At 43.7% G+C, this 46,513-nt stretch carries 28 protein-coding genes and 2 pseudogenes; 13 read left to right on the top strand and 17 right to left on the bottom strand.

The window, feature by feature from the left end; genetic code table 11:
* Positions 1–135: 135 nt before the first annotated feature.
* From BN161_RS03510 to BN161_RS29335, 3 genes are read right to left on the bottom strand one after another with little or no spacing between them, the layout of a single operon-like run.
* Complete coding sequence (locus BN161_RS03510; RefSeq protein WP_044263178.1) at positions 136–525, bottom strand: hypothetical protein; 390 nt, start codon at positions 523–525, stop codon at positions 136–138.
* A 20-nt stretch (positions 526–545) separates the two neighbouring features.
* Positions 546–947 carry a hypothetical protein gene (locus BN161_RS03505; RefSeq protein WP_044263176.1) on the bottom strand — a complete coding sequence of 134 codons (402 nt, stop codon included), beginning with the start codon at positions 945–947 and terminating at the stop codon, positions 546–548.
* Between the two features lie 17 nt (positions 948–964).
* Entirely contained in the window at positions 965–1,372 is a 408-nt protein-coding gene (locus tag BN161_RS29335) for a hypothetical protein (RefSeq protein WP_125910743.1), read from the bottom strand.
* Positions 1,373–2,163: 791 nt separating this feature from the next.
* Between BN161_RS29335 and BN161_RS03495 the strand changes: the two genes are divergently transcribed.
* Together BN161_RS03495 and BN161_RS03490 are read left to right on the top strand one after the other, a co-directional pair.
* On the top strand, positions 2,164–3,441 hold the full coding sequence (locus BN161_RS03495) for a WD40-like domain containing protein (protein WP_044263171.1): 1,278 nt from the start codon (positions 2,164–2,166) through the stop codon (positions 3,439–3,441).
* 137 nt (positions 3,442–3,578) lie between these two features.
* Positions 3,579–4,242 (top strand): annotated as a pseudogene (locus BN161_RS03490) (KilA-N domain-containing protein).
* Positions 4,243–4,318: 76 nt separating this feature from the next.
* Here the strand turns inward: BN161_RS03490 and BN161_RS03485 are convergent.
* The gene (locus tag BN161_RS03485) at positions 4,319–6,121 is read right to left on the bottom strand and encodes a mechanosensitive ion channel family protein (protein WP_044263191.1); all 1,803 of its coding nucleotides are present in this window, start codon (positions 6,119–6,121) and stop codon (positions 4,319–4,321) included.
* Between the two features lie 120 nt (positions 6,122–6,241).
* Here BN161_RS03485 and BN161_RS03480 point away from each other — a divergent pair, with 120 nt between their 5' ends.
* The 6 genes from BN161_RS03480 (at position 6,242) to BN161_RS03455 (ending at position 13,557) form a co-directional block, all read left to right on the top strand.
* Complete coding sequence (locus BN161_RS03480) at positions 6,242–7,201, top strand: calcium/sodium antiporter (RefSeq protein ID WP_044263168.1); 960 nt, start codon at positions 6,242–6,244, stop codon at positions 7,199–7,201.
* A 26-nt stretch (positions 7,202–7,227) separates the two neighbouring features.
* On the top strand, positions 7,228–8,277 hold the full coding sequence (locus BN161_RS03475; RefSeq protein WP_244436405.1) for a helix-turn-helix domain-containing protein: 1,050 nt from the start codon (positions 7,228–7,230) through the stop codon (positions 8,275–8,277).
* A 74-nt stretch (positions 8,278–8,351) separates the two neighbouring features.
* Entirely contained in the window at positions 8,352–9,491 is a 1,140-nt protein-coding gene (locus BN161_RS03470) for a hypothetical protein (RefSeq protein WP_044263164.1), read from the top strand.
* Between the two features lie 85 nt (positions 9,492–9,576).
* Positions 9,577–11,448, top strand: coding sequence for a DNA topoisomerase IV subunit B (locus BN161_RS03465; protein ID WP_044263162.1), 1,872 nt, complete (start codon positions 9,577–9,579; stop codon positions 11,446–11,448).
* A complete protein-coding gene (gene coaD, locus BN161_RS03460) occupies positions 11,445–11,897 on the top strand; it encodes a pantetheine-phosphate adenylyltransferase (protein ID WP_044263160.1) in 453 nt (150 codons plus the stop codon). Before BN161_RS03465 ends, coaD begins: the two co-directional genes overlap by 4 nt.
* Positions 11,898–11,931: 34 nt before the next feature.
* A complete protein-coding gene (locus BN161_RS03455; RefSeq protein ID WP_044263187.1) occupies positions 11,932–13,557 on the top strand; it encodes a S41 family peptidase in 1,626 nt (541 codons plus the stop codon).
* Here BN161_RS03455 and BN161_RS03450 read toward each other — a convergent pair.
* Positions 13,554–14,156, bottom strand: coding sequence for a phosphatase PAP2 family protein (locus BN161_RS03450; protein ID WP_044263158.1), 603 nt, complete (start codon positions 14,154–14,156; stop codon positions 13,554–13,556). The genes BN161_RS03455 and BN161_RS03450 overlap by 4 nt on opposite strands.
* A gap of 105 nt (positions 14,157–14,261) precedes the next feature.
* Here BN161_RS03450 and BN161_RS03445 point away from each other — a divergent pair, with 105 nt between their 5' ends.
* From BN161_RS03445 to BN161_RS03430, 4 genes are all read left to right on the top strand, one after another.
* The gene (locus tag BN161_RS03445) at positions 14,262–15,173 is read left to right on the top strand and encodes a helix-turn-helix domain-containing protein (RefSeq protein ID WP_026367033.1); all 912 of its coding nucleotides are present in this window, start codon (positions 14,262–14,264) and stop codon (positions 15,171–15,173) included.
* A gap of 189 nt (positions 15,174–15,362) precedes the next feature.
* Positions 15,363–16,064 carry a b558 family succinate dehydrogenase (Or fumarate reductase) cytochrome B subunit gene (locus tag BN161_RS03440; protein ID WP_022208625.1) on the top strand — a complete coding sequence of 234 codons (702 nt, stop codon included), beginning with the start codon at positions 15,363–15,365 and terminating at the stop codon, positions 16,062–16,064.
* Positions 16,065–16,100: 36 nt separating this feature from the next.
* Positions 16,101–18,080 carry a fumarate reductase/succinate dehydrogenase flavoprotein subunit gene (locus BN161_RS03435; protein WP_044263153.1) on the top strand — a complete coding sequence of 660 codons (1,980 nt, stop codon included), beginning with the start codon at positions 16,101–16,103 and terminating at the stop codon, positions 18,078–18,080.
* 33 nt (positions 18,081–18,113) lie between these two features.
* Entirely contained in the window at positions 18,114–18,869 is a 756-nt protein-coding gene (locus BN161_RS03430) for a succinate dehydrogenase/fumarate reductase iron-sulfur subunit (protein WP_007211613.1), read from the top strand.
* A gap of 164 nt (positions 18,870–19,033) precedes the next feature.
* Here BN161_RS03430 and BN161_RS03425 read toward each other — a convergent pair whose 3' ends face one another.
* From BN161_RS03425 to BN161_RS03390, 8 genes are all read right to left on the bottom strand, one after another.
* On the bottom strand, positions 19,034–21,283 hold the full coding sequence (locus BN161_RS03425; protein ID WP_052356163.1) for a glycoside hydrolase family 3 N-terminal domain-containing protein: 2,250 nt from the start codon (positions 21,281–21,283) through the stop codon (positions 19,034–19,036).
* A gap of 95 nt (positions 21,284–21,378) precedes the next feature.
* Positions 21,379–22,788: a hypothetical protein gene (locus BN161_RS03420; RefSeq protein ID WP_044263148.1), complete on the bottom strand. Its 1,410-nt coding sequence runs from the start codon at positions 22,786–22,788 to the stop codon at positions 21,379–21,381.
* Positions 22,789–22,794: 6 nt separating this feature from the next.
* Positions 22,795–24,342 (bottom strand): RagB/SusD family nutrient uptake outer membrane protein, encoded by a 1,548-nt coding sequence (locus tag BN161_RS03415; RefSeq protein ID WP_044263146.1) that lies wholly within the window; start codon positions 24,340–24,342, stop codon positions 22,795–22,797.
* Positions 24,343–24,400: 58 nt separating this feature from the next.
* Entirely contained in the window at positions 24,401–27,421 is a 3,021-nt protein-coding gene (locus tag BN161_RS03410; RefSeq protein WP_074435088.1) for a SusC/RagA family TonB-linked outer membrane protein, read from the bottom strand.
* Between the two features lie 152 nt (positions 27,422–27,573).
* Entirely contained in the window at positions 27,574–29,991 is a 2,418-nt protein-coding gene (locus tag BN161_RS03405; protein ID WP_044263144.1) for a glycoside hydrolase family 3 N-terminal domain-containing protein, read from the bottom strand.
* An 89-nt stretch (positions 29,992–30,080) separates the two neighbouring features.
* The gene (locus BN161_RS03400; RefSeq protein WP_044263142.1) at positions 30,081–32,387 is read right to left on the bottom strand and encodes a glycoside hydrolase family 3 N-terminal domain-containing protein; all 2,307 of its coding nucleotides are present in this window, start codon (positions 32,385–32,387) and stop codon (positions 30,081–30,083) included.
* Positions 32,388–32,602: 215 nt separating this feature from the next.
* On the bottom strand, positions 32,603–36,505 hold the full coding sequence (locus BN161_RS03395) for a hybrid sensor histidine kinase/response regulator transcription factor (RefSeq protein ID WP_081743623.1): 3,903 nt from the start codon (positions 36,503–36,505) through the stop codon (positions 32,603–32,605).
* Positions 36,506–36,592: 87 nt separating this feature from the next.
* Positions 36,593–38,944 carry a sensor histidine kinase gene (locus BN161_RS03390; protein ID WP_044263138.1) on the bottom strand — a complete coding sequence of 784 codons (2,352 nt, stop codon included), beginning with the start codon at positions 38,942–38,944 and terminating at the stop codon, positions 36,593–36,595.
* A gap of 100 nt (positions 38,945–39,044) precedes the next feature.
* Here BN161_RS03390 and BN161_RS03385 point away from each other — a divergent pair.
* A pseudogene (locus BN161_RS03385) lies at positions 39,045–41,811 on the top strand (outer membrane beta-barrel protein).
* Here the strand turns inward: BN161_RS03385 and BN161_RS03380 are convergent.
* From BN161_RS03380 to BN161_RS03365, 4 genes are all read right to left on the bottom strand, one after another.
* The gene (locus BN161_RS03380; RefSeq protein WP_044263134.1) at positions 41,789–42,673 is read right to left on the bottom strand and encodes a helix-turn-helix domain-containing protein; all 885 of its coding nucleotides are present in this window, start codon (positions 42,671–42,673) and stop codon (positions 41,789–41,791) included. The pseudogene BN161_RS03385 and the gene BN161_RS03380 sit on opposite strands and share 23 nt — an antisense overlap.
* Positions 42,674–42,803: 130 nt before the next feature.
* Positions 42,804–43,784, bottom strand: coding sequence for a fimbrillin family protein (locus BN161_RS03375; protein WP_044263133.1), 981 nt, complete (start codon positions 43,782–43,784; stop codon positions 42,804–42,806).
* Positions 43,785–43,826: 42 nt separating this feature from the next.
* Complete coding sequence (locus BN161_RS03370; protein WP_044263130.1) at positions 43,827–44,765, bottom strand: DUF5119 domain-containing protein; 939 nt, start codon at positions 44,763–44,765, stop codon at positions 43,827–43,829.
* A 2-nt stretch (positions 44,766–44,767) separates the two neighbouring features.
* Complete coding sequence (locus BN161_RS03365) at positions 44,768–45,736, bottom strand: DUF3575 domain-containing protein (RefSeq protein WP_044263127.1); 969 nt, start codon at positions 45,734–45,736, stop codon at positions 44,768–44,770.
* Positions 45,737–46,513 lie beyond the last annotated feature (777 nt).

Here is a 46,513-nt window from a genome sequence, read left to right as displayed (position 1 = left end):
GATAAAATCAACAAATGAAACATTAAACAAAATGCATATCATCAATAAAAAGACCAACCAATCTACCCATATTAAATCGGTTAATCTGCATAATTAAGCCTTATAACACTCCATCTACTTTAATAGACAATTATATTATTTAATTCTCAACTTTTCATAATTAGCATTTGAAATTTCATAATATTCCGTAGCAAAATCCTTTGCTTCGTATTCTGACCTCTCTACAAACCCAGTATTTTTAGAAAGATTTTTATTATATTCTTTAGCATCTTCCAATAGTCCTCTATTAGTAGGATATTGGAAACGAATTGTTCCATCATTCTCTTTCTTTATATACCATGTTAATGGTTCAAATTTTCCTTTGGTATATGAATCGTCATTTGTCACATAATTTAAAGAAAAGTCATCATCAAATTCATATGCCAACATTTCTTCTTGATTATCGTAAGTAGCTCTATTATGCCCAAAACTTCGTCCTCCGTTTAACATGTAAACTTTATTGATACCTGTTTGAAGATTCCACATTTTATTATACTCTTCTTTTTTTATAAAAAATACGGTTCTTTTTTATAGCTATGATACCCTTCTTCTATAGATAGGTAATCATAATAATAGTCTTGTTGCCCTATATAAAGCATATAAATTTTTTCACCTTTATATATTACTGATTTTATCTGCAAACTCAAAATCTCTTCATCATTGTATGAATACAAATAATTTTCCGCATATTTAGGAACCTTATTATTGTTCTTAAAATCATTAAGAATAACATTGTAATATCCACACCATTTATTATATGTATCATTATAACACCACCCCACGACGGATGATACAATTTGAGATTGTTGACTAATCTTGATAACATCTGCGCCATCAACTCTTTGCTGCCCGTTTAATGAAATTACACAACACAAAAAGACAGCCGTCACAATAATAAACTTATTCATATTTTCTTAACTTATAACTATTCATATTTTTGATTGACCAATTGTCTTTGAGTATCAACATCTTCGATGATGATTAATAATAATTTCCAATTAGACAATTTCACAGGATCACCTGATTGGTATCTCATCTTGATTTTATAAATCAAATCTCTCTTGTCACCACAAAGTTGATGTGTAAACTTATTAAAAACAACTATAGTTTCAAAATTGACTTTCTCAAATTTATAACCTATCCACGAAAAATCTAATTCTCCTCTAGAAAACATTCTTTTACAGAACGTATCAGCAATTCTGCCACATAGTCCATTATTATCTATTGGATTTACATATTCAATAGAGTTGGTTGCTGTTGCCGATTTTACAGTTGTAGGAAAACAAAATAGTATTGCCAATAAACAAATCACTATAACATTTTTTGTATTCATAATTAAAATAATCAAACTAAAGGGGATATAAGAAAGGTGCAGGCATCTCTCTACTCGCGTTCAACGGGAAGCCTGAGAAACAAACCCTGCACAAAGATAGAAAGGATTTCTGAAAGAGCAATGAAAGAGTGATGAAAAAGACACTGATACAATAGTTTGCAGTTTCCCACGGTAGGAAACGGGACGTTACATGGAGAATTGTGTTGCTCAGAAGGCTACACCATTTCCCCCAAAGGGTGTAGCCATCCACCCCGAAAGGTGTAGCTATCCGCCCAAAAGGGTGTAGCCTTGTAGTATGAAAGGAGGTTTTCCTGTAAAATAGGAAGGAGAATCTTCTCCTAAAAGCTGTTTTAGCTCCTACTTTCAGGCTTTTCTCCGACGTTTTTAAAAGAACGTTTTGATGTCTTTTACCCTCTTTACATGTAAATTTGGACAGGATTATTAAAGTAACACATACAGAATAGTGAATAATCAGAATTACATCTTTCTTTTTGAACATCCATCAAGTCATTTCCTTGCATTCTTTTCCATCAGTATCGGGAAGGTTTCCAGATTTTCTATTCAGGCCGTTTGTCCTGTCTTTCCGTATAAAACGGGGAATGACAACAATATTCACAACAGAACAATAAGATTAACGGACACCAACAGATGTCCGATTGAACAAACAATGTACTCCCCCAATACTTAGTCCGATGCGAAGGCACACAAAGAAAACAGAAAAAAGGAAAATAAAATTAGAAGAATACAAATGGAAAGTGATAACTTTGTCCCAACAATAACAGATAAACGCTATGAAGAAGATACATCTCTTCCTGCTGCTGGGCCTGCTACTTGCAGCATGTGACAAAGACAAGGACAAAGACGAACAACCCATTTTCGTAACCGACATCGTGATGCCCGACCCGGGAATCGAGTTCACTCCCGGCGACAAAGTAACCATCAAAGCACAAGGCTTTCAGACGGACGATGACATCATGCTTGATATCCGCTGGCCGCTCGTAGACCAACCGCTCTTTGACGAAGGATATGCACGCGGCGTATCGGCCGTCATCACGGAGAAAACAGCCACCAGTATCACGCTCCTGGCACCCGGACACTACCCGGCCTCTACCACAGAAGTATTCCTGCGCCGCTCCAGTGAAATGATGTCACTGGGAAAGATTGCGGTGAAAGACGGACAATCGCCCGAAGAGTTCCAGCTCTACGGCATTGTCAATTCCAAATCCAATACAGACTATCCCTACTCCATCGAACACATAGAACGCGGAACGGGAAAGATTACAAGAGTGGAACAATTCACGGATGGCAAAGAATTCTCTTGTGCAGTCAACATCTCCGGAAGTTTAACCCTCTGCGGGATTCAATCGCAGGGAGGAAACCGGAACATCGCCAACTACGACCTGTCCATGAACTACTGGAAGTGGGCGGAACTGGGGCAAACTGTGACCCTCTGCACCAGCTATAATAATATAGTAGCGATACAGGAAGTCGACCCGAATCATGTGTCGGCACACGTTGTCAGTTCTTGGGCCAACACCCGAAGTGACTATCCTGCAATCCCTAGCATAAAGTTGCCCGACGGCATGAAATCCGAAGCCCTGGCCCGTTATCCCGGCGTGATAGCGGATAGCAATCTGTTGCTTTCAGCAGACAACGGCAACGGCACCTTTTCTCCTGTTGTAGTAGACCTTGGAAAGCATAGCATGCACGCTTTAGCCCCCCTACAGTCCACCGCCCTGATTCCTTTCTGGATAATGGTGCCTGTAGAAGATGCAGGAAGTACGAAGTATACACTTAGCGGCGGATATGCCGTAGTAACCGACAGCGGAACGGAATTCCGCCTTTGGAATACCACCACCATGAGTATGGCAGAGCCTTTTGCTACCTCTCCCGACTATGCATGTTCAATAGCAACGCACATGAAAGATGCGAATACGCAGGAACTCTATGTGCTGTCCACCGGGAGGAGCGATCAAATGATTGGGGTTTACGATATACTGAAGAAAGAGTGGAACTTGAGGTTATTCCCAGGCGTTTATCCGTATTCGGAGATTGTGCTGGCACGGTAAAGCAGGAGGAGGACATTCCTGTTTTCATGAAAAAGGATGTCTTTATTGTCAGCTTTACGTGATTTCTGAAAAGCAAATCTGAAATTATTCTCATAAACAGGTAACTTCGACGTTGAATGCAAATAACTTAAATCTACATGGCTAAAATAAAAGTACAAAATACAGAAATTACAGTTCTAACAAATAACGACCAGGATTATATTTGATTAACCGATATGGCACGTAGTCAAATGCAAGAGCACATATTATTCAGATGGCTTAGCTTAAAAAGTACACTTGAATATATCGGTGAATGGGAAATATTATACAACTCACATTTTAATTGTACCGAATTCGGTACAATTAAAAATATGGCTGGTAGTAACAATTTTGTTCTATCAGTTAAAACATGGATAGAACGAACTGGAGCTATTGGCATAATATCAAAAGCTGGAAGATATGGTGGCACTTATGCCCATAAGGATAATTCACACTGACGCTATCAAACAGAATCTTATTCCAGTAGAAGTAACAGCTAAGCAAGCAAGCATTATTTATGCCGAAGAAGCCGATGTGCTTAATGTGGCTATGTTTGGGCAAACAGCTAAAACATGGCGAGAGCAACATCCCGAACTAAAAGGAAATATCCGTGACTACGCTTCCATCAATGAACTTATTTGCCTCTCGAACATGGAGAACCTCAATGCCGTATTTATTGATCAAGGTATTCCCCAAGGTGAACGGCTAATTAAACTCAACCAAATAGCTATTCAACAAATGAGAATACTAGAAAATGATGAGAATAAAAAACGATTGAAATAATTCAGGCATGCACTTCATTTTCTTTATCACCTTCATCCCTACGGGGAAAATAATCCACCTCTGCACCGGATAAGGTTTATTTCTTCCCCCTCAGATCATCCTTGGGTATCGTCGTCTCACTACCGTCGCGCGTAGCGATGTAGTGCGGCGACATAATCTCGATGCCCTCTTCATTAAATCTATCCTGGATATTCTGATGCAAATCGGAATACACCTGCGCCAACTGGTTGGCATCCTTTATATAAGCATTCACCTGATAGACCGGATAATAATCCTGAAGAGACGTTTCCAATACAAACGGACGCGGATCATCTACCACTCCGGGTGTATTCAGAGCGGCCTCAACCAGAAGTTGATGCGTCTTCCGCCAGGGAATATCATACCCCACACTCACTTCCGAATGAATAATCAGTCCATAGTCGCGTGCCGACTGACTGAAATTCACCGTATGCGAAGACATGATGAAAGAGTTCGGGATAGTTACCACCTCATTCTTCGGCGTACGGATACGCGTCACTAACGGAGTCTTCTCTATTACATTGCCCGTAGTATCATTCAGTTTGATGCGGTCGCCCAATTTGAAGGGACGCATATAAGTGATTACTAATCCCGCAATAATATTCCCGATCACCGTACTCGAACCCAACGAAACAATCAAGCCGACAAAGACCGATATCCCCTGAAAAACACCCGACTTGGAACCCGGCAAATAGGGATAAATCATAGCAATCATAAACGCATAAAGCAGGAAACGCACAATGTGAAACGTCGGCATAGCCCAATCGGCATAGAAACCGCCTATCTTCAACCGCTCCGATTGAATTTCACTGGCAAGATAGCGCACCAGCCTCACCAGGTACTTCACGGCAAGCCATATCACAAAGATAGTGAACAGATTGGGAATATATTCCACTATACCCAGGAAGATACTCTTTATCGGATCCCATATATACGAGAACAACTTGTAGGCGAGGTCTTTTGTCTGAGGGAATATGGAGAAGAGCAATGGCACCGTCAGCACCAATTGAAGCAGCATCACCGCATATCGCAACAGATTTGCCAGGAAGACAAGCAGATTCACCTGCTTCTGCGTATCCAGCAATTCGTAATCCTGAATGGAGATAGGTTTCAGTTTGGTATCTTTCAATCGTTGGATACGCACTTTCAACTTATTGAACAACCAGGTGGTGAGTTTAAACAGCAGATACTGGCCTATGATTACAAGAATGAAATAGAGAATGCGTTTGCCAAGCTGCCACAGGCTATGCTCGTCTTTCATCACCTTTAGCTTGTCTACGATCACTTTACGCTTGGCAGCCGCCAACTGATCGCGCGAACAACCTTCCCACAGACCATCCTGATCCGTAAAAGAAGAAAGAACCTTATTACCATACATCAGATCGGTAACAATATCACTACTCTCTAAGTAAACCGAATCCGGTTGCAGATTAAATCGCTTGCCCAGTTCCGTTATTGCCGCTGCATTCATTTCGGCACGTTGCTGCGGAGTATGCCCGCCCCGCTTGGCAAACAGGTAATACAGCGTATCGCCTTCCACCACTACCGGCACACCCGGCGTCATCCGCCTGAGCGAGTCAATGCGCAATCGCTGCTTTGCCAGCTTCAGGGAGTCCGCCGCATCATACTTCAGCCTCATTTGCTCTATCTCCATCCTGAGATTAGCCTCATTCAGCCTTGCAACCTCCAAGTCCTCTTTCATCTTCAGCAGATGAACCGAGTCTGTATCTGCCCTTTGGGCGACAACAGTCCCCAAAGTATCGTCATTAAAGACATCTAATACCTTCTCTACCAGCTGGGCAGATGCGCCGCCCGCAGGCAACAGCAAGAGCCAAAGACATAATGCACGTATTCCCTTCATATAATAGCCCTTAATCAGGTTACTTAAAAACAACAAATTAATTAACGTGCCAAACATACGGAATGTTTTTCACTTTTCATAAAAGGAATTAATTATATTTGCACAAAAAACAGAATTCTCATGGATATTCTTTGTCTTATCGGAGGACTTCTCCTCATCCTTTTAGGGGCCAACGGACTGACAGACGGAGCCGCATCCGTCGCCAAGCGTTTCCGCATCCCCTCCATTGTTATCGGGCTCACCATCGTAGCTTTCGGGACTTCCGCTCCCGAACTGACAGTCAGCGTATCTTCGGCTCTGAAAGGCAGCGCGGACATCGCCATCGGAAACGTTGTAGGCAGCAATATCTTCAATACACTAATGATCGTAGGCTGCACGGCACTCTTCGCCCCAATTGTTATTTCCGGAAATACGTTGCGCAAGGAAATCCCACTCTGTATCCTGTCCTCCATAGTATTGCTGATTTGCGCAAATGATGTCTTACTGGATCATAGCTCCGAAAATATAATCAGCATTACAGACGGATTACTCCTGCTCTGTTTTTTCTTGATCTTCCTCGGATATACCTTTGCCATCGCTTTCCAAGGAAAGAAAGAGGGGGAAACGGAAGAAGAAATCAAACAACTTCCCATGTGGCGGTCCATACTATATATAATAGGTGGACTGGTAGCTCTGATTGCCGGCGGCAGTTTCTTTGTGGATGGTGCCAGTGGCATTGCACGCAGTCTGGGAGTAAGCGAATCCGTCATCGGATTGACTTTGGTAGCAGGCGGCACATCCCTGCCCGAACTTGCAACCTCCATTGTTGCTGCCTTAAAGAAAAATCCGGAAATTGCCATTGGAAACGCGATTGGCAGTAACCTGTTCAACATCTTCTTCGTGTTAGGATGCAGTGCTTCCATCACACCGTTGCACCTGACGGGTATCACAAATATGGATCTGCTGGTACTGGTAGGTTCGAGCATCTTGCTGTGGCTATTCGGATTGTTCTTTGCCAAGCGTACCATTACCCGCATCGAAGGCAGCATACTGATACTTTGTTACATAGCATACACCATAGTACTTATTTATAACGTTTAATGGGAGGCATCAATATATCATACTTCATGAACGGAGCTGCATTCATGTTCTTCGGATATGTCAGTTTCCGCTTGCTCACACATAGGCCACGCTCACGGATACAGAGCATACTGGGACTCACCCTTGCTTTCTGGGCATTATTGGAGTTCAAGGATATATTACTCTATTTTCCTTCACTGAAAACCGAACAATTGGTCAATTCCCTGCTATTCATTGACGGATGGGCAGTTGCCGCCTGTTCCTTCTATCTTCTGGAATTAACGGCACCCGGATGGCTTAACTGGAAGAAAGTTTTTTTGCTTTTCAGTCCCTATATTGTATTTACAATTGCCTATTTGTGTACATTCCATGCCCCCATTTTCCCTTTTTATTTCGGATTCATTCTACTCTATAGTGCCGTTATTGTACTCATAGTTACATTCGCTGCCCGACGCTACCAACGATACATACGCAACAACTACTCTTATTCAGAACATATCGATGTGGCATGGTTGAAGAAAGCCACATTTATTCTCGCCATCTGCCTGGCAACATGGGTATATACCAGCATGAATATTACAGGCTGGGGAGATACTATTTATTATATTTCTTCTGTCATATTGTGGTTTGTTATTATCCATTATTCAGCCTATCAGATCAGTATCCCTATGCCTAACAACCTGAAAGGCAACCTCCTGGCTAAAGAGCCTGTAGAAGAGAACGGAACCAGCGGAACGGAACAGGATAACGGTTCTTATTACGCTTTCCGGGAAGAGTTACTGAAAGTAATGGAAGAGCAACAACTCTACCTGAATCCTAAACTGACTATCAGCGATGTAGCCAATGCCATTGGAACCAACCGCACCTACCTATCCTCCTATTTCAACAACAAGCTGAATATCACTTTCTACGACTACATCAACAACCTGCGCATTGAGAAAGCCGGCAAGCAACTACTGACCATCTACCCCTATACCATGAATATAGATGAGATAGCCGAACGTTCCGGATTTAACTCCACTTCCACCTTCCGGCGTGCTTTCCTCAAAAATACAGGTATGACACCTTTACAGTATCGGAAAAGCATACAGCAATAGATCAGTTTTTATCTCTGCCGCGTGGTATTTTAAAGATTATCATGTATCTTTGCCACTTCATTAGACATAAAATTATGGCAATAACAATCAAAAAAGTTTCCACAACAAAAGAATTGAAACGGTTCATCCGCTTCAATTACCGGCTATATAAAGGCAACCCTTACTCTGTCCCCGATCTTTACGACGACATGCTCAACACTTTCAATAAAAAGAAGAATGCGGCGTTTGAATTCTGTGAGGCAGAGTATTTCCTGGCTTACCAAGACAACAAAATAGTAGGCCGCGTAGCTGCCATAATCAACCATAAGGCCAATGAAACCTGGGATAAAAAGAACGTCCGTTTCGGCTGGATCGACTTTATTGACGACCCGGAAGTATCGGATGCCTTGATCCGCACGGTAGAAGAATGGGGAAAAGAACGCGGAATGACTCATATACAAGGTCCGTTGGGCTTCACTGACTTCGACGCAGAAGGTATGCTGGTAGAAGGCTTCGACCAACTCAGCACCATGGCAACCATTTACAATTATCCTTACTACCCGCAACACATGGAGCGCATGGGATTTGAAAAGGAAGCTGACTGGGTGGAATATCAAATCTACATTCCGGATGCCATACCGGATAAACACAAACGTATCTCCGACCTTATCCAGCGTAAATACAACCTCAAGATTAAAAAATATACATCAGCCAAAAAGATAGCCCACGATTATGGACAGGCCATCTTTGAGTTGATGAACGAAGCTTATAAACCCCTGTTCGGTTATTCCGCTCTGTCGCAACGGCAGATTGACCAGTACGTGAAAATGTATCTCCCCATCGTAGACCTGCGCATGGTGACGCTTATTACAGATGCCGACGACCAATTGATTGCCGTAGGCATATCCATGCCCTCCCTGTCCGAAGCTTTACAGAAAGCGCACGGCCGGTTATTGCCTTTCGGATGGTACTATCTGCTGAAAGCATTGTTCATGAAACGACGTGCTAAAATGTTGGATTTGTTGCTTGTTGCCGTGAAGCCGGAGTACCAAAACAAAGGTGTTAACGCATTGTTATTTTCCGATTTAATTCCGGTTTATCAGAAATTAGGTTTTATATTTGCAGAAAGTAACCCTGAACTTGAAATGAATGGTAAAGTACAAGCCCAATGGGAATACTTTGAAACCAAACAACATAAACGACGCAGGGCGTTTGTGAAAGAAATTAATAATTAAGAATGAAGAATGAAGAATTGCCATGCGGCATCACAGCGCAGCCAAATTCTTCATTCTTCATTCCTCATTCTTCATTAAATAAGCTATGGAAGAAATCAACGGACTGATGCCCGAAGGCAATGTAGAATATACGGAAGACAACATTCGTCATTTGGACGACATGGAGCACATCCGTGTCCGTTCGGGTATGTATATCGGTCGTTTGGGCGACGGTACGCAGAACGACGACGGTATCTATGTATTGCTAAAAGAGGTAATGGACAACAGCATCGATGAGTTCAAAATGGGTGCTGGTAAACGGATCGAGATTAACATTGAGGATAATCTCCGTGTCAGTGTGCGCGACTATGGTCGTGGTATTCCGCAAGGAAAGCTGATTGAAGCGGTGAGTAAACTCAATACCGGCGGTAAGTACGACAGTAAAGCTTTCAAGAAAAGTGTCGGACTGAACGGCGTAGGTATCAAAGCAGTAAATGCACTTAGCAGCCGCTTTGAAGTACGTAGTTATCGCGAAGGTAAGGTCCGTATTGCCATTTTTGAAAAAGGTAATCTCCAGAGTGATGTAACGGAAAGCTGTAACGAGGAAAGCGGAACTTATATCTTCTTCGAACCGGACAGCACGTTATTCCTGAACTATTCCTTCCAGGCTAATTTCGTGGAAACGCTGTTGCGTAACTACACGTACCTGAATACAGGACTTTCCATTATATATAACGGTCAGCGCATTATCTCACGCCATGGACTGGAAGATTTGCTGAACGACAATATGACCGCACAGGGCCTTTACAATATCATCCATCTAAAAGGAGAAGATATTGAAATAGCCTTTACGCATACGAATCAATACGGCGAGGAATACTATTCTTTTGTCAACGGCCAGCATACCACACAGGGTGGAACACACCAAAGTGCGCTTAAAGAACATATTGCCCGCACCATCAAGGAATTCTACAACAAAAACCAGGAATATGCCGACATCCGCAACGGTATTGTTGCCGCCATTGCCATCAATGTGGAAGAACCCCAGTTTGAAGGACAGACCAAGACTAAACTCGGTTCCCCTTCCATGTCTCCCGGCGGTGTAAGCGTGAATAAGTATGTAGGCGACTTCATCAAAACGGAAGTGGATAACTATCTCCACAAGAATCCGTTGGTTGCGGAAGTCATGCTGCAAAAGATACAAGACTCCGAAAAGGAACGCAAAGCCATTGCCGGTGTAACCAAACTGGCACGTGAGCGCGCAAAGAAAGCCAACCTGCACAACCGTAAGTTACGCGATTGCCGTTACCACCTTAATGACGGCAAAGGAAAGGAACAGGAATCCGAGTCCTGCATCTTTATCACTGAAGGTGACTCCGCCAGCGGTTCCATCACAAAGAGCCGTGACGTAAATACGCAGGCTGTATTCAGTCTTCGTGGTAAACCGTTAAACTCATTCGGGCTGACTAAGAAAGTGGTATATGAAAACGAAGAATTCAATCTGCTACAAGCTGCCCTGAACATAGAAGATGGCATTGAAGGATTGCGTTACAACAAGGTGATTGCCGCTACCGATGCCGATGTGGACGGTATGCACATCCGGTTGTTGCTCATCACATTCTTCCTGCAATTCTTCCCCGATCTGATAAAGAAAGGGCACGTCTATATCCTGCAAACTCCATTGTTCCGCGTACGCAACAAGAAAAAGACAATTTACTGCTACACGGAAGAGGAACGGCAAAAAGCCATTGCCGAGCTGAGTCCCAACCCGGAGATTACCCGTTTTAAAGGTCTGGGAGAGATCTCGCCTGATGAATTCCGGCATTTCATCGGCAAAGATATGCGTCTGGAACAAGTCACTTTACGCAAAACGGACCTTGTAAAGGAATTATTGGAATTCTATATGGGTAAAAATACCATGGAACGGCAAAACTTTATTATTAACAATCTGGTTATAGAAGAAGATCTGGCATCATGAGAAGAGCAATCTTTCCGGGAACATTCGATCCTTTCACTATCGGCCATTCATCGGTAGTGACCCGCGCACTGACTTTTATGGATGAAGTCATTATTGGAATTGGTATCAACGAGAATAAAAACACCTACTTCCCTATTGAGAAGCGCGTGGAGATGATACAGAAATTCTACCGGAACGAACCACGTATCAAGGTCTACTCCTATGATTGCCTGACGATTGATTTTGCCCGGCAGGTAGACGCGCAGTTTATAGTTCGTGGTATCCGTACCGTGAAAGATTTCGAATATGAAGAGACCATTGCCGATATCAACCGTAAACTGGCAGGCATCGAAACCATTTTGCTCTTTACCGAACCTGAACTGACATGTATCAGCTCGACTACTGTCCGCGAGCTTCTACAGTTCGGCAAAGATATCAGCCAGTTTATCCCCGAAGGGATGGATATTTAATGATTAGTGAATTAGTGATAAGCGAAAAAGAATGATGAAGAAATTTCTTATCTTTATAATATGTATATGCGGTGCCATGGCTTCCATGCAGGCGCAGAATATGGGCAACTTGGCTGCCCGCAAGTTACAAATGGCAGAATTTGCCATCACCAACCTGTATGTAGACTCGGTAGACGAGAATAAACTGGTGGAAGAAGCTATTATCCGTATGCTCGCCCAACTCGATCCGCACTCCACATACAATGACGCCGAGGAAGTGAAAAAAATGAACGAGCCTTTACAAGGTAACTTCGAAGGTATCGGTGTGCAGTTCCAGATGATAGAAGATACATTACTTATTATACAGCCCGTCAGCAACGGACCGTCTGAAAAGGTTGGTATTCTGGCAGGCGACCGTATCGTGGCAGTGAACGACAGCGCTATTGCCGGCGTAAAAATGTCCACAGAAGATATAATGGCACGCCTGCGCGGCCCGAAAGACTCAGAAGTAAAACTAACCATTGTCCGCCGCGGAGTGCACGATCCCTTATACTTCACTGTAAAACGGGATAAAATACCCATTCTAAGTTTGGACGCTTCGTATATGATACAGCCCAAGACCGGTTATATTCGCATCAACCGTTTTGGTGCCACTACCGCCGAAGAATTTACCGCCGCCCTCAAAGAACTACAGAAGCAAGGAATGAAAGACCTGATACTCGACCTGCAAGGCAATGGTGGCGGCTATTTGAATGCAGCAATTGATCTTGCCAACGAGTTCCTGCAACAAAAAGAACTGATTGTATATACCGAAGGAAGAACCTCTCAGCGTAGTAATTTCTACGCCAAAGGCACAGGTAACTTCAAGAACGGACGCCTCATCGTGCTGGTAGACGAATACTCTGCTTCAGCAAGTGAAATCGTAACCGGTGCCATACAGGACTGGGACAGAGGCGTAGTTGTAGGTCGCCGTACTTTCGGTAAAGGGCTGGTACAACGTCCCATCGAATTGCCCGATGGCTCTATGATCCGCTTGACCATCGCCCGTTATTACACCCCATCCGGACGTTGCATCCAGAAGCCGTACGACCATACAGCCAATCTGGACGGCAGAGGCCTTAGCAAAGACGACGGCCAGGAAAAATACAATATGGAACTGGTAGATCGCTTCAACCGTGGAGAAATGATGCATGCCGACAGTATCCATTTTCCTGATTCATTGAAGAACTCCACTAAGAAGTTGAAACGTACCGTATATGGTGGCGGTGGTATCATGCCCGACTATTTCGTGCCTATCGATACAACCCAATATACCGATTATCACCGTAATCTGGTTGCCAAAGGCGTTGTCATCAAAGCAACAACCAAGTATATCGAGAAAAATCGGAAAGAACTCCAAGAGAAATATAAGAAGTTCGATGCCTTCAACAATAAATTTGAGATAGACGAACAGATGCTTGCGGACATACGCGCTGCCGCCGATAAAGAAAAGATTGAGTTCAACGAGGAGCAGTACAACAAATCATTGCCCCTCATAAAAACGCAGTTGAAAGCCTTGATAGCCCGTGACCTGTGGGATATGAACGAATACTTTCAGGTGATAAACACCACGAACAACAGCGTGCAACAAGCCCTTAAGATATTGAACGAAAAGATTTACGAGAAGAAGCTACCGCTTTAATTGCCGAATAACCACTTATTCAGCCAACGGTTCACATAGATATTTACTACGGCACATCCGGCTCCGATGACTGCACCCGCCAGCACATCGGACGGATAGTGTACGCCCTCATTCATACGGGATACTCCGACAGAACATGCCCATAAGGCAGATGGAGCGATTACATACCATTTCGGATACTTCACACAAAGTGAAGTTGCCAATGCAAAAGCAGTTGCCGTATGTCCGGAAGGAAAAGAAGGACTGGTTTCATGACTATAAGCATGAACCCGGTCGGGATAGCGGTCGAACGGGCGTTCACGATCTATAAAATACTTCATGCCATAAGTCACAACAAAAGCACCGGCAACACTGGTACCTACATAGACAGCATCCTTCAATAATTCGCGGTCTTTTTTCACCCAGGCAGCCAATGCCATCGCCACAGGAACCCCCACGGCAATATAAGGTTCAGTACGAGAAATTATTTTATTATAATTACGAATGAACTTACCATCCCAACTATTTATTTTATGCAAAGTATTAATGTCCCAGTTCTGGGCAGAAATATTGAATACAAGTAATGATGCAAAAAATACAAAAAAAATAGTCCGTTTCATGTAGTCTTTCTTATAGTTTGCTGCAAAGATAGACGATTTTGTTAGAGTATTCACAAAAAAATTCTATCTTTGTTGCCATAATTTTAGTAATTCGTCTTATATTTCATGACAAAAGACACTCTTTGCACACGGCAAGTAGATTGTACTCTATGCCCAAAAATCTCAGACGGGACATTGGTATACCGCCAATATCCCCAGGGGCAGCATTTCTCAGCGGAGAAGTGTACCCAGAACTGCATGATCTTTATGTTAAAGGGAGAATTGTTGATAAATAGTAACGAATACCCGGGTACTACGCTCCAGAGCAGACAATGTGTACTGCAAGCCATCGGTTCAAAAATGGAGTTGTTAGCACTGACCGAGGTGGAATATATCGCCTATTGGTTTACGGAACTTCCACTTATATGTGAAGACCGTTACAAGGAAATCCTCGAACGTTCTGAGGCTCCGCTGACCTACACGCCGCTGATAGCCAATACCAAACTGGAGCGGTTGCTGCATGATATTGCCGACTATTTTAAAGAACAGCCTTCCGCATGCGGGAAATATCTCGACATCAAGCGTCAGGAACTGGTTTACATACTAACCTGCTATTATCCCCTGCGCCAAATAAGTACGTTCTTCTATCCTATCAGTACTTATACGGAAAGTTTCCATTATTTCATTATGCAGAACTATGACAAGGTGAAGAATGTGGAAGAATTCGCCCATTTAGGTGGATATACAACCACTACATTCCGTCGTTTGTTTAAAAATATGTATAACGTTCCGGTGTACGAATGGATACTGGACAAGAAGCGTGAAGGTATTCTGAACGATCTGCAATTCACCAAGCAACGTATCTCCGTGATCAGTTCACGTTATGGTTTCGACTCTCTGTCGCACTTCGCTCATTTCTGTAAAGACTCCTTTGGAGACACCCCTCGTTCCTTGCGAAAACGTGCTGCCAGCGGAGAGAAAATCACCATTATAAAAGAAAAAAATGACGACCCAGCCAGGGAACAGGGTGACGAGTAAGAGTAATCTTCCCTTGTCACCCTGTTCCCTGACTCACTTGTCAACTTCTATCTATTCCCTGAATTACGGAATTATTTCTTTAATTCCTTGTTTAATCAATGTATTTCTTCTATTTTTGCGGGAAATTAGTGTAAGACCCTAAGTAAAAGCAAATTTTCTAACTATTAAATAATTTAAATTCAATCATTTATGTGGTTAAGTAATTCATCTGTAGGAAGGAAAGTGGTGATGAGCATTACCGGTATCGCCCTTGTCCTGTTTCTAACGTTTCACATGGCGATGAACCTGGTTGCATTAATCTCGGCAGAGGGATACAACATGGTTTGTGAGTTCTTGGGGGCAAACTGGTATGCCTTGGTGGCTACGGTAGGTTTGGCCGCTCTTTTCATTATTCACATCATCTACGCTTTCTGGCTGACAATGCAGAACCGCAAAGCACGCGGTACCGAACGTTATGCCGTAGTTGATAAACCCAAAACTGTAGAATGGGCTTCTCAGAACATGCTCGTATTGGGTCTTATCGTAATCGTAGGTCTGGGTCTGCACCTGGTAAACTTCTGGGCAAAAATGCAGCTTCCTGAGTTGATGCACAACATGGGTATGCATGCTGATACGCTTACACTGGCTTATGCCGCTAACGGTGTTTATCACATTCAGAACACATTCAGCAATCCGGTATACGTAGTGCTTTACCTCATTTGGCTCGGCGCACTGTGGTTCCACCTGACTCACGGTTTCTGGAGTTCTATGCAATCTCTGGGTTGGAACAATAAGGTATGGATTAACCGTTGGAAATGCATCTCCAACATTTACTCTACTATCGTCGTTGTATGTTTCGCCTTGGTAGTTGTCGTATTCTTCGCAAAATCATTGTGCGGCGGTGCTTGCTAATTTGTAAATTGTAAACGATTAAAATGTAATAGCATTATGACTAAGATAGATTCAAAAATTCCGGAAGGACCGGTGGCTGAGAAATGGACCAACTATAAAGCTCACCAGAAATTAGTTAACCCTGCTAACAAGCGTCGCTTGGATATCATCGTAGTAGGTACGGGCTTGGCAGGTGCTTCTGCTGCCGCTTCACTCGGTGAAATGGGTTTCAGAGTATTCAACTTCTGTATTCAAGACTCTCCGCGCCGTGCACACTCCATCGCAGCACAGGGCGGTATCAACGCTGCAAAGAATTACCAAAACGACGGTGACTCTGTTTACCGTTTGTTCTACGATACAGTAAAGGGCGGTGACTACCGTGCCCGCGAAGCTAACGTTTACCGTTTGGCTGAGGTTTCCAACAGCATTATCGACCAATGTGTGGCACAAGGTGTCCCCTTCGCCCGCGAATACGGCGGTTTGCTGGATAACCGTTCTTTCGGTGGTGCTCAAGTATCACGTACGTTCTATGCCCGCGGCCAAACCGGACAGCAGTTGTTGCTGGGTGCTTACTCTGCACTGAGCCGCCAGGTAAACGTAGGTACCGTAAAATTATACACTCGTTACGAAATGCAGGACGTTGTCCTCGTTGACGGACGTGCCCGCGGTATCATCGCTAAAAACCTCGTAACCGGTAAACTGGAACGTTTTGCTGCACACGCAGTAGTAATCGCTACCGGTGGCTACGGAAACGCATACTTCCTGTCTACCAATGCAATGACTTGTAACTGTACAGCTGCCGTTTCTTGCTATCGCAAGGGTGCCTGGATGGCCAACCCGGCTATGGTACAGATTCACCCCACTTGTATTCCCGTTCACGGTGACAAGCAGTCTAAGTTGACTTTGATGTCAGAGTCTCTGCGTAATGACGGTCGTATCTGGGTTCCGAAGAAGAAAGAAGATGCCATAAAACTCCAAAAGGGTGAAATCAAGGGAAGCGATATTCCTGAAGAAGACCGCGACTACTACTTGGAACGCCGCTATCCGGCATTCGGAAACTTGGTTCCGCGTGACGTTGCCAGCCGTGCCGCTAAAGAACGTTGCGATGCTGGTTTCGGTGTGAACAATACAGGCTTGGCAGTATTCCTCGATTTCTCTGAGGCTATCAGTCGCTTAGGCATTGATATTGTTCTTCAACGTTATGGCAACCTCTTTGATATGTATGAGGAAATCACTGACGTTAATCCGGGTGAACTGGCAAAAGAAATTGCCGGTGTGAAATATTATAATCCGATGATGATTTATCCGGCTATCCACTACACAATGGGTGGTATCTGGGTTGACTACGAACTGATGACTTCTATCAAGGGTCTGTTCGCTATCGGTGAGTGTAACTTCTCCGACCACGGTGCCAACCGCCTCGGTGCTTCAGCATTGATGCAAGGTTTGGCTGACGGTTACTTCGTATTGCCTTACACTATTCAGAACTATCTGGCTGACCAGATTACAGTTCCCCGTTTCTCTACCGACCTGCCTGAATTCGCAGCAGCAGAGAAAGCTATCCAGGAGAAAATCAACTGGATGATGAACATCAAGGGTAAGAAGTCAGTAGACTCTATCCACAAGGAACTGGGCCACGTGATGTGGGAATATGTAGGTATGGGCCGTACAGCAGAAGGTCTGAAGACCGGTATTGCCAAACTGAAAGAAATCCGTAAGACATTCGAAAAAGACTTGTTCATCCCGGGAGATAAGGAAGGTATGAACGTAGAGCTGGATAAAGCTATCCGCCTGTACGACTTCATTATCATGGGCGAATTGGTTGCTTACGACGCTCTGAACCGTAACGAAAGCTGCGGTGGTCACTTCCGTGAAGAATACCAGACTGAAGAAGGCGAAGCAAAACGTGACGATGAAAACTTCTTCTACGTTGCTTGCTGGGAATATCAAGGTTCCGACGAAAAAGCTCCTGAGTTGCTGAAAGAACCGCTGGTTTACGAAGCAATCAAGGTACAGACTCGTAACTATAAGAGCTAATCGGGAAGTTGAACATTTAAAGAATTAAAGAAAATGGATAAAAATATAAGTTTCACACTGAAAGTATGGCGCCAGAAAGGCCCAAAGGCAAAAGGCGCTTTTGAAACATACCAAATGAAAGATATCCCCGGTGACACTTCATTCCTCGAAATGCTGGATATCTTGAATGAACAACTGATTTCTGAAGGTAAAGAACCGGTTGTATTCGATCATGACTGCCGTGAAGGTATCTGCGGTATGTGTTCGCTCTACATCAACGGACATCCTCACGGTCCTGCAACAGGTGCTACTACCTGTCAGATCTATATGCGTCGTTTCAACGATGGTGACACTATCACTGTTGAACCTTGGCGTTCTGCCGGTTTCCCGGTCATCAAGGACTTGATGGTAGACCGTACAGCTTACGACAAGATTATGCAAGCCGGTGGTTACGTTAGTGTGCGCACGGGCTCTCCTCAGGATGCCAATGCTATCCTGATTCCGAAGCAAATCGCTGACGAAGCTATGGATGCAGCTGCTTGTATCGGTTGCGGTGCTTGTGTAGCTGCTTGTAAGAATGGTTCCGCCATGTTGTTCGTTTCCGCAAAAGTTAGCCAGCTGAACTTGCTGCCGCAGGGTAAACCGGAAGCATTGCGTCGCGCAAAAGCTATGTTGAGCAAGATGGATGAACTCGGATTTGGTAACTGTACCAATACTCGTGCTTGCGAAGCCGAATGTCCGAAGAACATCTCTATCAGCAACATCGCCCGTCTGAACCGCGATTTCATCATCGCAAAACTGAAAGACTAATCAGCCCTTTCTACATTTGATTAATATCACAAGAACTCCTCTACCGGGAAACCGGTAGGGGAGTTCTTCTTATGTAAGCCTGGGAAGTAACTTTCACTTCTCCTTATATTCAGTCTGTTTTATCCTGCTGAAAATCTCCTGATATCGTACTATCAGTTCCAGATTCACTTCAATGATATAATTGTCTTCTCCACCTCTTTCGAATTAGTCCCTATCATTATCTCAAATTTACCAGGCTCCGTAATATATTTCAAGTTCCTGTTCATGAAGCTAAGATCTGCCGATGAAAGAATAAACGTCACCTCTTTTTCTTCACCCGGATTTAATTCTATTTGCTGAAATCCCTTTAGTTCCTTAACAGGACGTGTTACGGAGGCAACCAGGTCGCGGATATAAAGCTGTACCGTCTCCTTGCCTCTATATGCCCCGGTATTTTTCAACTTCGCAGACACCCGGATCGTATCCTCCATTGTATATACATTGGCAGAAGTCTTAGGCTCCGACAACTGAAATGTAGTGTAGCTCAACCCGTAGCCAAACGGATAAGCGGGTTCAAAATCAATATCCTGATACCGGCAAGAATAAGCTACTGTCTTACTTTCCGGCCTTCCGGTACTTTTGTAATTATAATAGACAGGAATCTGTCCCACATGTGCAGGGAAAGTCATAGGCAGTTTACCGGAAGGATTATAATCACCCGAGATGATATCAGCTATGGCGTTCCCACTTTCGGTTCCCAACCACCAAGTCAAGAGAATTGCATCGGCATGAGGCTCCATATCATTAAAAATCATTGGCCTACCGCCCATCAGTAAAACAATAACCGTCTTACCCGTCTTCTTCAACTCTTTCACCAGCAATTGCTGATTGGCATTAATGGCAATGTCAGCCCTTGACTTTGCCTCTCCACTCTGATTAAATCTTTCGCCAACAGCCACTACTATAACATCGGCGCGATTGGCAGCCGCACGGGCTTCAGAAAGCCGTAAATCATTTGTTTCCAAATCATATCCATCAGCATAATTGACCGTTACATTGGGAAAACGTCTTTTCAAGCCCTCATACACGGTCACGACTTCTTTCTCTACACCTTCATTCGCCCAAAAGCCCATCATATCCTTTTGAGAATTAGCCAAAGCTCCTATCAATGCAATTCTTCTGCAAGACGGAGATAAAGGAAGTGCTTGACTCTCATTCTTCAATAGGACAACGGACTTTCTTCCGGATTCCCGGGACAAATCCCTGAGACGGGTGCTCAATACGGTTTTCTTTTCCCGTTCTTCGTCACAATAACGGTATGGATCATCAAAAAGTCCGAGTTGAAACTTCTTCAACAAAATACGCTTTACCGCTTCATCAACATATTTAATGTCCACAACGCCCTCTTCCACCAACTCTTTCAGATGTTTATGATAAGCTCTCGACTCCATATCCATATCACATCCGGCATGAATAGCAATCTCTGCCGATGCCTTCAGGTCGGATGCATATCCATGGGCAACCATTTCTTTGACCGATCCCCAATCGGAAACAATAAACCCGCTGAAAGCCCATCCTTCTTTAAGGATATCGCGTTGTATATATGCATTTCCCGTAGCCGGAATACCGTTTATGTCATTAAAGCTATTCATAAAAGTAGCCACACCGGCATTTGCAGCTGCCCGGAAAGGAGGCAGATAAGTATCGTGCAGCGTCAGGTCAGAAATGTCTACCGTATTGTAGTCCTTACCTGCAATGGCCGCCCCGTAAGCCGCAAAATGCTTGGCACAAGCCATTACCGTATGAGTATCCGCCAGATCATTTCCCTGAAACCCCTTTACCCGTGCTTCGGCCACTCTGCTACCATACCAGGTATCTTCACCCGCTCCTTCCATAACACGCCCCCAGCGTGCATCACGGGTTATATCTACCATCGGAGCAAAAGTCCAGTGAATACCTTGTGCAGAAGCTTCCTCCGCAGCACCGGATGCAGTTCTTTCCATCAAATCCAGATCAAAACTTGCCGCTTCACCTAAGGGAATGGGATAGATGGTACGCAGACCATGAATAACATCCTGCCCGAATAACAATGGAATGCGAAGGCGGGACTGCATGGCATAATTCTGCATCTCGCGCGTATATTTTACCCCCTTAATATTGAGCATGGCTCCGACTCTACCCGCCTTGATCTGCTCTATTTTAGTAGAATCCTCCACCACCGGCCCTGTTGCCTGCCAGTTGCCGGTATATTGGTTTAACTGCCCGATTTTCTCATCCAGTGTCATCAGGCTGAGTACAGAATCGACCTTCGAGCTATAGTTGTGCATAGAGTTATTTCCCGACTGGGCACTATATGCCGACCAACACATCATTAATACAAAGAATACTCCTGTATTTCTGTATAAGCAAACTCTTTTATTCGTAATAAACGCCATAGATAAAAATGATTTATTGAATAGAACCGTTTCAACTTTAATTTGTCCTAAAGCCGAAACGGTTCTTATATGAATACCTATCAAAATCCAACTATTTACTTCTGCGAATCAAAGTAACGAGTGAGTGTGTAAGCCTGCTTGTTTACTTTCTCCATTCGCCGCAATAAAGGTAACCAGGGAGAATATTCGCTGTCTACAATTCCTTTGTTGGAATCCCTGTTGGAAGGGTCTGTTGTCAAATCCTCCGGATCATTATCCTGATACCTGAACCAGTGCCATCCTACCGAGTATGGATTGCGGAGCAACTGCAAACAGAAGTTTTCGTAAAAGATCCCCCGGTCATCCTGAGTCGGTACATTCCATCCCGCACCGGTTGCATTGGGCAAACCGGAATCTTCTCCTTTCACATACCATTCGGTAATCAGAAAAGGTTTGCCCGACCATTCTCCCCAGTTATTCATCCGTTCCTGTTCCGGCTGCCACTGGCGGTAATGATTTATAGAAATAATATCCATATACTTACCTGCTACCTTAAAGATAGCCGGATTGGTAAGTTCCTGATTCTTATCCTGATTAAACCGACATCCGAGATACATGTGATTAGAATCTATACGGCGCAGCACCGAAGTCACTTTCTGCATATACGTCTCGAAGAAGAAGGCGGAAAATGCAAGACGGTCTTCCTCGGTAATATCCGCCACGGTTGCTTCCTTCCCTTTCCGTTCATCCAGCCATTTCCGTGCTGCCAGGTACCCCGGTTCATCTTTAGCCAGAAAGTTAAGATGGCGGTCCAGTGCATCAGTATACCAAGGCAATTCATTGTCTGTAAAATAGCCTAACAGGTAAGGATCGTCTTTATACCGTGCCAATGGAGCAAGGGCCTGCTCTACATATTTGTCAAACTCATCATCGAACACCATAGGCAGATTGAACCGATAGCCCTGCCAGCTGGCCACCTTATAGGTACCTCCATATTTCTTCACATGCTCATGCTTATAGTTCCCCATAGGGTTGACAATCAGTGTATAAACCAATGGCGTTTGACTGGTACGGATATCTTCCACTGCCGACCAGGCTCCGGCGCCATTAAATCCATACGAACGTAACATTTCCGTCTCTGCCTTCACCCACTGGGCACGTGTACCGAATTTTTCCTGAAATGCAAGCTGTTGCTTCTTCGAAGTTCCAGGCCCAAATGCTACCACTGCCCGGTGATGGAACAGATACCCTTCGGGATCAATAATCCACCATCGCCCATTAATCTTCTCTGTGCGGAAAAAGCCGGTTGCCTCCTGGCGGTCCGTCTTATATCCTCCGAACACAGACAGGGCCGGTTCCTTTTTCTTTTTAAATCCTTTCAGGTTATCCACAGTATACGCCTCGTAAGGTGTCCAGTTCTCCACAGTGCTGTTGGCACGTGTCTGTACCCGGACAGTTTTACCAGACTGTGCAAACAGCACTGAAGAAGCAAAAAGAGATAACAAAAGTGTGGTTACTATTTTCATACTTACTTAATATTGCGGATTCTGCGGGAAAGTTCCCATTGCATCTATCTGTGCCTGCGGGATCGGCCAACGCACCATATAATCTTTCATCGTTGTACCCTGAATACTACTGGTTGTACTGCCGAAACGATGGTATTTATTCACCTGTTCCACCAACTTGCCGATACGCTTGAGGAAGAACCAACGCTTGCCTTCAAAGCACAACTCACGCGCATATTCATCCATGATGGTCTGAAGATCAATGGTAGTAGCCTCTTCAAGTCCGGCACGCAGACGTATGGCATTAAGATATTCCAGTGCTTTTTCCGTATTTCCTTTCCGCCAATGTGCTTCGGCACCCAAAATATAAGTATCCGCCAGACGATAAGCTATAAACGGCTTGTAGGACAAGGCACGTTTGGCGGGTTTGCTCAAATCCCGGTATTTCATAAGGCTCCATGTGTACTGGCGCAGCTGAGTAGAATACGGGGGATCACCCGGTAATTTCTTTTCATAATAGGCTGAAGCGGGATTGTTTCCGTACAGCGTATCCGGATAGAAATAGAACTGTAAGCGCTTATCTTTATCCTTATCATACAATGAACGGAGATACTCATTCGGATACGTCCATCCATAAGCGTTTCCTCCATAGTTGGCTTCCTCAATGATAGGCGCTACAGGATCTCCCGGAATGGTGATCTCATAGAAACGAGCTTGGAAACAAGCTCCCAACACATGACCATCACCTCCTGCCAGTGTATGGCTACCTCCGGACACCTCGTCGAACTGCCACGCCATCAGGCTCTCGCTATGATTTACATTATTACCGAATATTTCGCTGATACCTACCAGTTTATGGTGTCCGCCTGTAATCATCGCATCAGCCTGCGCTGCTGCCGTAGTGTAATCTTCCTGCCACATAGCCGACTCAGCACGCAACTGACGGGCCAAGCCCAATCCGATAATTCCCGGATCTACTTTATATTGCAAGTGCTTGATGGCATAATCGAGGTCACGGTCAATAAAGGCATATACATCTTTCTGGCTAGCCGGTTTATACTCTACTTCGTCAAACGCATTGTCCGGAGTAGTCGGTATGCTATCCAACAAGATATTATCATAAGTAGAAATCAGTCTGAGGTACGCCCAGGCACGAATCACACGGGCTTCTGAAACGATTCGCTCACGGGTTTCAGTCTGCATACTAATGCCGGGTGCGGCATCAATAATGGCGGAAGCACGATCAATCATCTGATAGGGACGGTTCCACATCTCAGCCGGCATAGCGTTCGCACGCATATTGGAACGATACATTTCCGCTTCATTCCACGTACGTACCATAGCCAGGTCGGTAGCGCAATAAAACCAGTAAGCTCCGCGTGCATCCGAATCATTGAAACGGAAAAAGCGGCGAGAGAGGCCATATAGTCCATTCAGACCGATTTCCAGTCCTTCTTCGCTCTCATAGAGCGTTGAACTATTAATCTTGTCGAACTGTGTTTCTTCCAGCCAGGAATCACAAGAGGTATTGACTACCAGTAATCCGATGATAAGAAATAATATATAATTTTTCATTATGGTTATATCATTAAAATGTTGAATGTATGAAATTATATCTCTGACTGCCTTCCGATCAGAAACCAAGCTGCAAACCGAAAGTCAATGTACGGGCTTCGGGATACTTGTCAGCGGGCTGTTCGGGACTGTACGACTCATAATCTGTCAATGTTAACAGGTTTTGTCCGGTAAAGTAGAACCTTACATTGCTCAAGCGCATTTTTGCAAGCCATGCCTTCGGCAGGGTATATCCTATCGTTATGTTCTGCAAACGTACATAAGAAGCATCCTGACGGGCTATACTTCCCATTTCGAGGGCTCCATTGGTTGTGGGCCGCGGGAAGTTACCGGTAGGATTTTCCGGTGTCCAGTAATTCACCTTCACACCGTTGAATACTGCACGCATATTACCACCATAATTATAATCTGCCAGGAACGGATTGTATTTGGTTATTCCCTGTACAGTATAGATATCCATGGAGAAGTCAACATTCTTATATCTTACCGATGCATTGAAAGAACCATTCCACTTAGGGAATTGCGAAACCAGTATTTTATCATCGTCGTCCAGCTTGCCATCGCCCGTGCGGTCTACAATTTTAATGTCTCCCGGTTGAGCATTGGGTTGTGCTGATTTAGGAATCTCATCAATCTCGTCCTCCTGCCAGATACCGGCAACTTCGTATATTTTGGAGACATTGATAGGCTGTCCGATATACCAGTTATTGATAGGATAATCATCTTCTTTGCCATCACCATCCAGGTCACCGAACAGTTTTATGATTTTATTGCGGTTGCGTGCAAAAGTCATTCCCAATTGTACATCCCAATCCTGACTCTTTACCACAACACCTTCCAACTGTATTTCAAGACCTCTGTTCTGAATCTCTCCGATATTGTCCTTGATGGTGGAATATCCAGTAACCGAACTGATAGACCGGTCTATCAGCAAATCCTTCGTACGAGTATTATACCATTCCACAGTACCGGACAAACGATTATTGAAGAATCCAAAGTCCACAGCCAGGTTCAAGGTTGTAGAAGTTTCCCACTTCAGCTTAGGATTCGAGAGAACAGCTCCCGGTGTATATCCTGTCAGTTTCTTCGTGGTGTAATAATCCCACTGGTCGGCAGATGCAATACTACCATAAGGCTGTATAGCTTCATTTCCTACACTACCATAGCTACCGCGTAACTTCAGGTTCGTAAGTTGTTCGAAGTTTTGCATAAACTCTTCCTGATACACATTCCATCCCAATGCCATGGCAGGAAAAACAGCCCATTTGTTTTGAGCGCCGAACACAGATGAACCGTCACGGCGTCCGCTTATGGTTACATAGTATTTCGAAGCGAAATCATATTGCATACGCAGAGCGGTAGAAACAAGACGGCGTTGAGACGCGCTTAAAGTAGGTATTACTTTCCCGGCCGCTTCAATACCATAGACACCCAATAAGTCATTCGGAATTAGCGATCCATCCATCTGATTGGAATGTTTGTTACGCTCATTCCAGCTCTGAATCAACGTACCGGATACGTGATGTTTGCCAAACTGATTATCATACGAAAGGATGTTATCAAGTGTCCACTCATTCTCATCCTGATTTTTAATAGTGCCACTTCCCATACCTGTGTAACTTCCTGCCTTCGAATTGGCTGTACTATAGGTTTCTACTTTTGCATTCCAGCTACGACGGCTCACATTCAGTCGATAGGTCAGTCCCTTAAAAATCTTGAAGTCGAAGAAAAGATTCACCAAGTCATTACGGCTCTTGGTGGTCGATGTTTTTTCCTGCAAGTCAATCAGCGGATTCCAGTTCTCCTGCAATCCGGTGGGGTGCATATTAAGGTTACCTTCAGCATCATAAACCGAGCCTAAAGGTGAACAGGTTACCGCATCGCGCAACAGGCCGGCTACCCCCGGATCATTCTTGGTCGAAATGCTCAGGCTAGTATTTAAACCGACTTTAAGCCAACGGGTAATCTCCTGATCGAGATTAAAGCGAAGCTGCCCCTTTATAAAATCCGTAGCAGGCACCACACCGGTTTGCTTCATAAAGTTACCACTCACAAATACCTTTGTCTTCTCACCACCTCCGGTCACCGTGAGGTCATGATTCTGAATAGTACCGGTACGCATCAATTCTTTCTGCCAGTCAATGAACTGTCCATTCTGGATAGATTCGAGTTCCAATTGGCTGAATACATCAGAATCGGCACCATACTGGTTATTATTGGTGGTGCGGTAAGCCTCACGTTTATACTGTATAAATTCTTCAGGTGTGTAAACATCAAAGTTACGGTCGACGTTTTGAATACCATAATACCCCTGATAACTTACACGCGCCTTTCCCGCTTCTCCTCTTTTGGTGGTAAGCAAAATGACACCATTTGCTGCACGTGCACCATAGATAGCCTGAGCGGCAGCATCTTTCAGAATTTCCACAGATGCAATATCATTCGGATTCACATCATTAATGGAACCGATCACCACTCCGTCAGCTACAACAATAGGAGTAGTTCCTCCCGAAATAGAGTTTGTGCCACGTATCTGTATATTCGAACTACCACCGGGGCCGGCATTTTCTGAGGTTGTAATTTTCAAGCCGGCAGCTCGCCCGCGAAGCATTTCACCAATATCCAAGGTGGCGGCTTTCGTCATTTTATCTGTCTTTATCGTGGTTACAGAGCTGATCACATCACTCTTTTTCATCACTCCATATCCCACAACAACCACATCATCAAGGGTATTTGAATCTTCCTGCAACTTTACAGTGAAATGATTCTTTCCGTTTATCGCAATCTCTTGTGCATGAAAGCCGATGTAAGAAATCTGTAAGATTCCTTGCAAAGGTGCATTCAGTGAGAATTTACCGTCAAGATCCGTAATCACACCTATAGACGAGGATCCTTTCAGTACTACATTCGCGCCAATCAGTGGTTCGCCTTTATCATCGGTCACCAGACCGGTGATCTGCTGGTTGGCTGTTCCGGATGAAATGTTCTGTGCAGAGAGTGGCATCGCAACGATGGCCAACACGGCACACATAAGAAGATAAACATAAGTTCTCTTCACAAATGTAAAAAGTGTATTCATAATTAATTGTGTATTAATCAAATTTTCAGTATTAGTTTCTCTACTCATAAACTCAAACGAGCTTTTTTAATCAGTTTCATTGTTTCTCATGGTTATAAATTTAAGATAAATAATGGGATTAATTTATAGTATTGAACGTTCATTATACAGTTTCAGGGTTGCATCATTTCAAACTTTCCTTTCAGTCGGATGTCTTCGGAACTGCTACCAATCAGGACCTCAAACTCACCGGGTTCTACGATCCAGTGCATATCTTTGTCAAGCATTTCCAGATCTTCGGGAAGAAGGGTGAAATGAATATGCCTGGTTTCCCCCGGTTGCAAGGTAACCCGTTGGAAACCTCTCAACTGAGAATCATAGGTAATCACGGAACTTAACTTATCACGCACATACAACTGTATTACTTCATCACCCGCCCGCTGTCCGGTATTTGTCAGTTCCATAGATATTTCTATCTTCCCCTGCACTCCCTGTCTGTCAGGGGTAATATGCAAATTCTTATATTCAAAAGTGGTATAACTCAATCCATATCCGAAAGGATAAAGAGAACCTACTACCGCCGTTTTACCATAGCCGTTGGGACCGTCACCCGGTTGTCCGGCATGTGAACCCGGCTTGAAGGGAAAGTTCAGCTCAATCTGTCCCAGAGTCTTAGGAAACGTTACCGGCAACTTTCCTCCGGGATTATATTCTCCGAAAATAGTTTCTGCTATCGTCTGTCCACCGATGGAATTTGGGAACCAGGCTTCAAGAATAGCAGGTATGTAGCGATTCTCCCAATTAATGGTAAGCGGCTGTCCGTTGATAAGCACCAGAACAATAGGTTTCCCGGTTTCGTACAAAGCCTGCAAGAGTTGTAGCTGGCGTCCGGGCAAAGCCAATCCTGTACGCGATTTACTTTCACCTACCCGGTGTTCGTCCTCACCCAATACGGCAATTACCACATCACTCCGGTAAGCTTTCTCAACAGCTTCCTGAATTTCCAGGCGTTCTTCCTCCGTCAAAGGAGTCGGAATAATTTCACTTTCCGGCCAAGTAGCATCCACTACTTCGCATCCTTTGGCATAATGTACGGTTGCCGCCTGTCCGACGTAATCTCTGACACCCTGCAACACGTGGATTACCTGCAAATTCTGCGGCCCATAGCGGCTGACATAAGCGGTAGTATCCGTAGCTAAAGGACCGGTAACCAAAATGTTCCGAAGATTACTCAATTGAAGAGGCAAGAGATTGGCTTCATTTTTCAATAACACCAGTGACTCTCTTCCCATCTGTTTCTCAAACTCTCTGGTATCAGGCGAAGCTACAATCTTGTCAGCAGCTTTCGTATCCGTAACATACGGACTGTCAAAAAGCCCTAGGCGGAATTTAACCCGCAGCACATCTGCTACATTCCGATCCAGTGTCTGCATGGACACACTTCCTTCTGCAACCAGTTCACGCAAAGGCAATACGAAATCGGAAGGTTGCGTAAAATTCGTTTTCACGTTGAGTCCTGCTTCTACCACTTGCTTCACTGCTCCTTTCATGTCCTGAGCCACACGGTGCTTGCTGTAGACAAACTCAACTGCTTCACTGTCGGAAACGACATAACCGTCGAAACCATATTTTTCTCTCAGCAACTCAGTCAGGAAATAATAACTGTCGGATACGGGAATACCGTCCCAATCATTATAACTGCTCATCACTCCCATCGGATGAACCTCGCGTATAATCTTCCTATAAGGATAAAGATGCAACTGGTGCATTTCGCGGGGAGCGACATGCGGGTCGGTACGTGCATGTCCATCACGCCCACCTTTGGGGACACTGTACACAGCAAAATGCTTCAACGTTGCAGCAACTCCCTGAGACTGGATACCTGCCACCATTTCCTTGCCCAATGTGGCTACATGAAAAGGTTCTTCACCGTAACATTCAAGTACGCGCCCCCAGCGCGGATCGCGTGCCAAGTCCAGAATAGGAGCATATACATTGGTATAACCCAAAGCTTTAGCTTCACGGCCTACAATCTCTCCCGCCTGTCTGACAAGAGCAGCATTCCAGGTGGAACCGATGGCAATGGGAGCTGGAAGCGGAGTCGCGCGGTCGTGATTGAGTCCATGAATCCCCTCGTTGCTGAAATCAACAGGAATGCCAAGGCGTGTTTCTTCAATAAACCAACGTTGCACTGTATTAATGGCTTCAGCATGCTTACTGAAAGGGTATGAATATTGAGTCTTTACAAGCCCATTGAGGTGTTCGTCGATATTGGCAATACCATCTTTCCATAACTCCTGTTTCCAAGCAGGGGTGGGCAGTTCGTCTTTAGCGACTCTTTTATATCCATATAGGGTAGCTAATTGACAGGTTTTCTCCTCAACGGTCATCTGCGAAAGCAAATCGGCAATGCGGGCTTCGATGGGAGCCGTCGGAGTTTCGTAGATGTCTTTCTTCCCGTTTTTATTCAGATCTATCCAGTCTTTATGATAGATCGTTTTAGACTTTTGCGCCAGTACCGGTTGAGATACAAAGGCACTTAGAAAACAAGCGATACTTATTATAATCAGTTTTTCAGTAGGTGTTCTCATAGACTCATTTATTGTTTTTATTTTCGGCAAAGATATTGGGGAGAAGGATTTGCTACTCCCCCAATTCATCTAAAAAGGTGCACTATTCATCATTTTATGGTAAATAACTCCCTTTGCAGGTCAATATCACGGGAAGAATTCCCGATCATAACCTCGAACTCACCTTTTTCCACACCATAGTTCATATCGATATCGTAAAAACTAAGTTCTTTGGCGGTGATATTAAAAGTGACAGTCTGGTTTTCTCCGGGTTGCAAAGTAATTTTATGAAAGCCTTTGAGCTCTTTCAATGGACGTACTACCGAACTGTAGCAATCACGTATATACATCTGTACCACTTCCGTTCCGGCTCTTTCACCTATATTCCGGACTTCAACAGAAGCACGCAAGGTATCCTGTTCATTCATCGACCTGGCAGATAGCTTCACAGGGCTGAATTCAAAAGAAGCATAATTCAATCCATATCCAAACTCAAACAGATTAGTACTTTTTCCCGTACCGTACGGGAACCATTTGCTCGTTTGCTTGTGGTTATAATAAGTCTGAACCTGACCGGCAGAACGGGGAATAGTGATGGGAAGCTTTGCTTCAGGGTTCACTTTCCCGTATAAGATTTCCGCAACAGCCTGTCCGCCGAATGAACCAGGCTCCCAAGCCTCAACCAATGCAGGAATATTTTCAGCAATCCACTCAGTGCTTAACGGACGACCGTTGACCAATACGACAATAGTGGGAACTCCCGTAGCATAAATCTCCTCTACCAACTGTTGTTGCAAACCTACCAATGACAATTCATAACGGTCCACATTCTCACCGCAAGTTTTGTCTTTCCACATATAGCGCATAGAGTTCTCACCCACCACTACAATAGCCAGATCGGCTTTTCGGGCCTTCTCTTTCGCTTGCAAGACACGAGATATTTCCATAGTGCGCAAATTGGTGGCAAAAGGGAAGAAATCAAAGTCAGTCTGGGGAGAAACCATTCGCAATCCCTCAATGACTGTAGTCACGCAGGAGTCCGGTTGTTCAAAAGCCCAGTCACCCAAAATAGTCTGGTTGTCAGCATTGGGGCCGGTTACAAAAACCTTTTTATAACGGTCGCCATCCAAAGGAAGCAGATTATTATCATTTTTCAGAAGCACAATACTTTTTCTCGCCATTTCGAGTGCTGTTTCACGATGTTCGGCACTGAACAGAACTTGGGAGACTTTCTTTTCATCTATATAAGGATTCTCAAACAAGCCCAGCTTGAATTTGGCAGTCAGTATCTTGCTGACGGCATCATCTATGCGGCTCATGGGAAGTTCCTTTTCATCAACCAGTTCTATAATGGCATCCGCAAATTCAGGACCATGCATGTGCATATCCATCCCGTTCTTCACGCTTTGCAGATATGCGTCTTTCAGCGTAGCGGCGGTGCGATGCTTTTCGTGCACCTGCTCAATATCCATCCAGTCGCTCACTATGAACCCGTTGAATTTCCAGATATCTCTCAGGATATCCTTCATCAGGTATTTACTGGTATGGCAGGGCACTCCGTTAAGTTCATTATGTGCCATCATAAAAGTATATGCGCCGGCATCCAGACAGTCTTTAAAAGGAGGCATGAAAACCTCGTGCAATGTACGATCGGAGATATCGCAAGGAGCACCATTGATGCCATTGACAGGTTGGCTTCCACCGATAAAGTGTTTGGTACATGCCAGTACTTTATCCTGTCCGGTAAAGTCACTTGTCTGAAGTCCTCTGACAGTAGCTGCTCCCATCTGTCCTACAAGAAAAGGGTCTTCGCCAAAGGTCTCTCCCACCCGTCCCCAACGGGCATCACGAGCCACTTCTACATTGGGAGTAAATGCCCAATGGGTACCGGTGGCACGCATTTCAAGAGCAGTCTGGCGAGAAGCTTTTTCAGCCAGTTCCGGTTCGAAGGTTGCAGCCTGTCCGATGGGAGTAGGATAAATGGTAGCTCCTCTGTAGAGTCCGGTACCATGAATGGCATCAATGCCGATGAGTAAAGGTATTTTAAGACGCGATTGCATGGCATATGATTGTAATCGATTGGCTTCTTCACTGGTAATTACATGCAGAAAAGATCCGATAAGCCCTTGTTTGGTCATTTCAATCAGTTCGGTAGAATGCAGATCAGGATAAAATCCTTTGGCATGGCTTTTCTTCATTTCCTCCACCGTCATGTCTTTTTCGGCAGCTTTCATGTGTTCTATACCTACGTATTGTGACATCTGTGCTACTTTCTCCTGCAATGTCATACGGTTCATCAAATCATTTACCCTTTTCTCCACAGGTTGGGAAGCATCCAGATAAAGCGGATCTTTATCCTTATCAGAGCACCCTGAAAAGAAAATCGGCAGCATCATAACTAATAAATAAATTCTCATATATAATAAAGGTATTAAATTTATCCGGCCTTACATAAGCCATTCGATTTACAGTTGCAAATGTAGCGGGAAGGGAAAAGAAAGAGGTACATTATACATCATTCCAGGTGCACAGATGTTCATATATTGCCTTCTACAAGGCTTATATGACACAAAATGCGGTGTAACCATTAAGATCACACCGCATTTTTATTTCTTTTATTCAGTAGCGTTACTTATTCTCTTTTTGCCAGATACTCTTTGGGAGATACACCATAAAATTCCTTGAAAATACGACTAAAGTATTTCGGATTGTCAATTCCCACCTTAAAAGCAACATCCGTCACCGAATACTCTCCTGAAAGGAGAAGCGCAGCCGCCTGCTTAAGCCGGAAAATACGGATAAATTCAGTGGGAGACTTACCGGTCAGTTGGGTAATCTTATTATATAGCAACGTACGGCTCATGGCGAGTTCACTGCACATCATCTGAATATTTAATTCCGGATTATCTATATTAGTCTCTATCAACTTCAGAAGCTTTTCCATAAATTCATTGTCCGCCTTGTTCGATAATTCCACGGCATTGTTGTTTTTCAGTTCTTCCAGACATTGCCTTTGGGCGGCTTGCCGCAATTCAAAGATATTGGCTATTTTGCTTCGCAATACTTCTTTGTCGAAGGGCTTGGCAATATAGTCGATAGCTCCCAGACGCATACCTTCCAATATGCTTTTCTTATCCGTAACTCCCGTAAGCAGCAGGAATGGAATATGAGAAGTCTTTATATTACCTTTCACCTTCTGGCAGAACTCAAACCCCGTCATTCCCGGCATCAACACATCCGAAATAATAAGTTGAGGTGAGAAAGCATCTATGCCGTCCAAAGCTTCAACGGCATTATTGAAGGTCTTTACATGATAGACATCACTCAGCGACATCTCAATGTAACGGGACATTTCGGGATCGTCTTCCACCACCATAACGCGATTTACGTGAGGATCGCTAACAGAGACGTCATGACCGAGTGGAACATTCTCACTATTTTCCGAATGATCCACTGCATTCTCGTATGTCAAAGGAAAGGACAAAAAGAATTCCGTACCTTCATCCACTTTGCTTCGGAAGGAAATTTTACCCTGATGCAGTTTAACAAGCGCTCCTACCAACTTCAATCCGATACCACTGCCTATTTCACCGGAATTTATTGCATTATCCGCTCTGAAGATATGTTTGAAGATATGCCTCTGTCCGCGGGTGGAGATTCCGATACCGGTATCCTTGATACGCAAATACCACTTATGCTCGTCTACCGATGCTTCAATACTAATCTTTCCTCCATAAGGAGTATATTTGATTGCATTGGATAGAAGATTATCCAATATACGCGTTATCTTCTCCTTGTCGAACCAGATTTCCTGCCGGGTAGAATCTTCCAGTTTGTTTTCTATATGAATATACTTGTTTCCTGCTACCAATTTAAAGGAATCCAGTCGATGACGCAGGAAAACCTCAAGCATTTGTTTGGAAACGACCAATCGGCTCGCATTCAGTGATACACGCTGAAAGTCCAGTAGTTTCTCCACATAATGCGCCAGCTTGGATGAATTATTCAGGGCCATTTGCAACAACTGAGAGCCTTGTCCCGAAGGCGGAATCTCATTCTCCAAGTCCTTCAATGGAGCCTGTATCAGGTTGAGCGGTGTCAACAGATCATGAGCCGTGGTGACAAAGAAATCTATTTTGACTTCTGTATTCCTCTTCTCCTGCTTCTGTTTGATCATCCTGTAAATATAGAAAAGAAACAGGGAAAACAAAGCCAGATAGACCAGTCGCGCCCAAATCGTATTCCACCACGGTTCAGCCACTGTAACATAAATTATCCGCTCCTTCTGATCCGCTCCATCTATCACCGATTTTACATGGAAGACGTAACTGCCCGGTGCCACCTTAGAATACGTAGCCACATGGGTCGAAGCCGGAACCGACCACGAAATATCATGCCCTTCCAGATAATAAGAATACTGTGTCTTTTGCGGTGTCTGATAATTAGGCGTAACAAAATGAAAAGAGAAGAAATTCCTGTTGTAAGGCAGTTCTATCCGGTCTGTCTTATAAATCGGTTCACGCAGCAAATTTGATGCATCCGTACAATATACCGGTTCATTGAACACATCAAACTGATAAACAATCGTCTCGTAATCTGCAGGAAGTTTCGTCTTTCTTATCTCATCCGGTCTGAACAGAATAGCCCCGTCGGTACTTCCCAACAGTATATCTCCGTTACGGCAAACCCAACAAGCCGACTTATTGAACTGATTGGATGGCAAACCGTCCTGTTTGTCGAACACTTCGATACCCCCCGTAGCAGGAGACAGTTTATTCAGACCATTTTCCGTGGCAATCCACAAATGACCTTCCGCATCGGGAGCTATCCCATAAATATAGTTAGATGAAAGATGATCGTCCACTGTGTACTGGCGTATGGAATCGTTTTCCATATCATAATAATACAGTCCATAGTTTCTTGTTCCCACCCAGTAGGCTCCATCCCTGATCCGATAGATAGTTGTTACTTCTTTGGTGATAGCCGTTGATTTAATCTCACTTGTTTCTTTGTTGAGAATAAAAAGTCCGCTATACAATCCCATCACCAGCAGCCGGTCCGACTGTCTTTCAAACTGGTTCACCTTACTTATATTATACTTACTTACCAGCCCGGTCTTTATATTCAGTGAAGTGATATCTCCCATAATTCCTCCAAACCAGAGCAGATCACCATCCGGATAAATGGAGTAAATATAATTGGTGGAGATAATAGGATTCCGGTCCTCAACGTGATATCTTTTCACATCTCCCCTTTTCCAGTCGATGCAGGCAACGCCGAAAGAGTATCCTCCCGCCCATATACGTCCTTGCGAATCTTCGGCAATGGTGAGTATCGCGTTTCCTTTTTCACCGGAAATATTCCTGTTAAAGTAATGCGTCCAGGTGTGCGTGTGCACTGAGAGCATGCTGACACCACTATTCGTTCCAAACCAGAAATTACCTGAAGAATCTTCCAGCACCGCATTCACCACATCATTTCCAATGCTTTGCGAATCACCTGTCCGATGCTGGAAATAGTCAAAGTTCAATTTGTAAGAGTCTTGAAAAGAGATTCCTCCGTGATAAGTTGCCACCCACAGATTGAACTGGTTGTCGACAAAAAGCCCCCGCACATTATTCGTAAAAATGGAGGTGGAAGAAGCTTCATTGTAGGCATATTGTTTATCTATTGTCAGGTTAGCCTTATCTATGACAAAGACACCTTCCAAATCCACTCCTACGGCAATTTTATCCGGTGTATAGGAAACAATGGAGCGTATGGGCTTCGTAATTGGCAGAGGCAATTTCTGTAAGTCCTCCATTTCTAAGGAACGGCTATACAGACCTGCATCCAGGGTACCGATCAGTATTCTGCGATTTACCATATCCACATAGGTCGATAATACATTTTTCCCTTCCAGACAACGGAAGCGTACTTCCATAGGGCCGGTCTTGGAGAAGATACTTATATAAAGTCCGTCACGGGTAGAAACATAATATCGGTCATCATTCTTGTTCACTTGATTTACAGACAACTCTTCGGTTCCGGGGAGCAGTAAAGCCATTTTGTCCGGTAAGTTCAACTTCAAAACGCCTTTGGAAGTTGACAGTAAAACTGTTTCAGGGGAATCGAACATAACATCATTCAGAACAATAGAATGATTATTGAAGAAGTCACGCACAGCATATATCAGTTCAAACTCATCCTTCCGTTCGTCATATTGAAAAAGAAGCCCTGCTTCGCTAAATACCCAGAGCGTACTATCCGGTGAACAACGCAGATAATTTACCCCTATCCTGTTATACCCCTGGTCGGGAAATAGATTCAAAGGATAATGCCTGAAATTTTTCCCATCAAACCGGTCTACCCCCAGTTTGGTGGAAATCCACATAAAACCATGCTTATCTTGCTGGACAGAGAAACACCTTCTATTACTCAGACCGTCATCTTCTGCTATCCGGTGGAAAAAATCAGAAGAAAAAACGGAGGTAATGCAGGATAGGAGTAGAATAAGTAGAATGAATCGTTGCGTTCTGATTTTGTATGTTCTCATATTTAAAGATTAATGCCGCAAATATACAATACCCTGAGAGCGATATCAAATGTTTCGGCTATTATTTTAAAGAACCCGTCAGAAGTCTCATACCTCATCCGCCAAAGATAGAACAACCGTAAAACAGCTTCCTTTTCCTACTTCAGACTGCACCTCTATATGTCCGCAAAGCTTCTCAATAATGACTTTACAGATAGAAAGCCCAAGCCCGCTTCCTTGTTCAAACTCGTCAGTCTTATAAAAACGGTCAAAGATCATCATGAGTTCTTTCTCATCAATTCCCTTCCCTGTATCCTGTACATACACACTGACCTTCCGACCTTTTTTATCCACTTTGCATCCTAATGTAATAGAACCACTCCGGGTAAACTTATCCGCATTGCCCAGAAAATTGGAAATAACCTGGATAAAACGCATACGATCTATATTAACAGGTAAAGAGGGATTCTCATCCAAAGCCAGATGAAACTGTAACGAGGGCTTGATTAATGCCTGGTAAGCCATATAAATCTCTTTCACAATCGTCCTCATGTCCCATTCTTTTATTTCGAGATCCATGCTGCCGGAATCCAGACGTGATATTTCCACCACATCATTGACCAGTTTCAAGAGTAATTCGTTGTTACGGTTAATGCTCTCAAGCATGGCCTTCCTCTCATCCGGTTCAATCTCATCCCCCCCCTCGCCAACCAGCAAATTGGTGAAACCTACAATGGCATTCAGCGGAGTACGGATTTCATGGCTCATATTATTCAGGAAAGATTGTTTCAACTCAGCATTTTCGGCCATCTGCTTAGCCTGAATGAGTTGTTCTTCACGTTCTACCTGTATCTGAATATCCTGCATAATGCCCGCCAGCATTATCCTTCCTTCCGCATCTTTCAAACTGCGGCACCGAAGTTCATACCAACGATAATCTTCTTCACCGAAAGAGAAACGTACACGCCTAACCTGCATATCTGTAGATTGATGCAGTGTTTCGTACAATGAATTCAATAGAAAAACATCATCGGGATACGCATATTTCAGGAAATCAGTCCGCACAAATATCCTCTGCTTCATTCCTACCAAACGCGTATAGTTCTCATCAAATTCAATATTATCCCCCTGTATATTCCAAAGCGAAATACGTCCTCCATCCATAGAAAGTGTCAGCCGCTTATGAGTCTCCTCAAGCATCTCCATATTCTTACGTTCCACACGCGAACGCCGGCGCATACGCAGCAGACTGATCAATACCAGAATAAAAGTAAGGATAAACAATCCGCTCAGGAAATAAAGTTCCTTCCGATACCGGTCATAGAAGGAGTAATTGATAATACGGACATCTTCAGGTACATTTTTCACATCAAAGTCCGTATAGGCTGAGAAATAAGTCCAATCCAGTACATATTCCTTTTCCATATCCCTGATTTTCGGCATACCAATTTTCTCCTTATTCATCAGACGAACAGAAAAATCAGCCGCAGTACGCGCAGAAATCTCATCAGTAGCCATGTAGCCGCCCACAATCTTGGCATCCTCCCCAAATCCCTGGCGGAGACAGCTGAAAGAAGGGATGTTTAAGGCTTTAGTTATCGGAAGCGACATCTGGTCGAACTTATCTAACAGGAAAACTTGTTTTTCCCTCCCAGCTTTTGTTTTTTCTATCTCGGTAAACAAAGAGGTCCCTTTTATATAACGAAAAGGGCAAAGGCTTATGGTAAAATCATCTTTATCAATATGGTTGTTTGCCCTTGCAGGCATCAGATTATAATGCTCAACCATTTCCTGCAATTTCCTGTATTCATGCTCCACTGAAAAAGTAGACTCACAGCCTAAAAGCCGAATTTCTTTTCTATCCGCAAACCGGGTTAATAAATCAAACGATTTATATCCAAGCGGAGTCAGATCAATATTATAAATAATATCTATCCCTACATGTGGCTGCAAAGATTTTATAAAATCAATGTTATGCTTAAAATCCGGCGCATCACGCAGCACATATACCTTTCTCCGCTCATATTCTTTTATAAGTTTCTCATCGGGAAAACGTACATTGCAAGCCACTACAGGAATGGAGGAAAGTAGTCGATGGCGGGTAGAAAGCAGGGAAGATGCGGCTTGGTCGCCCACTGTGAGGATCAGCGCCATCGGTTTATCTTTGATGATACTAAGATAAGCCTCCATATTTTTTATCCCATCTTCCGGCGTGACAGTATTGAAATCCAGATAAAATTTATCAAATATCGGTTCTATTCCCTGCTTCCTGAATTCCTGTTTCAAGAGTTCTTCAAAGTTTCCGTAACAATCATACTGAGGAGAGGAAGAATAAACAAGAGAAATCATTTTTTCTATCCGGTGGTTAATAGTGTACCACCGTTTAAAATTGACTCCGCACCAAAAAGCACACAGCAAAAAGATGAAGGCTAAAACATATTTTAGTTTGTCGGTTTTCATTGTATCACTTATATTGAGCAAAAGTAGCATAATATCTATAAAAAAAGAAGATTTTATGACGAAAACTCTCTAATTTTGTGACTGCCATAAAAAGACTGACATGAAGGTGTACAAAATCTGGTTACTATTGCTATTCTTGCTGATTCCGACTATTCTATCCGCCCAAAAAACAAGGACAGTCAAGGGGCAGGTATGCACTGCATCAGAGACCAAGAAAGGAGAAGAGCCTCTGCCCTATGCAAGTCTTGTTATCCTGGAAGGCAAGGATTCCACCTTTGTAAAAGGAGTTGCAAGCGGTGCAGACGGTCGTTTCAATCTCCAGTTCACCCCTCAAAAAGGAACACAATATTTACTGAAAGCCTCTTATACAGGAATGCAATCTGTCTTCCGCAAACTGGACAGCAACACTTCAACAATCAATCTGGGTAGCATCTTACTGGAAGAAGGTATCGAATTGGGCGAAGTGACAGTAAACGCCCGGATGCGCGATGTAGATCAGGTGGGAGATACCACCGTCATCAATGCGGCAGCTTACAAAACACCGGAAGGCTCGTATCTGGAGACACTTATCAAACGTATTCCCGGAATGGAATACGACAGCGAAACCAAAACACTGAAATACAACGGGCTACCCATTAATGAAATCAACGTAAACGGTGAAGCCTTCTTCTCAGGTGACAACAAGATGGCACTGGAAAACCTTCCCGTAGAGTTAATCAGCAAGATAAAAGTGTACGATAAGAAAAGCAAGCTGGAAAAGCTGACGGGTGTCAGCACGGGGAAAGAGAACTATGTGCTCGACCTGCAAACCAAAGAAGAATTCAATGGCACCCTTCTTGCATCGGGAAAAGCCGGATACGGCAATAACAACAAAAAGGATTTCAACCTGCAAGGCAACTACTTCAAAAATAACGGAAACAATTTCTCTGTTATCGCCAATTCCGGTAACCTCCATATGCGGACCAGCTACAAAGACAACATACAGGAGAACGTTGCCGTAAATTTCACCCAAAAGTACAATAAGAAACTAACACTCAACGGAAATGTATCCTATCACCACAACGAGCAGGGCAATATTTCGACATCCTACAACGAACAATATCTGACAAGTGGCAATAAGTACCAGTATTCTGCCGGCAACAATACGAACCGCAATCGCAATATGAATTCATCATTGGGCTTAAACTGGCAGGTCGATACCCTGACTTTTGTCAATTTCTTCGGTAATTTCAGCCTTGTCCGGAATAATAATGCCAATAATAACCGCCAGGCCACGTTCAATGAAAATCCTCATCTGGATATCCTCGATCCTTTCAGTCATATCAACGATGTACCCGATGAGCTGAGAATCAATGACATCGCCATGGGATCAATAATGCAAGGAGAACAACACCGGTATTCCTTCCATGCAAATATCATGCGCCGGATCAATAAAAAAGGAAGTTCTATCGGCCTGACTGCGCAATACAATGATAGCAAGAATGACAACAATAACTTCTCTATCTCATCAACTACTTATTATCAACTGAAAAACAGTGCAGGAAACGACTCCATACTCTACCGTAACCAATACTCGTCGAACCTGTCCCCCAACCGTCAACAGGGCATCGAGCTGATGTTCAGCCATCCTTTTTCCAAGAAGCTGCACGCACAGATTTCATATAACCTCAACTATAGTAAGCAGAAAAATGACCGTAATACCTACGACCTGTCCGGCTTTATGGAAGAAACCGCAGTACAACCCGGCTATCTGCCCGAAGGATATGAGGCGAGTTACATCGACAGTCTGAGTAACCGGAGCCATAGCAGTACCCTGCAACACGGAATCAACCTGCACTTTAATTATTCCGACACCATTTGGAACATCAATGCCGGAGTATCCGTACAACCCGAGCGGCGCAGCCTGAACCAGAAAACAGGTCTGCATAGAGCTGATACCACCCTCCACTCAGTCGGCTTTCAGCCCATGCTTTTCATCTCATGGCAGAAAAAGAAAAACAGGATCACCCTGAATTATTATGGAAATACCTGGCAGCCATCATTATACGATCTGATCTCACCAACCAACAACAGTGACCCGCTCAACATCACGCGGAGCAATCCTAACTTGAAGCCTACTTATAATCAGTCTGTCCGATTGGAAGCACAAAATATGAAGGAAGGACTCTTTGCCACACTGAACTGGAACAACAGAATCAATAGTCAGACCCGTGCAGTGGTCTACAACCAGCAAACCGGTGGACGTGAAACTTATCCGGTGAATATTAACGGCAACTGGAACATAAGCGGTGTGTTCCGGTATCAGAAGCGCATCAAAAACTTTAATCTGAGTGCAAATGCCGGAGGCTCCTTTGCACAGGATGTCAACCTCATCAACGAAAACCAGAGTGAACAACCCGAACGCAGTGCCACGCATAACACCGGCCTCAACAGTGACCTGCGCCTATCCTACCAACTTAAAATGGGGTAATCTGGACCTAAACGGGAGGTGGAACTTCCAACATTCCTCCAACTCACTTTTAGAGACGGATACATACACACGCAATTACACCTTCGGATTGAACGGGTTTGCCGATTTGCCGGGAAGCATACAACTGAGAACAGATGCAAATTACTCTTTCCGAAACGGTACAAACATAAAAAAGGGGGAAGACGACCAGATTGTCTGGAACGCAAGCATCACATGGCGTTTCCTAAAAAAGAAACAGGCGGAGATATCAGCCAATTGGGTGGATATACTCAGCCAACAAAAGAATTATTTCCGAGGCACAATGGCTGACGGCCTTTATGAAAACCATACGCAACAGATAGGAAGCTACTTCATTGTCTCAGTGAAGTATCGCTTCAACCAGCCTCTTCACAAATAGTTTGCGTTTCTTGTGGAGGAACAGACTGCACTGAACGTAGGCCACGAGGTGAGGTTCCGAAATTCTTCTTGCAGAAGTTAGAAAAATGAGGCAAAGATTCGAAGCCATATTTATAACAAATCTCAGAAATAGTGGCATTCGTGTAACGAAGTTCGTAAACAATGCTCTCTTTACGTTTCTCCAACATCCATTCATAAACAGGTTTATGGAATACAGAATTGAAGATACGCCGGAAGGTAACAGTGGTATATCCGCCTAACTGGGCAAGTTCTTCTACCGTCTTCACTTTCAGATGGTTTTGCAGGACAAAATACTCAAAGCTGGACGTATAGCGGGAAAGTGTATGCACCAGCATCGAAAGATCATAATCGGAGTAGTATTCTCCCAAAAGAAAGGCAAGTTCTTTTCGTTTGAACGAAAGCAATTCCCGACAAATCTTTTCTTTCGCCAAATAGGATTTGGAGGCATCCAGAAAAAAACGCAACTCCGGAATAATTTTTAATGGGGTGAATATCAGAGGCGGAGTTATTTCTTTCATAATGTGTTTATAACGTTCCTCACAGAAAAACTCCGGCTGATTAAAACGATAACAAACACATTCCACATCCGTCAGAGCAAGGATCTCATACTTGGAACCGATGGCTTGAAGAATAAATTCCCCCGCACGTAAAGTAGTTCCGGCATATTCCTGACTGTTGACAAGCACTTCTCCTTTCAACAAAAAAATCATAATGTTTTCTTCGCATTTTTGAGCAGGAAGGTGGAAGCCTCTTGAATGAGAGGCATAAATAATCGCATTACCCACAGCCTTAGGGCACTGCTGACACGACATGGCCGCACCACATGCAGAGTAAGTTTGCATTGCAGATTGAATGTTTTTTGTTTGTTTTGTGCGGCAAAAGTAAGAATATTCCGGGAAGAAACAAAAAAATCCCCGAAGACTTTGTGGGAAAGAAAGTCTTCGGGGAGGGAAATTATGGGATTAGGAAAGGTTATTCAGCGGGAGGAGTTACAGGAGTATCATCACCAGTACTCCAATTACCAACCTCAGGAGCAAAACTAATAGTAGCTCCTTCACTTGACAAAGTTAAGGTATAACGTACTTTCTTACCTACGCCCCAAGCTGCAGTGTTATTCAAAGATATTACAGCATCAGTAACCGCATCAATTTGAACACCATCAGCATTATAAACATTATAACTAATTTTTATTTTAGAATCAGTAGTCATAGCTTGCGGCATCAACATTAAAGCACCTTTTGCTTGGTCTAAATCTGATATAGTAGTACCTGAAACAGGAGCATTGTTAGCAATTGGATAGGTATATGCTCCTGCTTTTCCTGTAACACTCCATGTACTATCCGCAAATGAATAAGTACCTTTATTGGCAACCCCTTCAATAGAAATTGAAGATATTGTATATTTCAAATTATTATTAGAGCCCTTCGCTGAAAAATTCACTTGGGTGAGTGCATGGAGAAATGAAAGTTTTACATCATTCTCTGTCTTTTTTTGATTATATAATTGTGCTACTACAAAATCTTTCTGTTTTGAAGCATCATCATTTATAGTATAGGTAATAGTTGGGTAAATATCACCATCGTTCAATTCATATTTAGAACTTGCATCAGTTGCATGTGCAAAAAACTGCACATTACCATTAAAAGGCCAATAATATGGTCCACCTGTTAATTCCCATTTAGTAGTATATGTAGCGATCGCACCGTTCATAAAAGGAGTTCCCAATCCTTTAGCAACAACACTCTTCATTTCAGTTTCACCTGTGTTATATGCATATACAGTAAAACCACTCTTTTGCAAAGAATCAATATTTGTCACAGCAGCTCTTGTAGTCTTGCTTACTATTGTCCCAAAGTTAATCTCTGCCTTTTCACCAGCCTTCTCAATCTCTTCATTCTGTGAGCAACCTACGATTGCCAACGCAGCAACTGCTGCCAATAAAATCTTCTTCATAATCGTTTGTTTTATAAGTTAATATTTTGTTCGTTTTACTTTTCAATTTACAGGTAACTCAACATTCGTTTCGTCGTCCCAGTCTCCTACGTCGCCGCCAATGCCTCCGCCTCCACCGGGAGGAACTTCCACATCCTCCACCTCGATTTCCTCTTCAATCGGTATCTCGATATCCGTTACCGGATCTTCTTCTTCCTCAGGTGGGGGAGGAGCTACAGCCGCCGTGATGTCAACCTTGGTTTCTTGAACTGTATTATCCACCTTAACTAGCAATAGCTTCATCACCACCCCTCCGGTAAAACGTGTATTCGCAGACTCCGATACGGAAAAAGCTGAGAAACTACCACGTATTACATCTTCTCCTTTATGAGCCTCCACATAGATAGGGGCAATGCTTGCCGTACATGAGCCATTACTTATGCAATATGCCCCATCCATTCCATCCACATTGCAAACAATGCTTGCCACGTTCTTCAATCCTTTCACCTTTATTTCAAAAGAATAGTTCTTGACTATCAGCTTCGGTTGAAACTCCATCAAAAGCACATCTTCACTTTTTTCTATCCTCATATCATTCATACTTACTACATATAGAGGGTCCGGTGACCACACCATCTTCTCACTTGTTTCAAGCCCTTTGCAATAATCAGTATAAGCCTCAATCGTCTCATACCCCTCATCATTGCGAATCAACACACTCTCCGTATTGTAATTGTAGATCACCATGTCATAACGTCCGGGCGGCACCTTCACCTCTCCCCCTTCCACCGAGAGATAACTCTCTACTTTTCTACCTTCCTCACTCTTCGGGTAGAAGATCACCCTCATCCCTTCGGGTAATTTATCCACTCCCTTCCAGTTAAACTTTATCTTCACTCCGCTGACGGGATAATCATCCAGTATGTCTCTGAAATCACATCCTGCTAACAGCACCGACAGCCCGAACAGAAGTAAAAGAAACACATATTGCGTACACCTCATAGCTACCGCCTCCTTCCCTTAATGAACCACACCAAAGAGATTTTGGCTTTTGTAGGCCCCATAAAATGATAGCGTCCGCTGCTCGTCCATATCAAATCGCCTTCGTAAGTGGTGTATTTGCGGTATTCTGTTGCCAGATAACCAATGCCCAAACTAAATTCAAGAGCCAGATGCCGTGCCAGCTGATGACTATATCCATACGTCAGACCGGAAGCTGCATAGTGGTTTCCCCGATATCCTTTGTCTTTGTCAAATTGAAAATCGTACACTCCCCCTTCGGCATAAATTCCCAGAAAATGTCCTATCAGCCGTTCACGGTTCTTGCGTTTTCCAAGCCAGCAACGTGCCTCAACGCCTCCCGAAAGAAGCTGGTAACAAAAGCCATGCTTGCTGTTCGACCACCAGGGGCATTTATATTCCATATTCAAAGACCACCGCTGCCCTACGGGCAATTCCACCTCCACATTCGGAGCCAAAGCTAAATCATAAAGTATATTGTTCTTCAATGCAAGCACTGTTCTGCGCGGGGTTTCCCGCTTACTTTCCACTTCAACCCAAGGAGCGAAAGCCATAGCTTCCAGTTGCTCCTCCGGCAAAGTATTCGCAGATAATGTTAATGCAGTTACCGGCAAACGATCCTTCATCTTCCCTATCCGTTCTATCTTCCGGAACTGATGTTCCGATAAATAAGCGTAAGGTCTTCCACCATCCAGATAGCGCAACAGCTTTCTCAGCTTTTCAAAGTTCCCGAAGTGATACCGGATCAACATCAACACATCTTCTTTATCCGGCACTTGCGGGTCGTCCATTACCCATTGGTAAATTTTGCTCCAGGTTTCCGGCTGATTCATCCGGTCCGATACTCTACAAGTATCTCCTTTCGCTGCATATCTTCCAGCCCGCGCCTCTTCTTTGCCTGATATCAAAAGAAAGAGTATCAAAAGTATATATAAACCGACGCGAACCTTCATAACTTTGCTTTGTATGGAGGCAAATATATATTATTATAATTGAAGAAATTATACGTTTTATAACTCTTTTCGGGAGGTGAAAGGTTCTGTGAAACGAATGAAACAGATTTGCAACTTTGGAGCGTAGCAAGGAAGCTGATTTCCTATCAATGTAAGGAAAAACACAGCCTTATTTGTTCCATAGTTGTTCCACCCAATTGGAACAAGATTTTCTTCCCTGTGAAACAATACTTCCATCGAAGAGAAACAATACTTCCAATAAAGAGAAACAAAACTTTCAGTGAGATGGAACAAACATTCTTTCCTGTGAAGCGGTTTCCTCTCCTTTTAAGGAATAGCCAACCGGCATTAAGGCCTCCTTTAGCAATCATTTAGCTATTATTTTCCTCAATAATATCTCAAAAAGATAGTTCGTGTGCGAAAACAGTGAATATCCGTGAAAGAATTATAAAAGAGACATCAAATACAGGCCGATATTTGGAGGCAACGGGAGGAACCTCTATATTTGTCATGTGATTTTTTTCATAGTATTAGATTTAAGGTTAACAAAGGTTGGAGTACAGCGGTACTCCTTTTTTTATGCCCATACCTCCCGGACATGACTTTAGTGATCATTAAAAAATAACTTGGTACAAAAATGGGAATTTATCGGTGAAATGTCGGAGTATCTCAATTCCCCTCCTCCTTGGAGGAGGGGTGCCCAGAGGGCGGGGTGGTAGGTGGGAAAGAATTCCTTAATATTCTTATTAAAAGGTATTTATTATTTTACCTACCACC

The organism is Bacteroides timonensis (genome assembly GCF_000513195.1).
GTDB lineage: Bacteria > Bacteroidota > Bacteroidia > Bacteroidales > Bacteroidaceae > Bacteroides > Bacteroides timonensis.
Note: the sequence above shows the minus strand (reverse complement) of the source record. Positions and strands in the feature narration are given on the sequence as shown.

What these genes read in the sequence shown, in the direction of transcription:
- BN161_RS03380 (WP_044263134.1), bottom strand. Translation starts at nt 42,673, where the DNA reads ATGCAAACTTACTCTGCATGTGGTGCGGCCATGTCGTGTCAGCAGTGC.
- BN161_RS03370 (WP_044263130.1), bottom strand. Translation starts at nt 44,765, where the DNA reads ATGAGGTGTACGCAATATGTGTTTCTTTTACTTCTGTTCGGGCTGTCG.
- BN161_RS03375 (WP_044263133.1), bottom strand. Translation starts at nt 43,784, where the DNA reads ATGAAGAAGATTTTATTGGCAGCAGTTGCTGCGTTGGCAATCGTAGGT.
- BN161_RS03425 (WP_052356163.1), bottom strand. Translation starts at nt 21,283, where the DNA reads ATGGCGTTTATTACGAATAAAAGAGTTTGCTTATACAGAAATACAGGA.
- BN161_RS03405 (WP_044263144.1), bottom strand. Translation starts at nt 29,991, where the DNA reads ATGAGAACACCTACTGAAAAACTGATTATAATAAGTATCGCTTGTTTT.
- BN161_RS03420 (WP_044263148.1), bottom strand. Translation starts at nt 22,788, where the DNA reads ATGAAAATAGTAACCACACTTTTGTTATCTCTTTTTGCTTCTTCAGTG.
- BN161_RS03430 (WP_007211613.1), top strand. Translation starts at nt 18,114, where the DNA reads ATGGATAAAAATATAAGTTTCACACTGAAAGTATGGCGCCAGAAAGGC.
- BN161_RS03415 (WP_044263146.1), bottom strand. Translation starts at nt 24,342, where the DNA reads ATGAAAAATTATATATTATTTCTTATCATCGGATTACTGGTAGTCAAT.
- BN161_RS03365 (WP_044263127.1), bottom strand. Translation starts at nt 45,736, where the DNA reads ATGAAGGTTCGCGTCGGTTTATATATACTTTTGATACTCTTTCTTTTG.
- BN161_RS03445 (WP_026367033.1), top strand. Translation starts at nt 14,262, where the DNA reads ATGACAAAAGACACTCTTTGCACACGGCAAGTAGATTGTACTCTATGC.
- BN161_RS03465 (WP_044263162.1), top strand. Translation starts at nt 9,577, where the DNA reads ATGGAAGAAATCAACGGACTGATGCCCGAAGGCAATGTAGAATATACG.
- BN161_RS03400 (WP_044263142.1), bottom strand. Translation starts at nt 32,387, where the DNA reads ATGAGAATTTATTTATTAGTTATGATGCTGCCGATTTTCTTTTCAGGG.
- BN161_RS03450 (WP_044263158.1), bottom strand. Translation starts at nt 14,156, where the DNA reads ATGAAACGGACTATTTTTTTTGTATTTTTTGCATCATTACTTGTATTC.
- BN161_RS03435 (WP_044263153.1), top strand. Translation starts at nt 16,101, where the DNA reads ATGACTAAGATAGATTCAAAAATTCCGGAAGGACCGGTGGCTGAGAAA.
- BN161_RS03410 (WP_074435088.1), bottom strand. Translation starts at nt 27,421, where the DNA reads ATGAATACACTTTTTACATTTGTGAAGAGAACTTATGTTTATCTTCTT.
- BN161_RS03440 (WP_022208625.1), top strand. Translation starts at nt 15,363, where the DNA reads ATGTGGTTAAGTAATTCATCTGTAGGAAGGAAAGTGGTGATGAGCATT.
- BN161_RS03470 (WP_044263164.1), top strand. Translation starts at nt 8,352, where the DNA reads ATGGCAATAACAATCAAAAAAGTTTCCACAACAAAAGAATTGAAACGG.
- BN161_RS03495 (WP_044263171.1), top strand. Translation starts at nt 2,164, where the DNA reads ATGAAGAAGATACATCTCTTCCTGCTGCTGGGCCTGCTACTTGCAGCA.
- coaD (WP_044263160.1), top strand. Translation starts at nt 11,445, where the DNA reads ATGAGAAGAGCAATCTTTCCGGGAACATTCGATCCTTTCACTATCGGC.
- BN161_RS03475 (WP_244436405.1), top strand. Translation starts at nt 7,228, where the DNA reads ATGAACGGAGCTGCATTCATGTTCTTCGGATATGTCAGTTTCCGCTTG.
- BN161_RS03505 (WP_044263176.1), bottom strand. Translation starts at nt 947, where the DNA reads ATGAATAAGTTTATTATTGTGACGGCTGTCTTTTTGTGTTGTGTAATT.
- BN161_RS03485 (WP_044263191.1), bottom strand. Translation starts at nt 6,121, where the DNA reads ATGAAGGGAATACGTGCATTATGTCTTTGGCTCTTGCTGTTGCCTGCG.
- BN161_RS03510 (WP_044263178.1), bottom strand. Translation starts at nt 525, where the DNA reads ATGTGGAATCTTCAAACAGGTATCAATAAAGTTTACATGTTAAACGGA.
- BN161_RS03455 (WP_044263187.1), top strand. Translation starts at nt 11,932, where the DNA reads ATGAAGAAATTTCTTATCTTTATAATATGTATATGCGGTGCCATGGCT.
- BN161_RS29335 (WP_125910743.1), bottom strand. Translation starts at nt 1,372, where the DNA reads ATGAATACAAAAAATGTTATAGTGATTTGTTTATTGGCAATACTATTT.
- BN161_RS03390 (WP_044263138.1), bottom strand. Translation starts at nt 38,944, where the DNA reads ATGAAAACCGACAAACTAAAATATGTTTTAGCCTTCATCTTTTTGCTG.
- BN161_RS03480 (WP_044263168.1), top strand. Translation starts at nt 6,242, where the DNA reads ATGGATATTCTTTGTCTTATCGGAGGACTTCTCCTCATCCTTTTAGGG.
- BN161_RS03395 (WP_081743623.1), bottom strand. Translation starts at nt 36,505, where the DNA reads ATGAGAACATACAAAATCAGAACGCAACGATTCATTCTACTTATTCTA.